Below are 57,671 nucleotides of genomic sequence, written 5' to 3'. Positions count from 1 at the left end.
CACCGAGTTGTTTTGCATCAGGTCGTTCCAGATGTCGGGGGAGTCGTAGCCGTCGTTGTTGCGGTCCGAGATGTCGTGGTCGGAAATCATGAACAAGCCGCCGCCGTTCTGCACAAACCGCAGGATGGCCGTTTTCTCGGCGGCCGTGAAGATGGTGTTTGGCTCATCGACCACGAATACACTGTAGTAGCTCAGGTCCTGCGGGTTAGCGGTGTTGCCGTAGCTGATGACCGTGCCGGCCGGTAGCTGCTCTACCGTGTGCCCTTGCTTGGCCAGCGCCACGCCCCACGCCGAAATAGCGCCGGTCCAGTAGGTTTCGGGGGTGGTGCTGGTGATGCCGCTTTGCGCCGGCGAAGGGTAGCGCGAAGCCACGCCGCTGTTTACGTCGAGCACCCAATCGGCATTGCCGGCCAGCTCGCCGTGCGAGCCGTCGAAGAGAAACTTCTTGCTGCCGGTAGCAGGCGGCGTGGTGCCGCCCCCGCTGCCGTACTGCTCCACCGTCACGTTGTCGATGTTGATGCGATTGGTGCCGCCAGAAATCTTGCGGATTTGCAGCCGCACGCTGCCGCTCAGGTTCACCGAAAACGAGGCTGTGCTCAGCGTGGCGCTGCTGCTGGTGATGGTGCTGCCCACTTTCACGTAGGAGTTACCGCTGTTCTGACTTGCCCATAGCTCCCACTGCGAGCTGGCATCGGTGCCGTACACGGCGTGGCCGACCGTCACGATACCCGCGCCGGTAGTGGTGTTGAAGTTCATGCCCACCGTGCCCACATTGCGCACTCGCACCGACTGACTGCCGGTTTTGGCATCGGCGGTGGTGTTGCCAACTAGCGCGTCGTTCAGCGTCCAGGAACCGGAGCTGAAAGTGACTGAGCCAGTGGTGTACGCGGTTTTGGTGCCGGTTTCAAAGCCTTCCGGGAAGCCGGCGGCGCTGACATCAGCCGCGGTTGTGGTTACGGCAGGTGCGGCGCTTGGCGTGGGCTCTAGTTTCGAGCAGGCAACTGACAGCGTTAGAAGTGCGGCAGTGAATAAAAAATTAAACTTCATTTTGTGGTTGGTTGGAGGTTGGCTTTGTGGATTGAAACACAAAACTATCCGGTCAATCAGCCAGTTAGACCACGTTTGATGTTACCGTTGTGTCAACTTACGATATGCAGCCAGCTACAAATGCGGAGCACAGGCACCGTCCTTTCGACGCAGGAGGAATCTGAGTCAAAGTCGTTGAGCAGGCTAACTCAGATTCCTCCTGCGTCGAAAGGACAGTGCCTTTACCCTGGCTCAACAATATCAGTCACCCGGTATACATTGTTTTTCACTTGGAATGTTGGCACCTTGGCCGGGGCTACCCCGAACGTATTGCTGTGCTGGCCGTATGCCGGGGCTGTGGGTAGCTTAGTTAAGCTGCCTTTTTCTCTGACCTCTCTTCTTCAATGGCTTTCGAATTTAAACCCTACGCACCCGCCGCTGAATTCACGACGCAGGCGGCGTACTTCTCCATGGAATTTGCCTTGGACCAGGCGCTTAAAACCTATTCCGGAGGCCTCGGCTTCTTGGCCGGCTCGCATATGCGCTCGGCCTACGAGCTCAAGCAAAACCTGGTAGGCATCGGCATTCTGTGGAGCTTCGGCTACTACGACCAGGGGCGCAACGAAGACCAAACCATGTGCGCCAGCTTCACGCAGAAGTCGTATTCCTTCCTGCAAGACACTGGCCTCACCTTCCCCATCACCATCCACGACGTGGATGTGTACGTGAAGGCCCTCTACCTGGCCCCCGACACGTTCGGTACGGCCCCGATGTTCTTCCTCACCACCGACATTCCCGAAAACGACTTCATCTCGCGCACCATCTCGCATCACCTCTACGACGCCGACACGGCCGCTCGGATCGCGCAAAGCATCCTGCTTGGCGTAGGTGGCGGTAAGCTGCTCGACTTACTAGGTGTGAACGTGGATGTGTACCATCTCAACGAGGGCCACGGCCTGCCGCTGGCGTTCTACCTCTACGAAAAGCACGGCCGTCAGCTAGAAGAAGTGCGTAAGCGCCTGGTATTCACTACGCACACGCCCGAGCTAGCCGGCAACGAAGAGCACCCGCTGCAACTGCTGGCGAAGATGTCGTTCTTCGGGTCGGTGCCCGCCGAGGAAATTACCCGCGTAGCTGGTGTGGAAAACGACCGGGTGAACTACACGCTCACCGCCCTGCGCTTTTCGCGCCTCTCCAACGGCGTAAGTAAGGTGCACGGCACCGTGGCCAACGAAATGTGGGGCAGCAACCAAGGTATCTGCCCCATCATTGCCATTACCAATGCCCAAAACGGCACCTATTGGCGCGACCAGCAGCTGCACGCCGCCCTCGAAGCCAACGATGATACGGCCCTGCTCGCCCGCAAGCGCAAGTTGAAAAAGCAGCTCTTCGACATCGTAGCCGACCAAACCGGCACCCTGCTCAATCCCGACGTGCTGACCGTAGTGTGGGCCCGCCGCTTCGCCGGCTACAAGCGCGCCGACCTGATCCTGCGCCACTTCGAGCGGTTCCTGAGCATCGTCAACAACACCGACCGGCCCGTGCAAGTGCTGTGGGCCGGCAAGCCCTACCCCAAGGACTACGGGGCCATCGGCCTCTTCAACGACATCATCCGCAAAGTCAAACCGCTCAACAACTGCGCTGTGCTGACGGGCTACGAGCTAACCTTGTCCGGCTACCTCAAGCGCGGCTCCGACGTATGGCTGAACACGCCCCGCTACCCCCGCGAAGCGTCGGGTACCAGCGGCATGACGGCCGCCATGAACGGCTCCATCAACCTGAGCATCGCCGATGGTTGGGTACCTGAATTCGCCCGCCACGGCGAAAACAGCTTTATCATCCCCCACGCCGACCCTTACCAGGCCGACAATGTGAAGGACGATATCGAGGCGACTAGCCTGCTCGACGTGCTGGAAAACGAAATCGTGCCGCTCTACTACGGCCAGCCCGACAAGTACCTGGACGTAATGAAAACCTCTATGCGCGAAGTAGAACCCGAGTTCGAATCGCACCGCATGGCTACCGAGTACTACCAGAAGCTGTACAACGCCAAGTAACCTGCTATACACAGGGCCTTGCGAGCTTTGGGTATGGCGGCAAGGCGTTTACTGCTAACGCAAGAAAGCCGGCCTTCAACTGAAGGCCGGCTTTCTTGCGTTAGCAGTGTCGCGGTTAATGACCTGAACCAACCGGTTGCCGGTGGGCAGCATCCATTACTAGCGTGACAAGCAAAGCGTGGGGCAGCGTTACAATGGAGGCGGCTACTAGCGCAAAGCTGAACCAAGCAGTGGCATCAGGCAATTGAGGAGCCAGCACACACCCAACTATCAGCAGCCCCACACAACTTAGGGTTAGCAAGGGGGCTGCCCGTCGCAGAAAAAATCTTAGTTGCGTACCCAACTCGACCCAGGCGGTGCGGCGTCGGACGGGGGCGGGATAGCCTAGCCATTGAGTCAGGCGCAAAACGTGTTGGAGACTATGCCAGAACACAAAATACACGCCCACCGACAGCATAGGCGGTAGCGCAACAAGCAGCCCCGTCAGTAGCAACACTTCCACTAACTCCATTCCAAGTACCGCCCACTTGCGCTGAATTAGGTAACGTATCCAGAGTATCACGTGACCAACTAATACTATGGACCCCAAAAGGGCCGCCGTTCGCTCGTACAGTGGCTGAGATACGGCGGGAGCCCCGGCAAACCCAAGTAGCCCATCTACAATGTCCGCCGTTTCGATGGGCCACCTCCACAAGGGCAGCAGGAATAGCAGCAGGCCACGTAATAGGCTGTGCATCAGCCACCAAATCGGAGTGCTGTGGAGCTCCGGAGGTGCGTCTGCCGAGCCCCAGTGCCAGACAGTAAGCAGAAAAAAAAGGCCAACCATAGCCGCTGGCCACCACCACCACAGCAGCCCTATTACGGCCGCTAGCCCCAGGTAGCCAACCAAAAACCGTAGCCAGTAGTGGAGCCGGCTGGTAGCAACGGAGCCGGCCCAGACGGCTGGCACCACAAGCTGGTCGCAGGCACCATGCGCCACTCCCAATAGCACCATTCCTACCGCTAGCGGCAACCCGAGCAGCACCCAAGCCTGCGTTGGAAAAGCAACTCCCATAGCGGTCAGGGTCAGAACGGCTACGTAGGAGTAGCGGCGTTGTGGCCAGATGCGCGGAACAGGAGTGGGAGTAGCCAGCATGGCGGAGGGAAGTACGGTCTGGGAAGCCCTGCGGGGTTACGCTACAGTTGCTACCCCAGCAGGCGAAACTTTCACCTCCGATTCGCTGCGTGCAATACCGTACACTACCAGCCCGAAGCCGATTTTATTGATGGCATCGGCAATATTGTAAAGCAGGTCGAGGTCGTGAGGGCGGAGTAGTTTGGCGCCGTCGGGACCGAGCCAGCCGCCGGGCATAGCCATGTAGCCGATCGGGTAGATGGCCCAGCCAACCAGCACAAACCAAGCCAGCGCCCGCACCCCTTTCTGCACGGCCACCGAGTCAGAAGCGGCGGCCAGTTGCGCTACTTCACCAAACCAGGCCGAGTACAGGATATAGAGGTAGCCCAGCGTAGAAAGGGAACCCCACAAAACGGAGTGCCCCATGGAACCATCCGTAAAGGCTTCACCGATATAGCCGAACACAAGCATGATAACGGCCGCCACAATCAGCTTATAAAGCAAAGCCAATTTGGCACCCGCCGCCCGTACCAAGAGGTAAAACTCCACCACCATCAGCGGCACAGTCAGCGTCCAGTCGATGTAGCGCAAGGCAATGGGCGTTTCGTGGGTAGTGACGTAATAATCACGCATGTAGTAGTAATGCACGGCGGCAATACCAGTTATCAAGCCCGAAATCAAAAGAGAAGTTTTCCACTTGTCAGCTACCGTGCTGCGTTCAAACAAAAAGAATACGGACGCCGCAAACATGGCCATGTATCCTGTGAAAAAAGTAAAAGCTACCGGGTCATCTACCGGGATACGCATGACTTCAAGGAACATGGTTTGCATGGGAAAAATAGTTGAGGTTGAAAGATGAAGTATTAATAATATAAGATGCTTTATTGTTTAGCTTTTGATGTAAAAAAGTTAAACAAATATTTCTACCCTATGAGTGCTAGCTGCTCAACAGTAAGAGAAGAGTGTATTGCTTACTGTTTAGGGTCTGGTACTACTTGGCTCGCCCAAAAGTGACGACTCCTGAAAGCGCCCAAAAAAGCCTTTACTATCAAGTCAAGGCTTTTTTGGGCGCTTTCAGGAGTCGCTCAGAAAGAGTTGATGCGTCATCATCTATAGTGGAGGCCGGTGCTTCCAAAGCAGATTTCAGCAATCTGCTGGTGGATTTCTCACAGGGAATCACCCTTTGCGCCTGTTACTTATTGTTACGCATCAATGCACAGGGCAAGCTAGGGTGATAGTGTAACCTCAGTATACAGAAGTGGCTTGGGAGGTTGTTCCAGAACAAGCTCAGCATGAACGTCTAACGAATTCTTACATAGCGCCAAAGTTAGAAGCGTTACAAAAGAGGCTGTAAAACCGTCCACACGTTATCAGCCAGAATCTTCTGGCCGGCAGCGTTGGGGTGCACGCCATCGGGGAGGTTGAGCTCGCGGCGACCGAGTACGCCTTGTAGCAGGAAGGGCACGAAGGGCAGGTTGTTTTGGTCGGCCAGCGCCCGGAACAAGGCCTTGAATTCCTGGGCATAGCGCGCCATCTGGTGGCCGCCCAACGGGCCCAAGTCAAACGGGAACTCCAGCCCTACCAGCACAATGCGGGCCTTAGGGTACTTAAGCTTTACCTGGTCGATGATGGTTTGCAGGTTTTGGGTGGTTTCGCGGACGGGGATGCCGCGCAGCCCGTCGTTGGCCCCCAACGCCAGCACGAATACGTCAACGGGCTGGCGGTTCAGCACGCTGGCCAGGCGCAGCCGGCCGCCCGCGCTGGTTTCGCCGCTCACGCCATAGTTGAAGGTTTTGTAAGCTAAGCCTAGCGAATTAGTTCGCTGCTGAAGTAGGGTAGGAAAAGCCGCGCTGGCGGGCAGCTGATAGCCGGCCGTGAGGCTGTCGCCGAAGAAAATTATGTTTTGCATACGAAGGAAAAGCGGTAGGAAACTTCGCGCATCGCTAAACCTGACATAAGCTGCCAGGCTGGCTCGGGTAAGACGAACCCCAAGCAGTCAGTTAAAAACGCGAAGTTGGCGAAAGGGAAAGCAGGGCCAGAGTGCCACTGGCAAAACCTGAGTTACATAAAAGCAAACGACCAGGAGGGGCCGTGGGTTCCTGTACTGAGTTGCTTCCAACAAGCCAAAAGCAACCCGGACTCACCTCCTTTACGAAGCTGAGTTTGGGTTGCTTTTGTAGTGCCTGCCGCTATGCCTTGACGACGGCTACATCCGGGCGAAGTGGGAGGTGGCAAGCCGACAGCCTTCTTCGGTGCACAGGCCGCGCACGTAGTAGAAGAAGATATTGCGGTAAGCGTCGGCCAGGTTAGTATGGTCGGGGGGGAAGACCTGTTCATTGAGAATCAGGCTGAACTGCGCCAGCATGATGCGAGCAATAAAGGGCGCATCGAGGTCAGCGCGGAACTGGCCTTCCACAATGCCTTCTTGCAGCAGCCGCGTGAGCAAAGGGTAAGAGTATTGCTGTAAATATTCCTAAATAGTGTTCCAGGCCTGCGGATACTGCTCGCGCATCACGTGGTAGTCGTAGTGCGGGGAGCGGCGCAGCTCGTGCAAGCTGTGATGGAGCAAGGCCAGCAAACATTCTACGGGGGTGCCCAGGTTGGCAAACAGCTCGTCGTGCTCGTGGCGCTGCCGCGTTAAGTTGCGCCGAATCACTTGTGATATCAGTTCCGACTTAGAGCCGAATAAGCCCCGAAATGCCGCCAGATTTATGTCGAGCTCAGCCGCTATCTGCTCTTCATGTACTAAGCCAACTCCGACAGATCGAAATAATGAATTTGCTTTGTCAAGTAACTGATGGAGTATTACTTGCTCCATAAGGCAAATAGGGTTGAGTGAAAACGACTGCTCAGCTTATAACGCGGATACCACAAGCAAATAGTATTCCTGATAAGTGTTATTTTTTAATATGAACTTCAACCTAACAAACCGAGCCCGAAAAAGAACAGCAGTTGCAGCATATACACGAACGGTGCCAGCGCATTGCGTTTCACAAAATCGGTGCGGTTAAAGAACACTTGCAGGATAAGGGATACCGCAAACCACCCCTTGAAGTTTTGGAAGGGAATCACATCGAACCGCCACTGCCAGAAGTTGTAGCGCACGGCAATGGGCTCCAAGCACGCATCGAGGCCCACCATCAACAGAGCCGCAACTACTGCCCGTGCGAAGGCAGGCAACGGCAGGTAACGGGCCAGAATGCCGGTAGTGTACGTGAGCATCAGCCAGTTAATAGCCACCAGCAGAGGCACACCTAGCCACTGTAGCCCAAGAGTAGGGCCGTACTGGTAGAAGCCAAACACCAAACCAGTCCGCGTGCCAATCACTTCCACAAAGAAGCCTACCGCAGCTGTTACCAGGCAAAACCACACGAATGCCGCACTGCGCTCGGGCTGGAACGCCAGCAGCAGTCCCACCGTGAGCAGCAGATTCAGAGGTACAAACTGCAGGTAAAAGTCGGGATTAGCTGAAAAGCCTAGGCCAATGAAGCCGGTGATGTGAAACAGAAGCAAGATGCCCTGCGCAATTCGTAGCCGCCGCTGTTGAGCGGGCAGCTGCGTTGTTGCCGGGGCCGGGTATTGTTGAGTCGGGTCGGGCATGAGGAGAAATTATGAATCATGAATTATGAACTGAGAATTATGGATTGCTTTTTCACGGAAGCTAGACCACTGCGGTAGGCAGACGTTTTAAAAGCAATGCAGAATTCAGGATTCTCAATTCATAATTAAATCAGATACGATTCGGGCGGAGAGCAGGCAGAGCGGTATGCCGCCGCCCGGGTGCACCGAGCCGCCGCAAAAGTACAGCCCTTCCAGCTTCCGCGAGAAATTAGGGTGACGCAGGAAAGCCGCCAGCTGGTTGTTGCTGGAACTGCCGTACAGCGCCCCCCCAAATGACGACGTACGCTCGGCAATGCCTGGCGGGTCCCATACGTGCTCGGCTCGGATAAGCGCGGCTACGTCGGTGCCCAGGGCTTTGCTGACGCGAGTTAGCACGGCTTGTCGGGTTTGGTGGATGAGGGCGGGCCAGTCCTGACCCTGGTCATGGGGTACGTTCACCATCACAAACCAGTTTTCGTGGCCGGGTGGCGCATCGGTAGGCGTGTACCCACTCGTGATGTTGACGTACACCGTAGGGTCGGGGCTGACGGTCTTTTGTTGAAAGATGGCCTCGAATTCTTGCTGATAATTTTCCGAGAAAAAGATGTTGTGCACCCCCAACTCCGGAAAGCGCCGCGCCACGCCCCAATAAAAAATCAGGGCCGAGGAAGAGCGGGGCTGGCCTAGCGTGCGCTCGGGCGCAGGCTGCGTGGGCAGCAGCTTGCGGTACGTCGGCACCACGTCCATGTTGCTGACCACCAACCCGAAATCGTACACGTCCTGCGCGGTCCGGACGCCGGTTACGCGGCCGTCGGCGGTCAGGATTTCCAATACTGGCTCCTGATAGCGAAACGCTATGCCTAACTCTTCGGCCAGCCGCACCAGGCTTTGCGCTATGGCATAGATGCCGCCTTCCGGGTAGAATGCGCCTAGCCCGTGTTCCAGATGCGGAATCATGCTGAGTGTGGCGGGGGCCTGGTAGGGGTCGGAGCCGTTATAGGTGGCAAACCGGTCGAAGAGCTGCACGAGGCGCGCATCCCGCGGGAAGGCCGTTTGGTGCCGTTGGTGCATGGTTTCCAGCAAGCCCAGCTGCGGTACGGCTGCCACAGCCTTCAGCACTTCGGGACTGAGGTAGGTTTTGGCCCGGTGCAGCGACTTTTGCAGAAACGTGCCCGCCGTAGCCGAGTAAGAACGACGGCTGCGCGCCAGAAAACTCAGCACGTCGGCGGCCGGCACCCGGAGCTTTACTTCTACTTCGGCAGCAAACTTTTCTTCATCGGCCCAGGCCGTGAGTTGGGTACCGTCGGCGAAGAAGTACTCGGTAATCGGGTCGAGGCGCTGGTAGCGAAAATAGTCGGCGGGGTTGCGGCCCGCCAGTTCAAACAGCTCATCGACGAGGTGCGGCAGCGTAAACAACGACGGCCCGCCATCAAACCGGTAGCCGCCGGGCAGCTCCAGCTGGTGCATCTTGCCCCCGAAGCTTTCCTGCGCCTCAAACACCGTAACGCGGTGCCCACGCACCGCCAGCCGCACCGCCGTAGCAATACCGGCAATGCCCGCCCCCACGATGGCAACAGGTTGGGAAGAAGGCGAAACGTAAGTTTTCTGGCGAGCCACAGGGTGAAGATAGAAGAGAGGTTGCACCTATAACCCGCATACAGGCTTTATGGCTTACATAAAATGCACCGCGAAGTTCCACTCAACAGGGCTTTGCACAAAAATGGACCGTGGCGCTTGGGCGAGCATCAGGAACGCACCGCGAAGTGAGGCTTTACGCTAGTGGGTTGTAGTCAGGTAATTAGCAGTTATTCGGGGGGCTCTTTACTACAGCCCTTCTACTTAGTTACCGCCATTTTTAGGTTGGTGTTAGATAGTAGCATGAAGCTCATGCCTTGCACAGCGCTGTTGAGGTTGAGTGGCTACTTTGCGCCATACTAATAGGCGAAGGCTAGGCTTTGCGCTACAGCCTACGCCTCTATTCACCTGAATACCGCTCAATGCGCTCTTACAGTGCTTATTATCTCCACGTAACGCGGTGTACAACAACTTTTCCGGGCTATCGAAGCACTTGCCTGTAATGCCAAGCATCTTTTCGCGATTCATTACCGCGTAGCTGCAAAAGAACTAGCTACAGATACATTCTACTGTTCAGATATAGTAGCTTTGACTGCTTGTTTATGCCTGTTCAACGCCCTTCCTACTTGCGCATAGCTTTCTGGCTGCTGTTCTACGGCGTGGTGCTGCCCTACGCTGTGCCCGTCTGCCTCGACTGGCTGAGCCGTTCCTCGAACTGGTGGCTAGCCTGCGGCATCGTGGGCTTTCTGGTTCTGGCGGCCGGCGTGGCCTTGTCGTTGTACCAAGCCGGCCGGGCCCTTACTGCTTACTTCCTACGAGGCTAGATTTTCGGGTGTTTTGGTTTTTTGGCGTTTGTAGACAGCCATTATTTCCAAAGCTAACACCAGTGACTACCAGCCAAAAACTAAAAACGAATAACAAAAAACTACCTAGAAATGGCTGAATATCAATTAAACCCTAGCCGCAGCTGGCTGAAACCTGTCATCTTCGTTGGCTTGCTGCTGCTGGCGCTGGTAGCGAGTTGCAGCTTGATTAAGGTGGAGCGCATCGATGCCGGCAACGTAGGTATCAAGGTGAACCTGGCTGGCTCCGGCCGCGGCGTCGACGACATCACTTACGCTACTGGTTGGGTGTTTTATAGCCCGCTGAGTACGGCCGTGTACGAGTTTCCGGTATACACGCAACACAAAGAGTACGAGGAATTTGAGGTGCAGAGCCGGGACGGCTCCAGCTTCGGCGTGGCGCCTAGCCTCAACTATTACATCCAGTCCGATAAAGTAGACGATATTTTCCGGCAGTACCGCCGCCCGCTGCCCGCCATCGAGGACGGCTTCCTGAAAACGGCCGTGTACGAAGCCTACCGCGTGGCCACCAACCGCTACACCGCCGACAGCCTCATCAGCAACCGCGGCAGCTACGAGGCCCGGGTGAAAGCCAACCTCGTGACGCAGCTCCAGAGCATGGGCTTCATTGTGCAGCAAATCACCACCAAGCTAGAGCCACCCGCCAGCCTGAAAGCCGCCATCGATGCCAAAAACACCGCTGTGCAAACCGGCCTGCAAACCGAAAACCGCATCCGGCAGGCCGAGGCGCAAGCCCGCATCAACATCGCCGAAGCCGAGGGCCGTGCCAAAGCCATCCGTATTGCCGCCGACGCTCAGGCCTATGCCAACGAAAAGCAGCAACAGTCGCTCACGCCGCTGCTGGTGCAGATGCGCTGGATTGAAGCCTGGGAAAAAGGCGGCAGCAACGTACCCACCTACACCAGTGGCGCCGGTGGCAGCCAGTTCCTGATGCAAATGCCGACGCCTAGTGCTGGCAAATAGAGGTTGTTCCGAGTGAAGCGAGGAATCTGAGGTGCCCGTGGAGGCTAACTCAGATTCCTGGCTTCACTCGGAACAACAATTTTTAGCCTTTACTCCACGGCCAGCACCAGCCCTTTCAGATACTCACCTTCCGGGTGGAACAAGCTCACGGGGTGGTCGGCGGGTTGGGTGAGGCGGTGCAGGATACGAGCGGGGCGGCCCGCTTCGATGGCCGCGGCTAGCACAGCGCCCTCAAAAAGCTCGGCCGATACCACCTGTGAGCAGCTGAACGTAAAGAGCAGTCCGCCTGGTGCAATCTGCTTGATACCGGCGGCATTCAGGCGCTTGTAGCCCATCAGGGCGTTATGACGGGCCGAGAGGTGCTTGGCAAAAGCGGGTGGGTCGAGCACGATGAGGTCGTATTGCTCCTGGCTGGCTTTGAGGAAGCTGAACACGTCTTCGGCGTAAGCGGCGTGCTTGCTTTCGAGGCCGGTGAGGGCGGCGTTGCGCTCGGTTAGCTCGATGGCCTTCTTGCTGGAATCCACGGAGTGCACCAACTCGGCACCGGCCTGCAAGGCGTAGGAACTGAAGCCGCCAGTGTAGCAGAATGTGTTGAGCACCCGGCGGCCGGGTGCGTAGCGGGCTAGTAGGCTGCGGTTGTCGCGCTGGTCGATGAAGAAGCCGGTTTTCTGGCCGGTTTCCCAATCCACGGCGAAGGGGTGGCCGTTTTCCTGCACCACGTGCTCGGTGCCGTTGCTCTCGCCCCACAGGTAGCCGTTGCGGGCATCGGGGGCGGCTTTGGCGGGTACGGTTTCGGCGCTTTTGTCGTAGATGGCGCGCAGACCGGGCACTATGGCTTGCAAGGCCGCCGCAATGAGGGGGCGTGCCTTGTACATGCCAGCACTGTGGGCCTGCACCACGGCTACATCGCCGTACACATCAATAATGAGGCCGGGCAGCCCGTCGCCCTCGGCGTGGGTGAGGCGGTACACGTTGGTGTTGCCGGTGCCGGTAAGGCCCAGGCCCTGCCGAAGCTGGTAGGCGTTGCGGAGGCGGGCTTCCCAGAAGCTCGCATCTGGCATTTGGGCGGCGGGCCCGAAGTCGAGCATGCGCACGGCAATGGAGCCGGGGGCGTAATGGCCCATACCGAGTACTTCGCCGTTGGCGGCCTGCACCATTACCACTTCCCCCTCCACCACCTCGCCCTGCATGCGGGCAATAGCCCCCGAAAACACCCACGGATGACGACGACGAAGAGATTGGTCTTTACCAGGCTTGAGCGTGATAGTGGCGGGCATAAGGCGGAAGTTCAAACGAAACAAGAAAGCCTAAAGGTACGCCAAAGCCACTTGGTGGGCTCGCACTGCTACCGCTCTAATGAGCAAGGCTTACATTTTACAGGTGCATTTTGCTCTGCACCGGAATCAGGAGGGTTTAGCGAAGCCACCCCGAGTTTTGCATGAATTCAACTAAGCGTGGGTCATTTGCCGAAAGAGCAGGCAGCCAAATGTCGACCCGCTCCCGATTCCACCAGAGCCCTTGGGGGTTGTCGGGCCGAGCAAACGTGTATCGATAGCGAATCGCCCGGATATAGCGCGGCGGCTTATCAGGGAAAGGGTTGCGCGCAAATAAGCTGACCGCTCCCCTATCGTTTTGCAGCAGTTTCCACACCAGGTGCAGCGTCCAAGGGTACTCAGCGGGCGACGACATGGCGGCAAACCACATTTGCCAGTCTAGCCGCAACTGATACGGCGCTATCTGCGGCGGGGGCTGGTTGAGAGCCACGGGTAAACCTTTGTAGAGGTAAGGTTGCCAATTGGCTTGGTCGCTGGAGTCCGGGTCCATGGTTCCTTCAAAGACGACATTCAACCGCTCCTGCCCCACGGTGCCGAAGGCCCCGTACGTGTTAACCAGATCCAGCGGGTCGAACGACGTGTTCATGACCTGTCCGGGTGAAACCATATTCAGAGCGGGCTGGATGCTCAGAACCGCGATAAGGGCCGTTACTACCCAGGCCGTAGCCAGCATGGGTTTCGATGGTTCGGCACGAGCGGCAGCGGCTTCCGCCTTCCGAACGAGCCGCCGGGGAAGCAGCCGGGCCCAGAAACCATCATCAAAGCAAGCCAGTGCCGGGATGATAGTCAGCCAGTTCAGAAACGAGAGGTTGCCACTAAGAATAATGTTGAGCTGGAAGAGCACCATCACCATGCCGGCTGCGTGCCGGCCGAATCTGGGGCCAAAGGCAAACAAGGGCGCTACCAGTTCGGCCAGCCAATTAAACCAGACGCCCACGCGCAACGCGCTGTGCGGCAGAAAATGAAACCACCGACTCAGAGGCCCCGGTATCGGCTGGGTTTCGAAATGATAGTAGAGCGCGGTGCTGTTGCGCCAGATTTCGTCGCCCCGCACTTTGATTAGGCCCGCCCCCAGCATGATGCGGAAAATCAGCCATCGGAACAGCACAATGATGGGCATGGGCGGTGCCTGCCGCGGAAACGGGCGCAGGTCGAGCAGCGGACAAAGAAAAATAGCCAGAAAGCCGGTTTCCGTCAGTTGAATTTCCCAGCCGTAGCCGTACCACTCTTGGCCGACGTGCACGATAGACATATACAGCACCCAGAGCGCCGCCATCGACAGCGCGTTAGCGAAGCCGGCTACCACCAGGCAGGCCAGCCCAAACCCAACCCAGGCAACCGTTAGCAAGGCTGCATCGGAATGCCAGAACCAAAACAGGGAGGGCAGCCGCCGAAAACCCGCGCCATCCGACCCGAGCGCGCTACTCACTTGCTCAAGGTAAGTGCCAACCGGAAGAAGCCCTTTCGAGCCAATCAGCGGCAGAATTTGGTTGATTGCTACCAGAAAGGCGACGGCGTAAAGCAAACCCAGCAGGCGCAGGATAACAAAGCGGGTGAGCCAATAGGTGGGCGAACTACCTGACGCTCGGAGAGTTGGGTGGAGTTCGTTCTCCATATTGCTTTTCACGACTAGAAGATCCTATTGCTAGTACTTTTCTGTCGGCAGCAGGTTATGAGGAGCTAGGTAGTAGGCACCGCTTCTGAACAAGGCTGCCTACCTTGCCACATGATGCACGCCGTCCGGATACTCGATTACGAGCCAGCCCATCAGCCGCAGTTCCGTGCCCTCAACGAAGAGTGGATAACCCGGTTTTTCGTGATGGAAGCGCCCGACTACCAAATGCTGGATGAGCCGGAGCAGTATATAGTAAAGCCTGGCGGAGCCATTCTGATGGCCGAGTACCAAGGACAACTGGTAGGCACCTGCGCTTTGTTGCACGAAGGCCACGGCGTGTTCGAGTTGGCCAAGATGGCGGTGTCGCCGGCCGCCCAGGGGCTCGGTATCGGCTGTGCGTTAGGGCAGGCGGCCATAGCCAAAGCTCGCCAGCTAGGAGCCCACCAACTGGAACTGCTATCTAACTCCCGCTTGGGGCCGGCACTGGCGCTGTACAATAAGCTTGGGTTTCGCCATGTGCCGATACCAAGTAGCCCCTATCAACGAACCGACGTGAAAATGGTGCCCGATTTGTAGCCAGCACTGAACCGTAATGTCGGCCTGTGTTCTAGCCGGGAACTCACGCGAATGGGTCGAGCCAGGCAATAAGGATGGCCAACGCTCCGGCCGCGGCAATGAGCCCCCATACCAGCCCGCCCCCTAGCGCCAACCCGATTAGCCCAATAGGCACCGCCAAAAATCCTAATATTCCAAATACCGTAGTGCCCAGCCCCACCTCCGCTGGTTTGCGAAGCGCCTTTGTGTGGTGCCGCACCGCCTGCGTAGCCGGCCGACTTAGCAACTGCGGTTTTGCCTGCGCCCGCCCCAGATCTTGGGTTACCGCCATGCGGATAGCCTGCCGGAGCTGTCGAGGCCGAATGCGTAACAGTTGGCGCGAGGCCGAGGGTTTTGGGGCCGGCGCTGCCACCGCCACGTCTTCTATTGTTGATTCGGGCTGGGTGGGCGCAGGGGCCGCCGAAACTGCCGCGGGCTGAAATAAGTAAGCCGGTCGGGTGCCGCTACAATTAGCCGTAAAAACGAGCACAAGCAGGGCGGCAGACCAACGCTGAAAAGGCCGAGTGCGGCGGACCGAAGTGGAACAGAACAACATAGACGAGGACGGATTCGCCGCAATATACGCGGCTTGACCTGCGCATATACGGCAACGGTATTCACAACGACGCTTGCCACCTAATTCGGTAACTCAGCGCCCCGCGCCCGACTTAAACCAGCGCCGATAAATAGGCCGGCGCCATACAAACTGCGCCCATATTACCGGAAACAGCAGCCGGTCGAGCAAACCAGAGGCAGTCCGGTATTCAATGTCTTCCACTATGTAGCAGCCACCGCCGGGCGCCGGCTGCATTAGGTGGCGGTGCTGCCAGTAGCGCAGCGGTGGGGGGAGGAGCTGGCCTTCATCCACGAAGTAGTGCGTGCCGTCGGGCGTGGTGCCGTGGTCGGTGATGAGCGAGGTCCAAAGCCGCCGCAACGGCCCCGCGCCTAATTCAATGTGCACCTCGTCGCCGCGCTGGCAGCCATCGAAGCGCAACAGATGAAACGGTGGAAACGGTGGAGCTAAAGCCAGAAACAGTTCCCGCGTGAAGCCAGCAGAAACTTGAGCGGGCGACGCGACGACGCGGGTGCGGAGGTAGAGGTGCATAGGTGGTAATACTATCTATGCCTGAGGTTGGTTTAAACTATGCGACTGAGCACCTAGCGGCCTTGCCCATGGCTCATAGTAAAGCAAATCAAACAGCGCTCAGTTGGCAGTGCAAATACTTCACTTTGTATATATTTTTTTGTAATATGCTATGTGCTCAAAGGCAACACTCTGCCGTTGAGCCTATCTGCAATTGTTAGCATTCACTCAAAAGCGAATTGCATCATGAGAAAAGGTGGTTACTTCATGTATACCGTCATACGCTTAGCCGCAATGGCAGGTATGACTTCTAGCTGTAATGATTTGCATAATGAAATTCCCTCTTTGGCCCCTCCCAAAAATCCAGGAGGTGTTGAAATAGTAGCTGATACAAAAGGAGGTGCATCATCAAAAAAGTATCAAGAAAAATTCGATAATGTAGAAATAAAATCTATTTATATTGATAAGGGAAAATTGCAAGCGTACATAAATTCAATGGGAGAGAATTGCAAAGGTTTTCGCTTGTATAGGTCGTTCAATCAAGATAATATCATAGAGCCTAAAGGAGTCATAGGTGTTATAATTGTAGGCGTTGATAAAAATAAAAACGATATAACAACTTCTAATAACCAAGGACTATTAACGGCAAAAGCTTTTGCCAGCTATGATAAATGTCCGGATAATTGTGATAAAGAGAGCTTATTTTATAGCACGGAAGCAGACAAAGATTAAATTAAGAAGCCAATAGGTTGGTATATATGTAAATGGAGAACTGGGCTGGAGCACTTCATCTTGCGAGCAGGGCGCTCGAAGCGGCACCACTGCTGCCGTTCGCTCTCTTGTGGGCGAGGCGCTACAACATACCTTTCAAGTTCAAGCTATTACCCTATTATATAGGAGCAGAGCTAGTACTTTATGTCCTCAAAATAGTAAGCAGATTCATATTTCGTAATGATGTTTACACCTTCCATTTGTCAACTGCTTTGGCCGTGCTGCTATTAGCTGAAACCTACCGGCGCCTATTTCATTCGCACAGAATATTAAATCTTATATCGGTATCGGTCTGGATATTTATAGGTGTTGCTTTCCTAGATGCGGCCGTATTAAATGGAATATTTAAGGACCTGAACAGTTATGCGCGAGCATTTGGCAGTATCATCTTGATAACCCTGTCGTTGTTACATATTGTCCAGATAAGTAGAACTAGTTTAAGCTTAGAAGAACAACCGGAATTTTTCCTTGATATAGCTGTTCTAACTTACTTTTCTTATTCTATTGTTACTTACGTAGCCACCAACATAATTTATAATTCTGGTTATGACCTGGCAACCAGAATTAAACTCGATAGAATAATTAGTAGCCCTGATATTTTTTTGTTTGCTATTCAAATGGGGTTGTTTGCTTGGTTGTTTAACTTCATTCCGCTGCACATTGCTCCGCTTCGGGCACTTCCTTACTGGCTGCACTATAGCCGGTGGCACCCGCGTCCGTATAGGCTGCTAGGGCAGAGTGTCGTTTTTCAGAACCACCTGACTACCACCGCCGGAAACTAGGCGCGCAGCTTATGCCTAACGCCTTATTGCCTTACCTGCTCATTGGTCCGGTTCTGCTGCTGCTGGTGGCAGGTATCGTAGGCATTGTAATCCGGGAGCAGCGACGCCGGCTGCGCCAAGAGCGCGAAAAGCACCAGATCCTGGCGCGGCAAAATGACCTGCTGGAGCAGCAAGTGCAGCAGCGCACCGCCGATTTGCAACAGTCGCTGATGCATCTGCAAACCACCCAGCGGCAACTAATTCAGAGTGAGAAGCTGGCCTCGCTAGGCGAACTGACGGCCGGTGTGGCGCATGAAATTCAAAACCCACTGAACTTCGTTTTGAACTTCTCGGAAGTCAGCGTCGAATTGGTACAGGAGGTGAAGGAGGAAATAATAGACAAGCTGGCCGAGCCGCAAAAAGCAGTAGCTGCCGAACTGCTTGATAGCTTGGAAGCTAACTTGGCACGGATTACACTTCACGGCCGCCGCGCCGATTCCATTGTGAAAGGGATGCTGCTCCATGCCCGCAACAGCCCAGGTGAGCGGCAGCCCACCGATTTAAATGTGTTGGCCGATCAGTATCTGCGGCTGGCTTACCAGGGAATTCGAGCGAAAAAGAAAGATTTCAACGTGGTCCTCACCACTCACTATGCGGCGCAGGCAGAACCCATCAACATGGCTGCCCAAGATATTGGCCGGGTTTTAATGAATCTGTTTAACAATGCCTTCTACGCGCTGCAAAAAAAACAGGAGCGCAACGAAGCGAACTACGAGGCGGAAATCAGAGTAAGCACCCAGCTGCTTAACCAGCAGTTCGAACTGCGGATATGGGACAATGGCACGGGTATTCCGGCGGCCGTGGAGCATAAGATTTACCAGCCTTTTTTCACCACCAAGCCCACCGGCGAAGGAACTGGATTAGGTTTGTCTTTGAGCTACGACATCATCACGAAAGGGCATGGGGGGACGCTTGTTTGCGAAACGCAAGAAGGTCACTATACCGAGTTCATTATGCGCCTGCCTTTGTAAGGCAATTTAATAAAATAGGAGTTACGCAGTTGCCCATTTAAGCAAATAGGTGTGGGCTGCGTCGGATACGCGCGAGTGGCTTCATACCAACTGCGTCCTATCTCCTGGCGCTGTACTTCCAAGCGGAGACAGGCGCGCAACGCACAGCCAATGTGCGTGCGCTGCGCACGAGCAACCTCCACCCGGGCTTTTTTACCCCGCAACACTGCTTCAGGCCCAGGTGGTACTCTTCGATGCCCCAGGCCAGGTCGGCTAGGGGCTCTCGTTCGGCTTCGCTCTAGCTCACTGCTGGCCCAGTACTTGGGGCCGTGCAGCCATGTGGGGCGTCGAACCGGAACACGCGAATCGGGCCGTAGCCTCTGAGCCAGAGCCAGATGTGCCGGCCAGCAGCTGGCACGCTACACTCGCTCAGCAGGCGTAGATACTGCGCATCGGGGTTGCCAGCCGGTTGCCATGCAGGCGCGTGAGCCAGCACCAGCCGCAGGTGCGCACCTGTTTGAGATTGGGCAGGCTGGCATACCAGCTGTCGAAGAGGCGGTAGTCGAGCAAAACGGCATCTGGTTCAAGTTGGTGCAAGAGGCGCGTAAAGGAATTGTGGATCACCAGCCCGGCTGCGGTAGCCGGCTGGACGCGGGTGGCTTCTGTGCCGCTCCTGTGCCGCTCGCCGATGTTGGGCTGCCTACTACAAACTGAATGTAGTCCTCGGCGTTGATCTTTGGCGTGTTCAACTCCTGAAATACGAAAGCCCCGACGGTATAACTCCTAAAGTTATCAGGTAGTAACACCTCAGCTATGATCATAAGATTTAGGCATTCCAGATTGACAGCAGCAATTTAAGTATCGTTATAAGGAGTTGATAATGTGATAATTATGCTTCGGTTAAGTCTTCTGTTGCGAAGTCGCAACGGTAATTGAGGGGTATCGCGTGAAGTCTCGTGACCGAAACTACTCTTTCATCCTCTTGATTAGGCTGAAAGCGTTAGATTTGTAGCCGTTTTTAACTTTTTTAAGTAAAAAAGCCTTTATTATATAATATGAGTGATAAAAAATACAACTTTTCTAACATGCATATAATCCGAGCGGTGGCTTGTGTAGGCGTGGTTCTTACGCATGCTAGATTTGTTTTATGGGCGGGCGGCCAAGAATACTTAAAGCAGTATCCCGTAGAACTATGGGCTTGGTACGAATTTCCGCTTTTCTTCTTGGACCTGATTACCTCTCTTGGCCGGCCACGGGTTTTCTTCTTTTTTATTCTCTCAGGCTTTTTTCTTCAGTATTCCGGACGCAAGAACTTTTCGGTTAGCTCGTTTCTGCGCGCTCGTTTTCTACGGCTTTATCCGGCGTACCTAGCAGCAACTCTCGCTGCTCTGGCCGTTTTCTACGTGGCCTTAACGTACATCAACCCCCTGCTAGCTACCGCATCTGGGCGGGAGTTCAACGTGTTGCTCTATAAGGCGGCTGCCGATTTATCCTGGACGTCGTTGGGGCACACCTTGTTTTTCGCAAGTCGCGACTCCGCGTTTGCAGCTACTCCCCACTTCTGGTCTATGCTTCACGAAGTGGTGTTTTGCTTGCTATTTCCAATCTATCACCGCTTATCGATACAAGGCCGGGTGGGGCTAGCCGGGGTAGTGCTGCTGGTTGGGTGGACGGTGAATAGTCTGCTTATTCAGTCGCAGCTGTTTTTCCTGCTTGGGATGTTATTCTACGATTGTTTGTCTAGAGGATACCGCCTGCCCTATCGTTTTCCGAAGTGGACTTATATGGCGGCCTTTCTGGGACTATACTTGGCAACCTATGCCATGGGAAAGATGGGAGCACATTGGCTGGCTTGCCTGCCGATGGTTGTGCTCGCCTACCTGCTCTTCGAGTTTGTTTTGACTCAAACCATTCGTGTGCCGCGTCTGTGCTTGCTTATCAGCAAAGCCAGCTATTCCATCTATCTAAACCATTTGTGGGCTTTGCTGCTGTATTACGCGGTTCTTTCACGCTTAACCGGCACGGTGGTCTTTTATAGCCGGTGGCCCTACTATTTGGGTGCTTTGGTTGCCCTAGCTCTTTCTATGCCCGCTTACCATCTGGTAGAAAAACGCGTAGGGACTTATCTGTTCCGGCTAAAGCAGTCTGCATCACCGCCTCAGTTGGTGGTGGAAAGGTTAGTTGCTCACACCGAACTTGCTTTAGTAGAAGCGGTTGCGTCACAGCCTGTTTATGAGCGGAGCGCACCTGTTGCTCAGCTCACTATGCTTAACCAGAGGGCAAGCGTTTTCAGGTGAGGTGTTGCGTCACCAGGCTCATCAGTAACGATTGCTTTTATTTTTGGTCAGGCAGAGTAGAAGCAAGGCTAACCTACAGGTATTTTACCCCAACAGCTCCTCAATATCCTCCTTCGTGAGACTCTTGATGATGGCTTCGTCAGTGGTTATCAGGTCCGTGACGAGCTGGATCTTCTTGTGCTGCAAGGCCAGGATTTTCTCCTCGACGGTGCCTTTGGTGATAAACTTGTAAGTGAACACCGTGCGCTCCTGCCCAATGCGGTGGGCGCGGTCTACGGCTTGGGCTTCCACGGCCGGGTTCCACCACGGGTCGAGGATGAACACATAGTCGGCGGCGGTGAGGTTGAGACCGACGCCGCCCGCTTTCAGCGAGATAAGGAATACGCGCAGGTCTTCGGTTTCTTGGAAGCGCGTCACCACTTTGTGCCGGTCACGAGTGTTGCCGTCGAGGTAGGCGTATTCTATTTGCCGTTCATCGAGCGAAGCCCGCACGATGTCGAGATGCTTTACAAACTGACTGAACACGAGTACTTTGTGGCCTTCGGATACGACGCTCTTGATCATGCGAATTACCTCGCGCAGCTTACCCGACTCGTGCGTATACTCCTCGTCGGCCATGCGCGGGTGGTTGGCAATCTGGCGCAGCTTGGTTAGGCCTTGTAGCAGCATAAACTGCGTGCTGGCCGTGCCGTGCTTCTCGATGTTTTGCAGGATCTTGTTGCGGTAGTAGCTCTTGGTTTCCTCGTAGCAGTGCTGCTGCTCCTCGGTCATGGGGCAGTAGCTGAGGTGCTCGATCTTCTCGGGCAGCTCGCGCGCCACCTGCGCCTTGTGGCGGCGCAAAATGAAGGGCTTTATGAGGGCGTGCAGCTTGCGCGTGCGGCCTTCATCCTTGCCTTTCTCAATCGGCTTCAGGAACTCCTTACGGAAAAACGCCTGCGTGCCCAGCAGCCCCGGATTGATAAACGACATCTGCGACCACAAATCCATGGTGCTGTTCTCAACGGGCGTGCCGGTTAGGATGAGGCGGTAGCGCGAGTGCAGCCCGCGCACGGCGTGCGAGGTGGTAGAGCTCGGGTTTTTGATGGCCTGCGACTCGTCCAGAATCACGTAGTCGAACTTGTAGGTTTTCAGCAGCTCGGCGTCCAAGCGCACAATGCCGTAGCTGGTCAGCACCACGTCGTAGTTGGCAAACTGCGCTACGTTTTTGTCGCGGTAGGTGCCGGTATAGGTCAGGATGCGCAGCGTGGGCGTGAACTTTTGCGCTTCGCTCAACCAGTTGTATACCAGAGAGGTAGGCATGGCTAGCAACGAAGCCGCGCCGCTGGCTTCGCCGCTTTCCTTGCGGTGCAGCAGCAAAGCCAGCGTCTGCACGGTTTTGCCTAAGCCCATGTCATCGGCGAGGCAGCCGCCAAAGTGATAGTCTTTCACGAAGTGCAGCCAGTTGTAGCCAGCCTTCTGATAAGGCCGCAGTTCGCCCCGGAAGCCTACGGGCATGGGCTGGTCTTCTACCGTTTCAAAACCGCGCAGCTTTTCCAGCTTACGGCTGATAACCACGGTGGCCAAGTTACCATTTTGCAGATCCGATACCAGGGCCAGGTGGTGCTTGCGCAGCGTGAGAGTATGCTCGTGCTCTTCGGCAAAGGCAAACAGTTCCAGGTACTGCGTAAACCACTCTTCCGGAATAATGGCAATCTGCCCGTTGGGGAGCCGGAACTCGTGGCGGCGCTGCAAAATGTAGGGCCGCAGCTTGATAAAGGGTATTTCAAAATCGCCGAACCGGACGGTGCCGCGCACATCGAACCAGTCGTTGGCCTCCGATATGCCCACTTCCACGCTCACAGCGCCAATGAAGTAGTCTTTGCCCGAGGTGCTGCCTTGCTGCACCGTGAAGCCTAAGCGGGCCAGCTCATCGGAGTGGTGGTGCAGCCAGCGGAAAGCGGTGGCTTTTTCGAGCACGGCCCGGCCGTTGCGCACCTCCAGGGCGCGGTCGGCCAGCTCCCGAATGATTTCCTGCTCCCGGTCGAGGTTGCGCACCAGCCGGTGAAAAATGTAATTGTCTTCTTTCTTCTCTAGCTGCACCCACACCCGCTTGTCGTGGCCGTTGTGCACGGTGTAATTGCCGTAGCGAAACGAGAGGTCGAAGTGAATGTGGTCGGAGGGGGCCACTGTCGCGGCCACGGCCGTATCGGACGCAGAGGAGCGGGGGCGGCCCGCAGTAGGGCGGCGGCGCTCTTCTTCGGCCACAATGGTAGCAGCCGGCACATCGGAAAACGTGAGTTGAGGCAGGGCTATATGGCGCTCCGAGCGAATATCGAAGCCCCGGGCGTGCACGTCGAACGATTCGACCAATGGGGCCACGAAGCGTTGAAAGTAGCTGTCCTCGACCTGCCGCGGAATCACGATAAACTTCTTGTTCAGGAACGGCCGCAGCTTCTTGCCGTCCACCTCGTGCCGGAAATAGTAAAGCACGTCGTTGAGCAGCAGCCAGGCTGGCTGCTCACACACGATTACCGCGTTTTTGTATTGAAAATCAAGCTTTTGACCCTGATACTGAATCGTGGGGAAGTAGTGGGTATTGTCGTCGTTGCGGCGGAAGTGGAACAGGATAGAGGCTGCTTCAGCCGCCAGCCCGATTTCGTGCCAGGTCGGCTCACCGTCCTTGCCCATAATGAACACCTGCTTCCCGGCCAACCGCGCCAGCACCTGACCCATGCGCTCCTGCACGTAGCGGCAAATTTCTTCTTGTAACGGTTTATCGCCCTTTTCGGGGTCGAATACTTTCAGGAAAAAGTCGGCGGGCGTGGTCTTCTTGGTTGAAAATTCTTTGATAACGGCGTCTTGCTGAATCTGGTCCGTTAGCGCAATCAACTCGAAGTCGACGGCGTCAAGCTCATCTGCAAACTCGGGCGCGTTCTTGATGGAAACTGTCTGGTGCTGGAGCGTAAGCTGGCCCTTGGCGTTACGCTGAACTACATAAGATTCAAACAGATAGCCTAAATACTCGTGTTCAAGCAGCGAGTACACGATTTGGAAGGGCTGAGAAGTAGAAACCTTCATAAAGATGAGTATCGACTAAATCGAACCTTTAAAAGTAATTACAGACGTTGAATATTGCGTTTTAAAGCAAAAAATAAAATTAAATATGAAAATAGTTACATTGATTAGCTGAAAAACAGGTATAATCTTAGCCTGAAATGTGTTCCAGGATCTAAGCTACTGCTTTTGCCTATGAAATGTTATAAATTCTCCCGAACGTCTAGTTTCGCCGCGTTCAAAGCTGGCCGAATAGAAACGGTGAGCGTGATAAAGACGATGGCTATTCCGGTTAGGGCAATATCCGAGAACTGCATCTTCACCGGATAAGAGTCAACTACACTGGTTGCCATACCCATACTCACGATGTGAAAGGTTTGCTGCATCCAGCAGATGCCCACGCCCAACGATATGCCCGTGACGGCACCAACCAAGGCTACAATGGCACCTTCAAGCAGGAAAATACGCCGGATGTTAAGGGGCGTAGCGCCCATAGCCAGCAGAATAGCCACGTCCTTACGCTTGTCGATAACCAGCATCGAGAGCGAGAAGAAAATGTTAAGTGAGGCAATCAGCAAAATGAAAGCGAAGGTGATAAACACAAACATCTTCTCCACCTTAATGGCTTTCAGCAGGCTTACGTGCTGCTCGTCGGAGTCGAGGACGCGAAATTGAGAACCGAGCTGTTTTTTAACCAGCACCTTCACTTCCTGGATATCGTGCTCATCGCCCACGTTTAGTTCCAGGGCGGTACGCCGGTTGCCGTACTGCAGCAGGCTTTGGGCGAAGTCGAGCGGCACGAAGATGTAGCTGTCGTCCATGTGCTGCTCGATCAGGAAGACGCCGCCCGCCAGAATACTCTGCTCGGTGAAGGCATTTTCAGGATTCATCGACAGCGTTTTCTTGCCGGTATTGCGTGGGTAAAGGAGGTGCAGCGGCGCCAGGCGGTTGTTGAGCGCAATGCTTAGCTCGTGTTGTACGCCGGCACCTAGTAGCGCATACGGCTCGCTGCCGCTGCGCAGTAGCCGATGGTCGCCCTCCACAATGGCCGAGTCGATGCGGCTTTGCGTGTAGTAGTTTTCCGAAACGCCCTTCATCTTCACCACCATCTGGCGGTCGTGGTATTGAAGAAGAGCATTGTCTTCAATCACCTCAGTAACAAGCCCTACGCCCGGCAAGCGCCGCAAGTCTTCGAGCATTTTGGTGTTTATCGGGAACGACTTGCCTTGCAAGGCCGTCACCAGCAAATCGGGGTCCGACTTGCCGTAGAGGGTGCGTACTAAGTCTTCGAGCCCGTTGAAAACCGACAGCACGATAACCAGCGCCATCGTGCCAACCGCCACGCCAATCATGGAGATATTGGAAATGATGCTGATGATGTTGCGCTTCTTCTTCGAGAGAAAATAACGCCGGGCAATGAGCAAGGGAACGTCCATGCGGGGCGTGCGGGTGGGGAATTAGCTGGTGACGAAGGATATACTACTATTAACTGGCGCGGCGCATAAATTCTTCGAGGCGGCGCAGGCGTTCCTCATGGTCGGTAAGAACCACCGTTTTCATCTCCCGCAAATCAGCCTTGATTTCACGCAGTTCCGACAATAGAATGGCATCCGTTTCCTCCTGCCGCTCATTGAACTTCTCTTGCCGCTCGTTGAACGCCTGCTGCTCCCGGTTGGTTTGCTGCTGCTCCTCGTACATAAGCTGCATTTGGTCGAGCATCTTATACTGCACCGTCACTACCGTTTCGAGAGTAGTAGCCAGCTTATCAATGGAAGCTTGTTGAGAATCCAGCCGTGCGGCAACCCGCTCGTTGATAATCGTTTGGGTATCAAGCCGAGTGAGCAGCTTCTCCAGGACTTGTACGAATTCGGGTTGATCGGCCATCGGGACAGGAAAGTTACAGAAGATGCGGCGCTCCAAGATACGCCGCTCGGCGTAAAAGGTCTATTTCCAGGCTTTCACGATGAGGCCGGTGCCAGTGTCGTGCTTGGTGTTGGCATCGAGCCAGTTCAGGAGCAGGCAGAACGGGAACGTGACGAGGTAGTAGAACGGCAGCAGAATAAAAAATAGTTTCGATTTGCCTAGCATCAGAATGGGGTACTTCATGCTTAGCCGCCACGATACCTGGCCCGGCTCGCCGTAGCTGTACTGCGCCTCTATGCGCTCGAAGCCAGCGGTACGTAGCTTCTGCTGAATCTCGTGGATGTTGTAGCCGTCGCGCACATGCTCTTCAATAAAGCTGGTTTCGTCGTCGGAGTGCACATCGGAGCCGCCTTGATCGGAGGGGGTGGAAATGAGCAGCATGCCCCCATCCTTAAGCGAAGCGTGAATATTGCGGAACACTTCTACGTCTTCCAGAATATGCTCCATAACATCTACTGCTAAGGCCATATCGAAGGTGTTGGGCTCTTGGTAGAGCACCAGATCTTGCACGGCAAACTGCACGTTGGTGCGCCCAATCTGGCGGAAGAACTGGTTGGAATCGGCAATCTGTTCGTCTTTCACATCAACGGCCAGAATATGCCACTTCGCGCTCATGCCCGACAGCCAGTAGGTGTACTGCCCGTAGCCGGAGCCGGCATCCAGAATGTTGATGTTTTCGGTGGTGCGGCCTTTCATCCAGTGGCGTAGCTCCCGGTGTACGTGCCAGGTGCGTAGCAGCAGCAGATCGAGCAGATGATAGAACAGGCGCCGCAGAAACGGAGTGCGGTTGAAGACCTCGCCCAAAGAGCGTTTTATGGGGTCGTAATGCAAGGTAAAAGGTGAATTTGTGAAATTGAGAAGTTGTGAAAAGCCAGCAAGATGAGAATTTGGGATGCCGAACAACCACAAACTCACAAATTCACAACCTCACTTTTATTCACTGTCGTAGAGTTTGGGGCGTTTGGGGGCCTCCGTGTCGGGCTGTTCATCGGCTTCGGGCTCGGCGGCCGGGATGTCGAGCTGGTTGAACACCTGGTCCATCTTGGCGGCGTAAGCGGCCGAATCGTCGAGGAAAAACACTAGGTCGGGCACGACGCGGAGCTGCTGGCGAATGCGCTTGGCTAGGGCCTGGCGGATCTGCTTCTGGTTGTCGTGCACTAAGTCAAGCATTTCCTGGCCGCTGCCTTCGCGGGCTAAAAGCTGACTCAGGTAAACGCGGGCCACCCCTAAGTCGGGGGAAACACGCACGCCTGCTATGCCCGGCGCGAGGCCCGGAAACAGGTGCGGTAAGTCGCGCTGAAACACGGTGGCTAGCTCCTGCTGTAACAGGCTCGATACTTTTTGCTGTCGTTTACTTTCCATAAGAACTGCAAAGGTAGGTGATTAGGTGACAGGTGAAAAGGTGGCAGGCAACAAGGGGAGAGGGAGGAGCAAGCAACTAAGACGAGGACCGGACGCCACAGCCAAGCGCAAGAACAAGAACGGCGCAAACGTAGCATACGCAACTACAAAGATGAGCGTAGCTTTACCTTGTAATCTTCTCTTTGTTGCCGAATTACCAGTCTTCTCTTAAACAGTGCTTCAATTCTTTAAAAGTCCGCTGCCTACTCGCCTGGTAATGCTGCTGCTAGTGGTGCTGGCCCTGCGGCTGCCATTGCTGTGGCTAGGCGTACCCCTCACCGTAGCCGAGTTGCGGGCCATGCTTATTGGCGAACGACTGCACGCCGGCGGCCTGCTCTACCGCGACCTGTACGATGCTACCGCGCCGCTGGCGGCGGCCTTGTTTGCGGCCCTTGATGTGGTGGCCTCGCGGCCCTTGTGGCTGTACCGAATTCTAGCGCTGGCGTTGCTGTTAGCGCAAGCCCTGCGGTTGAACTTTGTACTTAATCGGGCCGATGTACACCCCGAGCGGGGCTATCTGGCGGCTCTCACGTACTTGGTACTGGCAAGTGTCACAACTGACCTCGACACCCTGTCGCCGTTGCTGATAGGGCATACCTTTATCGTTCTGAGCTTCAGTGCGTTGTTGCCTACCTCCCGCGAGGGCTACGACAACCGCCGCCTGTTTCGGGCTGGGTTTCTGATTGGCGTGGCCGCCCTCTGTTACCTGCCGCTGGCGTTGTTTCTGCTGGTGGGCCTGTTCGCCGTTATTGCGTTTGCCGCCAACTCGTTTCGAAGCTTTTTGCTGCTGCTCTGCGGTTTCGGATTTCCGTACGCGGTGGTGGCCACGTTCTTCCTCTATAATGATGCGCTGCCCGCCTTCCGGCAGTTTCATCTGCGCCCTACTCTAAGCGGCCTCGTAATGGGAGCCGACGGCTTGCCGCTGTCCATGCAGTGGTATCTGCTGATTCTACCAGGCGCCGTGCTGCTGCTGGCGCTAGCTCGTTCGTTTACCACTTCTCTGGGCTTGGTATTCCAGGTGAAGTTTCAGCAGCTGATGCTGGTGTGGCTGTTGGTAGCTGTGCTCATGATGGCTGCCGGTCGGGGTACGGCACCCGGCACCTTGGGGCTACTGTTGCCGCCGCTCACCTACTTTAGCTTTTTTCTGTGGCAAAAAGCTGCCCGGCCTTGGGTAACAGAAATGCTATTTCTGGTGCTACTGGGCTGCGTGGCTGGCTTGCGCTACCGGCAGCTGCTAGGGTTAGAAGGGCTCCTGCGCTTACCTGCCGAAGCCCGCTACGCCATGCAGCCCAACCCGCTGTATGCCAACCTACGGGGGCAGCGTCTGCTGGTGCTCGGTGCTGATTTGCGTCCTTATCTCACCAACTCCATTGGCTCACCCTACCTCGACTGGCGCCTAGCTCAAGTTGATTTCGGCCATCTTAGCCAATACGCTGCGGTCTACCGCCTGGCCCGCAACCTCAAGCCAGCACCGCCCACCGTCCTTATCGACCAAACCAACCGCCTTGAGGAGCTGCAATACAAAGTGCCCGCCATCTTTGGCCGCTACCAACCAACCAACACGCCCCGCGTGTATCGGTTGAAATGATTGTTGATTGTTAAATAGCTGATTGTTAGCCTATTGTTTTTGTTAAACAATCAACAATCAACAATCAACAATTAATCTTATCTACCCGGGTTTGGTGGCGGCCGCCTTCGAAGGCAGTATTTAAAAATTGATTGGCAATGAGGCGGGCGTTATCCTCTGTGATGAAGCGGGCGGGTACGCACAAAATGTTGGCGTCGTTGTGCTGGCGGGCTAGGGAGGCTAGCTCTGGTTCCCAGGCAATAGCCGCCCGGATACCGCTGTGTTTATTGGCCGTAATGCACACGCCGTTGGCAGAGCCGCATACTAAAATACCGCGTTCCAATTCGCCCTTGGTGATGGCTTCGGCCAGCGGATGCACGAAATCGGGGTAGTCTACGGAGGCGGGAGAATAGGTGCCAAAGTCGCGGACTTCGTACCCATTGTTGCGCAGCCATTGGGCTAGCATTTGCTTGTAGTCGAAACCAGCGTGGTCGGAGCCGAGGGCAATGGTGTCCATCGTAGAAGGAGAATGGGTAAAGGAAAGGGATGGTTGGCAAGTTAAGTAAGGCAGCACAAAAATGCGGGGAATACGAGAAAAGTGGCAGCTACGGCGCTTCACTTTTCTCGTATTCCCCGCATTTCAAGGATTGCTTCTGTCAGTTAACTAACCCCGCCATTTTGAGCAAGCCGGTCGTTTAGCATCTGGGTCCGGTTGCGGGTCACAACGCGGGCAATGTTGATGCTAAGCTCGTAGAGTAACACGATAGGAATCGTGACGATAATCTGGGCTGAAATATCAGGGGGCGTGATGACGGCTGCAATGATGAGGATGACCACAATGGCGTGCTTACGGTAAAGGCGCATGATTTCGGGCGTCACGAGGCCAGCCTTCGCCAGGAAGAACACAATCATCGGCAACTCAAACACGAAAGCACAGGAAACCGACATCGTGGTGAGCGTACTGATGTAGCTCTGCATGTCGATCTGGTTTTCAATGGTAGCATCTATCTGATACGACGCCAAGAAGTTGATACTCAGCGGCGCCGCAATGTAATAGCCGAACAGCAGTCCAATCATGAACAGGATGGAGACGAAAAATACCGCCCCGCGTGAATTCGCCTGTTCGTGAGGGTAGAGGCCGGGCTTGATAAAGCGCCAGAGCTCCCAGAACGTGTAAGGAAACGCCAGCACAATGCCCACCATAAACGAGGTGCTGATGTGCATGGTAAGCTGCCCGCTCATTTCGCGGTTCTGAATCACAAAGCCAATTTTATCCATGCACATTTCCGGGGCGCCCACCCACTGGCCTAAGCGGCAGAAGGCTTGGTAGGTCCAGAAATCGGGGCGGGAGGGCCCCAGAATCAGGTCGTGAAACAGGAAATCTTTGGCAAAGAAGGCAGCGGTAGCAAACACAACTATCGAGATGGCCGAGCGGATGATATGCCACCGCAAGGCCTCCAGATGGTCGATAAAAGACATTTCCTGCTGTTGCCCCATCACGGGGTGCCCGGAAGAAAGATGTTGTTGATCCACGAGGGAGTGACTGAGTGAATGAGTAAATGAGTGAAGGGGCAAGGGAGTGAAGAACAAACGAAAACCAGCCGAGACAGGATGCTGCTCTGCTAATTTAACGTGCACTCATTCGCTCATTCACTCATTCACTCGATATTATGCGAAGAGCGGAAACTGCTGCATCCACTCGTTTACTTGGCTGCGCACGCGCAGCAAGTAAGTTTCGTCGGCGTGGTGCATCAGTACGTCGTCAATCAAGTCGACGATGCGGGCCATGTCGGTTTCGCGCAGGCCGCGGGTTGTAACGGCGGCCGAGCCGATACGCATGCCGCTGGTCACGAAAGGCGACTTGTCGTCGAAGGGCACCATGTTTTTATTGATGGTGATATCGGCCTTGATGAGGGTGTTTTCGGCCAGCTTGCCGGTGAGGCCCTTGCTGCGCAAGTCAATCAGCATGAGGTGGTTATCGGTGCCGCCCGAAATGATTTCGTAGCCCCGGTCAATAAAGCCTTTGGCCAGCGCCTGCGCGTTGCGAATCACCTGCTGCGTGTATTCGGTGTAGGCGTCGCTCAGGCATTCACCGAACGCTACGGCTTTAGCGCCGATAACGTGCTCTAGCGGGCCGCCCTGCGTGCCGGGGAATACGCCCGAGTCGAGCAGCGCCGACATCATGCGCAGTTCCCCTTTCGGCGTTTTCAAGTTAAACGGATTCTCGAAGTCTTTGCCTAACAGGATGAGGCCGCCGCGCGGACCCCGCAAGGTTTTGTGCGTGGTCGTCGTGACGATGTGGCAATAGTCGAAAGGATTGTTGAGCAAGCCTTTGGCAATCAGACCGCTAGGGTGCGAAATGTCGGCTAGCAACAGGGCGCCTACTTCGTCGGCGGCTTCGCGCAAGGCCTGGTAGTTCCAGTCGCGGGAGTAGGCCGAGGCGCCGCAGATGATAAGCTTGGGCAACTCGCGGCGAGCGGTTTCTTTTACCTTCTCCCAATCGATGAGGCCGGTTTCGGGTTCCACGCCATAGAAGCTAGGCTGGTAGAGCTTACCCGAGAAGTTGACGGGCGAGCCGTGGGTGAGGTGGCCGCCGTGGCTCAGGTCGAAGCCAAGGATTTTGTCGCCGGGGTTGAGGATGGCCAGCATGACGGCCGCATTGGCTTGCGCGCCGGAGTGCGGCTGTACGTTCACCCATTCGACGCCAAACAACTCCTTGGCCCGGTCGATGGCTAACTGCTCGATCTGGTCAACGATTTCGCAGCCGCCGTAGTAGCGCTTGCCGGGTAGGCCCTCGGCGTATTTATTGGTGAGGATGGAGCCCTGTGCCCGCATCACCTGCTCCGAAACGTAGTTCTCGGAGGCAATCAGTTCAATACCGTGCGTCTGCCGCTCTTTCTCGCGCTGAATCAGGTCGAAGATGGCGGTGTCTTGGGTCAGGGTTGGGGCTTGCGTTTCCATAAGTTCAAAGGTACGCCCACCGCCCGGAACTGCCAAGTTGGTGGTTGGTTGCTGGTTGTTGGTAGTTGATTAGCGGTTGTTGCTGGTTGGGGGCGGAACAAGCGTAGCTCCACAGCAGCCAAAACAGCGCAGGTTGCGTAGCCTTATCACGGCAGTAAGTGGCGCTAACTTCGCAAGGCAGCGTGTTTTGTAGTAACAACAACTTACGGCAAGTGGTTGGCTGCGGTAGAGCCGTTCCGTTCCGCCCCAACCAGCAACAACTGCCAATCAACTACCAACAACTAACAATCAACCATCACCCCCTGTGCATATTTGTTTTATCTCCCGCCGTTACTTCCCGGCCATCTCTGGGATGAGTGTTTACGCGCAAAACCTGCTGCGCGAGTTGGTAGCCCTTGGTTATCAGGTGACCATGATTTCGCAGTACCGCGGCGACGCGCAAGGCCGGGGCGTGTACGGGGGCGGACCGCCTCCGCCGGTGCCGGGGGTGCGCGTGCTTGGGTTTGAGGCGCTCGGCGAGCAAAATGGTGGGCGGTTCGAAGACGACATCAACACGTTGCTGGCCGCCGTGCTGCGCACCCACGCCGAAACTCCGTTCGATGTAATTCATGCCCAATATGGCTATCCGCCCGGCTTGGTGGCGCTGCTGGCCAGCCGGCGCTTAGGCGTACCCAATGTGGTATCTATTCAGGGCGGCGACGGGCATTGGGTGGGGGTGGACTGCTGCAACACCCACCAACAAGCTATCCGCACCGTGCTCGATCATGCAGGCGCAGTTCTGATTGGCTGTGAGTCGTTTGCGGAGGAGGTGATAGATAACCACGGCACCGCCGCTGACCGGTTCACCATCGTGCCCGGCGCGGTAGACGTCGAACGTTTCCGTCCGGCGCCGGGCTGGCAGGCCGGGCAGTGGCGCAAACCGGCCCAACCCACGCTGCTTTACCACGGCCGCGTAGACCGGCGCAAAGGCGTGCTCGATCTGCTGGCGGCTTTCGGGGAACTAGCCCCCGAGCGACCGAACTTGCAACTGCTTATCTCGGGCATTGGCCCCGACTACGAGGAGGTGCGCCAACAGGTAGCCGCGGCGCCGTGGGGGGCGCAAGTGGAACTAGCCGGCTACGTCGACTACGATGCCGTGCCCGCCATCTACCACCGCGCCGACGTGTTTGTGTCGCCCACGTACGCCGAGGGATTCTCCAACACCATTCTCGAAGCAATGAGCAGCGGCCTACCCGTAGTAGGCGGAGCCGCCGTGGGCGTAGTAGACTGTTTGCGCGACGCCGACAATGGCCTGCTGCATCCGCCCGGCGACGTACCGGCCCTCACCAACGCTCTGCGCCGCCTGCTTGACGACGAAAGCCTGCGCAATCGTTTAGCGGAAAGGGCTTTAGCTGAAGTCCGCGAGAAGTATGCCTGGCCAGTTGTAACCAGCCAGATTGCTGCTGTATACCAGCAGCTGCGCGGCACCGCCCCCGACGTAAGCTGGCGCGAAGACACCACTGCCCCCGCGCCCTGCCGCTACCGTGCCGTGCCGCATTTGCTTTAACAACAGCATTGCGAAGCAGCGCTTCGGGTGCCGCCTTACTCTAGAATTCTTTTTATGCCTACTGCCCTTTTCGTGTCGCCGCACCTTGATGACGTGGCTTTTTCCTGCGGTGGTACGCTGGCAACGCTGGTAGCCGCCGGGTGGGAGTGCGTGTTGGTTACAGCCTTCACCCGCTCGGTTCCCAACCCTACTGGCTTCGCCCTGGCTTGCCAAACCGACAAAGGCTTGGCGCCGGAGGTGGATTATATGGCCTTGCGGCGCACAGAAGACACCGCCGCTGCCGCCCACTTGGGCGCGCAGGTAGTGCGTTGGCTGAACCTGCCCGAAGCCCCGCACCGCGGCTATGAAAGTGGGCCGACTTTGTTCGCGGGAATTTTGCCGACCGATGGTATCTGGCAGCAGCTAACTGAGTTGCTGGTAGCTGAGCTGAAGGCGGTTCGGCCGGCGGTACTGTTTGCCCCACAGGGCTTAGGCAACCACGTCGACCATTTGCACACCATTCGGGCCGTGCGGCAGGCAGCGGGCCCGTTGCCTGTACTCTGGTACCGCGACACCCCTTACATTATTCGGCAGCCGGAGGCCGTACCGGCCGCGGAGTTGCCCCCGATGCTGCAAGAGGCAGCGGTAGCGGTGGCTCCGGCTGCACTGGCCGCCAAAGTAGCCGCGTCGGGAGCCTACCAGACACAAATTGATTTCCAATTCGGAGGAGCTGGGCAGGTGGAAGATAAGCTTACGCAACTAGCGCTGCGAGAAGGCGCTGCCAGTGGATTGGGAGGTTATGCGGAGCGATTCTTAGGGGGTCGGCCGCGGCAGCTCAGTTGGCTTTTTCATCAAGTTGAGGCGGAAATGTTAAGAGGCTATTTGCGTTAAGTGTTGGAAATCACCGCACGGTGTCGAGACGCCTCTTTGCGTCTCGTCGTTGAGCAAAATCGGCGGGTTGGTGCGGGCGCCGAGACGTGCGCCTCACTGGCTAGCCGCCTCTTCCGTAGAGAGAGGTACTGGTTTGAAACGCCAGTTCTAAAAAAGCTAGCAGCTAGTCGCCCTTTCTACGAAAGAGGGGCTAGGAGTGAGGCCCCTATGGTGAGCGATACAAACTGTGCTGCGGCAGTTAGCAGCGTGTGCAAACTGGCAGGCACATAGACAAGGGGCCTACCTGCAGTATAGAGTAAGTGAAATGTGATTATACTGCATATTTAGATAACTAACACGGCTAGTACGATGTGAGGAAAGCTCATCAATAAGCGCGATGATAGGCCTTCAACACTGTTGAGCTTGTAAATTATTTACTAATAAAATTAGGGCGTGATTGTAGGATAGCCAGAACATTTGTAATCATCACCTGTTCCGAATTCCCAACCCGTTAAGCGGGAGGCTGCGCTTTTCACAATTTATTCCCCTTTATTTTATATGGTCTCTTCTACCACACTTTTCAACCAAAATTCCCAACGGCCTCACCCCTCCGAGGTGCCAACGCGACTCGGCGTAGCCATTGTGGGGCTAGGCGGCGCGGTGGCTACTACAGCCATTGCGGGCGTAGCCCTTCTGCGCGCCGAAGCCATGGACACCACCGGTTTGCCCCTGGCTGATTTACCAGCCGAGCTTACTTCCCAGTTAGCCCGTTACCAGAACCTGGTGTTCGGCGGATGGGACCTTAGCTCCGCTGACTTAGCTACTGCCGCCCGTCACCATCGCGTGCTGGAACCAGAGCAGCTGGCGGCGGCCGAAGTAGAGCTAAGCGCTATTCAGCCGTGGCCCGCCGTGGGCAACGTGCGCTACTGCCGCAACGTGACCGGCACCCACCTAGTAGCAGCTTGCGATTCGGCGGCGGCCGTGGAGGCCATCCGCGCTGATTTGCGCCGCTTCCGCCAAGAACAGGAGTTAGATGATGTGGTGGTGATTCACCTGGCTTCCACCGAAGCCGCCCCCGACCTGAGCGCCGCTATTTTTGCTACGCCGGCCGCATTCGAAGCGGCTGTTGCCGCCAACGACGAGCGGATTCCGCCGGCCATGCTGTATGCCTACGCGGCCATTCTAGAAAAAGCGCCCTACGCCAACTTCACGCCCTCGGCCGCGGCCGACGCGCCGGCCCTGCACCAACTAGCCCGCGAGCGGAGCGTGCCCGTAACAGGCAAAGACGGCAAAACCGGCCAAACCTTTATGAAGACCGTGCTGGCTCCCGCTTTCAAGGCTCGCAACCTGGTAGTCGATGGGTGGTTTTCCACCAATATTCTAGGCAACCGCGACGGCGAGGCCTTAGCCAGTCCTGAATCGTTGGCTTCTAAAATCACCACTAAGGGGTCAGTGCTCGACGACATCCTTGGCTATCAGGTGGGCAGCCACTTGGTGCATATTCATTATTACAAGCCCCGCGGCGATAACAAGGAAGCGTGGGATAATATTGATTTAGTGGGCTTTATGGGTCAGAAGATGCAGGTTAAAGTCAATTTCCTGTGCCGCGACTCTATTCTAGCCGCTCCTTTGGTGCTAGAGCTGGCTCGCCTGCTGAACTTGGCTAATCGGCGGCAAGAAGGAGGCGTGATTGAGGCGCTCGGCGTATTCTTTAAGTCACCTATGGTGTCGGAGTATGGCCGGCAGCCGGAACACGCCTTCGAGAAGCAGCAACTTGCGCTGCTGGCCTGGCTGGCAGAAACAACAGCAACCCGGGCGGCCGTAACCTCGGATTCGGTGGTAGCACAGAACGAGGCGTAAGCGTTGGCAACGGTACTCGAAACGGCCAGCGTGGTTCCGGGTGGAACTACGCTGGCCGACTTACCCCGCTTGCTGCCATTGCTGCGCGAGCTCAACGACCTTAAGCGCGTAAAGGTGGCGGGGGTAGAGGGCTCGATGGCGGAGCAGTTATTTGCCAGAAGTTGGCAGGCGTTGGTGGCGGGTGAAGACGCCACTACCATCGCCTTGCGCGAAACGGCGCGGGCGCTGGTGGCCGTGCGCTTGCCGGGCTACACCGTGCCTTTGCTTACTAGCTTGGGAATGAGTGCGGAAGAGGCCGAAGCAACCTTGCAACAAGCCTTACTGAGTGCCGGCGTCCCGCTCGCACCTGCACTGTTAGCGGAACTGCAAGCGGCTTTGGTGATGGAAGCGTTAGACGGTCCGACGGAAACGCTACTACCCGCTGCACCGGCCTTTGTGGCTCAATTGGCCGCTCAACCCCGGGCCGGAGCCACGCACCCGGGTCGGCCGCGCATCATGCTGATACCCACCGAAAGCCATGCCGACCACTGTGCTTTGGTGGCCGTGTACGCGGTGCTGCTGAGTCCTATATTCAGCGCCAAACCGGGGGAAGCTTTCCTCACGGCCCTGGCGCACCACCTGCACAACGCCACCCTGCCCGACCCCGGTTTCGCCGGCGACGAGCTGCTCGGTCACCGTTTGCCGACCCTCATGCACCAAGCCACTGCCCTAACCCTAACGCAGTTACCTCCATCAGTGCGTCATTCCACCGAGGCCGCCTTGCTCCGCACCCGCACCCTCGACAGCCCCGCCGCCGAAGCCTTCCACGCCGCCGACGTATTCGACCGAACCTTGGAAATGGCCTGGCATGACCAAAGCGCTCGGTTCCGTTTGCACCAAGCCCTCGACGACCTGAATATTGTGCACGCGGGCTTCACGCAAACCTTTCATCAGCAGGTGCTTGGCGCCGCAGGACTGTTGCCAGAAGTCTTCTCTCCGGGAGCGGGAATCGTCTCCCATTCTAGCGGCCTGAAAAGCTAATAGCCAACAACCAGCGGCTTTACTGTAGATACAAGGTGAGGCTCCCTGCCCAAACAATCAAATCACTTTATTCTTGCAAAATTTAGATGCTACTGCGAAGGTGAATTGGGGAATAGTAGGCTGCGGCTGGGTGGCCCGCGACTACGTGGCACCTGCTATACAAGCCTCTGCCAACGGGCGGCTGGTGGCGCTTTGCGACCTCAACGAGCGAGCCTTGGCCGAATTCATAGCCCATGACAGCCAGCTTTATCGCACGGCGGAACTGGCTGATTTTGTGCGTACGCCCGGCTTGCAGGCCGTGTACGTGGCTACTCCCAACGCTAGCCACGCCCGCGTAGCTGCGGTGCTGGCGGCGGCAGGTTTGCCGGTGCTCTGCGAAAAGCCACTGGCTCGCACCGCAACCGAAGCCGCCGACATGCTGGCCGCTGCCGAAACGCACGGTACCCTATTGGCGACTGCCTTCGATCAGCGCTTTCACCCGGCCCATCAGCGCCTGCGCGAACTCATACAAGCCGGTACGCTAGGTCGCATCACCTGTCTGCGCCTGCACTACGCCTGCTGGACCCCCGCCGACTGGGCTCCCGACACCGACCACGGCACCTACCGCAACTGGCGCATCGACGCCCACGAAGCCGGCGGCGGCGCCATGATCGACTTGGCCCCCCACGGCCTCGATCTGGCGCAGGTGCTGCTCGGCGAAGCCCTGACGGAGGTAGCCGCCCTCACCCAACAGCGCATTCACGACTATCCGGTGGATGATGGTGCTGTGTTGATAGCCCGTACCGCCAGCGGCGTTTTGGTTTCGCACACGGTGGCCTACAACTGTCCGGATGCCTATCCGCGCCGGACGCTGGAAGTTATCGGCGACAAAGGCCGGGCGCTGGCTTTGAACACTATGGGCCAAACGCCCGGCGGTTCCCTCACGCTCACCCGCCCCGACGGTACCACCGAGGAAGTTTCCTTCGACCAGGAGGCGTCACCTTTTCAGCGGCAGGTGGAAGCCTTTGCCGAGGCCGTGCGCACCAACACGCCCTTCCCGTTCCTACCGGCTCTCGACCTGCACACCATGCAACTGCTCGATGCGGCTGCCCGCCCCACTGCGCACCGCCTCACGCCACCTCAGGACCTGTATGCAGCAAGGCCTATTCCGCAACTACAGCAATTTTAAGCTGGTGAAATGCCTGTAGAGACGCAATACTTTGCGTCTCGGCGTTGAACGATTGGCCTAGTTGCATAGCGTCGGAGACTGTAGCACGAAGCGTTTGCTGCGCACTTCGTTGCTGACGGCCGCACCACATGCAAACCGTTCAACGACACGCGAAGCGCCGGCTTCGCGCTACAGCCCAGTAAACAACATCAGCAACGCCGAGACACGAACCGAAGGTCGGCGCAGCCAAGTGTCGCGTCTCTACAACCGATCTGTAGAACCAAGAAGGTTATCATCAGCTTATCCTTACTAAATGCCTCTGAGTCATTACGTATGCACGAACTGCGGCTTCTGGCAGCGGTATTTCCAGGGTGGCCCGCCCGCCTGCCCGGTGTGCCTTGACTACCGGCACCCGTTGCCGCCCGAGGGGTGGGAGTTTCAGACTTCGGCGCAGGTGGCCGCCAACGTTTCGGTGCACTGGCAGGAGGTAATGCCCGGTATCTGGCAATTCTGGAACGAGCCGCAGCTCGGCATCGGGCCACGGGGCTACGTGGTGGTTGAGCCCGCGCATGGCAACATCGCCTTCGAAGGAGCCGGCTTCTACAACCAAGCGGCGCTGGATTTCATTGCCAGCTTGGGCGGGGTGCGTTACCTGTCGGCTTCGCACTGCCATGTATATGGTGGGCTGTGGCAGCTGGTCGAAGTTTTTCGGCCTGAGGTAGTTATGCAGCAGGAGGAGTTGAATTTCACGCAAGCCTTCCAGGTTAGCTGGCCCTTCGATGATCAGGCTGAACTACATGCTGGTGCGGTGCTTTACCACACCGGCGGCCACACGCCCGGCCATACCGTGCTGCATCTGCCTGCCCGCCAGCTGCTGTTCTGTGGTGATGCTCTCAAATTTCAACTCGACGATGCCGGCCAGGCCGTGGCCATTAGCACCCACCGCGCCTACGCCGCCCACATTCCCCTCTCGCACGCCGACGTGCGCCGCTACCAAACCGTGCTGGAACCGCTGGATTTCGACGGCGTACTGACCCCATGGGAGCCGGTGCCGCACGGGGGGAAAAGCGCCGCCCGGCAGCTTTTCGCCGCGCAGCTAGCCGGCCGGCCATTCGCCGATTTCCTACCTCTTTCGCCTTCCTCTCTCCTATGACTACGCTCCTCGCCGACCCCGCCCCGGTGGCTTTGTACAAGAGTGCTTTGCCGTCGGCTCCCGTTTACGAAATTCCACTTACCAGCCTCGACTATTTGAACGTGCCCGTTTGGAGCCTGGCGCAGTGGCTGCCGGGCGGCATGAGCACCGGTACCGGCTACGGCCCCACCGACGACCAGGCGCGCATAGGGGCGTACGGCGAAATCACCGAAGAAACCTTCGTGAACCTGTACCTGACGCAGATGCCGCGCCGCCGGGCCTCCTATCGTCAACTGCAAGCCGAAGGAGTGCCCTGCCTCGACCCCCTGCGCGACCGGTTGCCGGTAGGCACCACCTACACGCCCGACACCGAATTGGTTTGGACCCAAGCCCGAACGTATCCCACCCAAGACGTGCTGTGGGTGCCCATTGAAACGGCGGCCACCTGGCCCGGCGACTGGCACGGGCAGGAGCAGCACGACTGGCTCTATACTCCCATTACCAACGGCATGGGCGCCGGCGATTCGCTGGAACGGGCCCTCTCACACGGCCTACTGGAGCTATTGCAGCGCAACGGCAATGCCATCAGCTACCGTGCCCTCGACCAAGGCGTGCGCATCGAGCTCGACGAAGTGCAGAACCTGGAAACCCGCGCTCTGCTGCAACGCTACGACGAGGCCGGCCTGGAAATCCAAGTGAAGCTAGCTTCCACCGACTTCGGGATTACCAGTCTTTATGTGGTGGGTTACGAACGAGACCTGAGCCGGGTGCCGCACCCGCTTATGCTCACCGGCTGCGGAGAAGCCGCACACCCCGACCGGGAAGTGGCCCTGGCCAAAGCGTTGCTGGAATTCGCCTCTAGCCGCGTGCGGAAACGCTTCGAGCACGGCGACATGGCTTGGCTGGCAGAAGTAGCGCCCGGCTACCTGGCGCAAGTGCAGCAAGACCCGCCAGTACTGACCAACCAGGAGCCGCGGGCGGCCGAGGCCATGCGCCAGTGGCTGAATTTGAGTGCTTCAGAGTTGTTTGCCAGAGTGCAAAATCCGGTGTTCAGCGTGACGCGCACCGTGAAGTTCTCTACCCTACCCACGGTACCCTTCAACTCGCTAGCCACGCCGGCCGACCTGTTGCGGGTGGTGCAGGAGCGCTTGGCGGCAGCCGGCCTCAGCGTATACTACGTGGAGTTCACCGACCCCCACGGTCCGGTCCGCACCCTGAAAGCCGTGGTACCCGAGCTAGAAGTCGAAACCATGACTTACGACCGAATTGGGCGCCGAAACCTAGAGAAACTGCTGGCCCGCCACAGTCCGCTAGTCGGCCTCGGCGACCCGCCGCCGGGTGCTTTCCGGGTGCCCTTGCCCGCCACCGATGAAGCCGCCATCGGCGGCCCGGCTTGGTTCAACCCCCAACTAGCCCGCGAAACCGTCGGGGAACTGTACGCGCTGTACCGCGAGCCAGAGCGCCACGTGTATTATTTCTAATGAGGAAATGAAGAGTGAGCCATTCGGCCGTCATGCAGAGGCTTAGTTGAAGCATCGCGCGTGCTGGCGTCGCCAAACTAACTGTCATGCTGAGCGGAGCCGGAGGCGCAGTCGAAGCATCTCGCGTGCTGACATTGCAATGGTAACTGTCATGCTGACGAAGGAAGCATCTGACTCAAATCATTACCCTGCCATTGAGGTTACCACCCGAGCGAGATGCTTCGGCTTCGTTGCACTGCGCTCAGCATGACAGTTAGTTTGGCAACGTCACCACGCGCGATGCTTCGGGCTTTGGCTTATGCTACATGCCTCGGCAGGACAGTTAACGGACTTTATAAACTGTTTCGAAGAATGAGTGATGAAGAATCACTTCTAATAGCAAATAACCGATGGATCGTAGAGTAGAAGTGAGAGCGGGCAATGAAGGATTGGAAAAGAAAAGCGAGGAGCCAGCAAATACTAGTTCCTCATTGAAGTTCGCCTATAACACCAATGGCGCCGCCAACCACCGCCTCGATGATGCCTTGATCCTCATTGCCGAGGCCGGTTACGACGGCGTGGCCCTTACCCTCGACCATCACCACCACGACCCCTACGCGCCCGATTTCAGTGGCCGGACAGCGGCGCTGGCCTCTCGTCTGCGCGAGCTAGGCTTGGGGCTCGTCCTGGAAACGGGGGCCCGTTACCTGCTCGACTATCGGCAGAAACACGAGCCCACGCTGTTGTCGCCTTCTGCTCCGGGCCGGGCCAAACGGGTTGATTTTCTGACGCGTTGCCTCGACATCTGCGCTACTTGCCAGGGCGAAACCGTATCGTTCTGGGCCGGTGTGCCGCAGCCTGGCGTGGCTTCAACGCAAGCGTGGGATTGGCTGCTCGAAGGTTTGCACCAAGTGGTAGCCGCGGCCCAAGAGCGAGGCGTAGTTGCCTCCCTGGAACCCGAGCCCGGTATGCTGGTCGAAACCGTGGACGACTATCTGCGCCTGCGCCAAGAGCTGCCCGATCTGAAATTAGCCCTCGACACCGGTCACCTGCTGGTGACCGGCGAGCGAGACCCGGCCGCCGCCGTAGCGGAGTTTGCTCCCCACCTAGGAACCGTGGCTGTTGAAGATATGCGCCGCGGCATCCATGAGCACTTGCCCTTCGGCGAAGGCGATATGAATGTGCCCGCCGTGTTGGCCGCCTTGCAGCAGGTAAAATTCCAGGGCTTGGTGTGCGTGGAGCTGTCTCGCGAATCGCACCGCGCCCACCTCATGATTCCGCAGGCACTAGCCTATCTGCGCCAGATAGAGGCGGGGTTGCTGGCTGATGAACCGCGAAGAAGCTAGTTTTCTGTCATGCTTCATCTGGCGTCCGCGCAGCCGAAGTCGAAGCATCTCGCTGGTGTGGTAGAATCAATGATGATGAAACGATGCGAGCGAGATGCTTCGACTTCAGCTGCGCCTGCGCGGACGCCAGATGAAGCATGACAGATAATGTGTGGCAACGCCAGCACGCGAGATGTTTAGTTTTCGCCTCAGTCTCTGGCTTGAGGCGCCACCTGCGGACGCCAGATCGAGCAGGACGTTCGAGAAGAGTGGTGTGAAATCCTAAGCAGCTTCAAGTACTGCGCCGTATTCTGCTAGAGAAATAATAGCGCGTAATGAAAGTATTTACGCTACCCCGTATGGAATATTACGCGGGGTAGCATCAGACAGGTATCCTCTTCACCAAAACCTGTCTGTTATGAAGAATTTTCTGCTTCTGCCGCTGCTAGCTGCCGCTAGTGGTCTTGTTTGGGGCGCCTCATTCCCAACCAAACCAGCCGAGCCGGCGGCCCTGCTTACTTCGCCCCGGTCAATTGATACGCTTGCGGTGCGAGGGCGCATCACCGATGCCGCTAGTGGCAAAGGGCTACCGGGGGTGAGGGTGCAGGTGAAAGGTACGCGCGTTGGCGTTTCCACCAACTCCGATGGCACTTATGCACTGACTTTGCCGGCCGGCCGGCGGGTGCTCGTTTTCAGCTCTTTAGGCTACTTGATACAGGAGCGCAAGGTCACAAAAGAAAAGCGGGTAGTGAATGTGGCCTTGCGAGTTGACAGCAGAGCCCTGAACGAAGTAGTGGTAGTTGATGCTGCGTCTGATTACGAGCAAGCTGCTCCGTCCGGAGTTGTAGACGGCGTGCCAATCACGCAAGACCAGAAAGTTAAAGCAGCAACACCATCGGCAGCATCGGCAGCGGGAATACGCATCCGCGGTGCGAGTGCGCTGCCAGGCCGGCCCTACTTCCCCGTGGCGCCGCGCCCCGAACCCGGTGCGGGCGAATCGTATGCCCACGTCAAGGAAGACCGATTTCATAGCACGCAGAAAGACCCGCTCAGCACCTTCAGCATCGACGTAGACGCGGCCAGCTACAGCAACGTGCGCCGCTTCCTCAACCAGGGCCAGCTCCCGCCGCCCGATGCCGTGCGCATCGAAGAGATGCTCAACTATTTCCATTACGACTATCCGCAGCCCACCGGCCCCGAGCCGTTTTCCGTGACCACTGAGCTGGCCGCTTGCCCCTGGAACCCGGCGCATCAGCTGGTGCACGTGGGCTTGCAGGGCAAACAAGTAAACGCCGATAAGCTGCCGCCTGCCAACCTCGTGTTCCTAGTGGATGTTTCGGGCTCAATGGAAGGCGACGACCGGCTGCCGCTGGTGCAGGCCGGCTTACGGCTGCTGGTGAAGGAGTTGCGGCCTCAGGACAAAGTAGCCTTGGTGGTGTACGCCGGGGCCGCCGGACTGGTGCTGCCACCCACCGCTGGCAACAAACGCGGCGAGATTCTACGAGCCATCGATAACCTGCAGGCGGGTGGCTCCACGGCCGGCGGGGCCGGCCTCCGGCTGGCCTATCAGGTGGCCCGCGAGAATTTCCGCAAGGACGGCAACAACCGGGTGGTGCTGGCTACTGATGGCGACTTCAACGTGGGCGAGCAAAGCGACGATGCCATGGAGCACCTAGTAGAGCAGGAGCGGGAGTCGGGCGTATTCCTGACCGTGCTCGGCGTGGGCCAGGGCAATTATCAAGACAAGAAAATGGAGCTGCTGGCCGATAAAGGCAACGGCAACTACGCTTACCTCGACAACCTCGACGAGGCCCGACGGGTGCTGGTGCGGCAGTTCGGCGGCACGCTCTTCACGCTGGCCAAAGACGTGAAGCTGCAAGTGGAATTTAATCCTGCCCGGGTGCGCGAGTACCGCCTCATTGGCTACGAAAACCGCACCCTGGCCGCCGAAGACTTCAACAACGACCGCAAAGACGCCGGCGAAATGGGTGCCGGCCACACCGTCACGGCCCTCTACGAAGTGGTGCCCGTGGGTGCCCCTGCTGCCATCGACCCACTGAAGTATCAGCCCAATGTGGCTGCCGATAAATCCGCTTCGGCTTCCGCCGACGTATTGACAGTAAAGCTGCGTTATAAGGAGCCGCAGGGCAACACCAGCAAGCTATTTGAGCGCACCTTGCGCGGGCCAGCAGCGCCGCTGGAACGAGCTTCTGAAAACTTACGTTTCGCTACTGCTGTAACTCAGTTTGGAATGCTGTTGCGCGAGTCAAGTTACAGGGGCACTGCTACTTTCGAGAGCACCGCCAAGCTGGCGAATGCGGCACGAGGGAAAGATGCAGAAGGCTACCGCGCCGAGTTGGTACGTTTAGTTGAAATTGCAGACGGGTTGCAACCAAATATAAACGGCTACGGCTCCCGCTAAAGAGAAACAAACAAGATATTGGGTCAGGCTGGGACTTTCACTCACCTATTGCGACGGGAGTTCCGGCTGGTTGCAGACTACCGGATGTACATTACCCGTTACCCAGCCTGACCTTTGGTAGTGTGAAAAGGCCTCATCAGCTCTTGGTGAGGCCTTTCTGCTGCAACACGATGCAGCGTTTCACGCATCGTTGGACGATAGTTGTGCGACCCCGCTGCTACCGCCTTACCAGGTGCTCGTGCAGCACGCGCAACACCGCCTCCCGGAACTGTACACCTACCGGAATTTGCACCTTAGACTTCAGTTCCAGCATGTTGCCTTGCAGGGTTTCGATGCCGTCGTTGCGCACGATGTAGGACTTGTGCACGCGCGTGAACTGCGCGGCGGGTAGGGTTTCCTCCAGTTTCTTCATGGTTAGGTAGGCTACCAAGCGACGCTCCGCGGTGAATATCTTCACGTAGTCTTTCATGGCTTCGATGTAGCGGATAGCGGGTAGCGCCACTTTTACCAGGTTGCCATTTTCCTTTATCATGATGAAGTCGTCGGCTGCGGGCGTTGGCTTGGCTTCAGGAGGAGCAGAGGCGGGCGCAGTGGCGGGCGCGGCTTTCAGCTGCCGCAGGGCCAGGCGGTCTTTCACTTTCTCGATGGCCCGCCAAAAACGGTCGAAGGCGGCGGGTTTGAGTAGGTAGTCCACCACGTCGAGTTCGAAGCCGGCCAAAGCGTATTGCTCGTAGGCGGTAGTCAAAACTACCAGGGGGCGGTGGGGCAAGGCCTTGAGGAAGTCGAGGCCGGAAATTTGCGGCATTTCGATGTCACAGAAAATCAGGTCCACTTCGTGCTGCCGCAGAAACTCGTAGGCTTCCAGCGCGTTGGCGCATTCCCCTGCTACCTGCAGAAAGGGTAGCCGCTCGGCGTAGGTGCGCAGTACTTGGCGGGCAATGGGTTCGTCGTCAAGCAGTAAGCAGCGAATCAAGGACATAAGTAGAAAATAAGTTGGGTCCCCACCCCTCCAGAACGTAATGGCGTTGGGGTGCCCTACTAGCTAACGGCTGCTAGCGCAGCAGCCTGTAATGGTAGTTCGAGTTGGAGCGAAAAGGTGTTGCCTTGCTGTGTATACCGTAACTGGTGCGCAGCTTCAGTATGATGCGCTAAATGCCTTTGTATCAAACTGAATTCAGGAGAGACAAGTAAGTCTGGCAGCACATCGGCACTTAGGTGCAAGGAAAGCTGATGGTTGCGCACCCGTACTTCTATCTCGCTGTAGGTGGCGGCCAAAGGCAGGAACTGCTCGGTCAGGGGTAGCAGGACGCCCGCCAGGATGTGCGCGTTCTGGCTGTTTTCGACGGTGAGGCGCAGCGTTACGTCCACCTTGTCCTGCAAGCGCAACTCTTGCAGCTGCATATAGTCGAGGTAGGCATCTAGCTCGCGCTGTAGCGGTACGTAGGTGCCACGGTTTTCGTAAAGCGTGTGCCGCAGGAGCTGCGCCAGCTTTAGCGTGACTTCGGCGGCAGTGGCCTCTTGCTGCTGGTTGAGCAGGTGGGCGACTTGGGTTAGTGTTTGCTGGAAAAACTCTGGATTCAGACGGCTTCGAACGGATTGCAGCTCCCACGTCAGCTGCTGCTGTTGGGCGGCGGCCAGGCGTCGGTTTTCCAGAACTGTATCGCGCAGCAGAAACAACCCGATGGGCAGGCACACCATCGAGAAGTAGAGAAAAGAACTGACCGTGACCAGGTAATGCAGGTTCTTCAGGAAGAAAAACGGCCCGTTGCCAGCCATAAAGAAATTCCACCGCCGGTAAGCCGCCGACAACACGGGCGCGTAGGGTTGCACGGCCTGGCTGGCGTAGTAGTACACCACGTGTTGCAGCACCAGCGTCACCAGTCCAAACAGCAGCACCCGGTTAATAGGCATGTCCAAGGGTTCGGTGAACAGCCACCGGAAACTATATACTGCGCCCATGCAAAAAAGCGTTTCAGGCACAGCCAGCATAAACTTCACCGGCAACCAGAACGAGAGCGGGTCTTCGTTGAGAGTGAAGTGGACGGTGAAATAAAAGGCCACCCAAAACAGAGTTTCGCCAACCCAACCCACTGCGCGGGGCAAATACCTTAAAGACATCGGGCGCTGGCTATGGTAGGAGAACTGAAGCTAGAAACGACTTGGCGCGGCGCAGCGCGTAGCGGAAGCTGCAACGTAGCAACGAAGGTGGTAGGGGTGGCGTGCAGCACCAGGGGCGACGGGCCGGGGTAGAGCAAGTGTAGCCGCTCCCGCATGGTAGTCAAGCCAAGGCCTCCCGGCTGCGAAACGGTTGGGACAGGTGTGGCCAGTTGGCTGTTGGCTACTCGTAGCTCGATGGCACTGACTGTTACGCGCGCTTCCACCCGCACCCACGCCGCCCCAAGGGCTTGGCTGAGGCCGTGTTTGAAGGCGTTTTCAACCAGCGGCAGCAAGAGCAGCGGCGGCAGTGCCACGGCGTCGGGCCCCAAGTCCCAATGGCTTTCAATAGTAGCCTGCTGGCCATAGCGCAGCCGGGCCAACGCCAGAAAGTCCTCGATGAAGTTGATTTCCTCGCGCAGCGTTACCCATTCGCGCCCGGCTAGCTCGTCGGTGTAACGCATGAGGGCCGCCAACTGGTGGGTGATGGTGCGGGCGCGCGGGTCGGCCTGCAAAACCAAGCCGTAGAGGTTGTTGAGGGTATTGAAGAGGAAGTGCGGGCTAACCTGACTCAGCAGTACCTCGAGCTGTAAGCGGCGGGTAAGCTGCTCGGTGCGGTGCCGACTGATTTGCCGCTCGTAGAGCATCTTGGCAACCTTGACCACGCCCGGCCCTACTATATTACCAAGTAGCCCGTTGAAGGCTGCGTAAAAAAAGTACCGCCCCGACTGAAAAATAGTAAGTACCCCTACCTTATCGAAGGTGGTAACGAAGGCATAGTCGGTGTCCGGGTTGTTAAGCTTTTCCAGCCAATACATTACCTCGCCGCTGCCTAGTATCAAACCTAGCAGCACCACGGCCACCAACACGTAGCGCCGCCGGAACCACAGCCGTGGCACCACCCAATAGAACAACAGGTAAAACGCCGCCAAAGAGTAACCCCATTCTAGTAGGCGTGAACCGAGGGTCAAAGGCGTGTCGGGGTTTTCGGTGAATAGCCACAGCAGCGCCCAAAACAGCCCGTGCCCGGCTACGCGTAGGGCCGGCTGGCGGTTATAGAGTTCAATGAGTTGGCGGATGGTCACGGGACGGAGCTTAGAGCCTATCCTATGAGAGTCTGTCATTCCGACGCAGGAGGAATCTGAGTGAAGCCGTTCAACAACTTTAGCCAGATTCCTCCTGCGTCGGAATGACAGACTCTCATAGGATAGCTGCTTGGTATGCCCGAAGGAACAACCCGCGGGCCAGGAAGCCTACGGCTAAGGTCGAGAATTTGGGGGCGTTGGTCGAAAACAAGGAGCGGGATTAGCAACTGGCAGGGCTTGGTCGAGAAGCGAGAAGTGCTTGACGAACAGAGTTTAGGGAGCTGCCCGCCGTTTCCATCTTGGGGCCTCTAATCTGATTCGCTCGTTATGGCTCGCCTCTATTCTCTGCTTCTGCCGCTGTTGCTGCTGCCCCATCTGCTGCGGGCCCAAACTGGCCGCCTGACTGGCCTTCTCCACGACGAGCACCAGCAAGCCATGCCTTTCGCCAACGTATTGCTGCTCAGTACCACCGACTCGGTTTTGCTGGCGAACACAACCACCGATACGCTCGGACGGTTTGCGCTGCAAAACTTGCCTTTGCGGCCCTACGCATTGCTGATTTCGGTGGTCGGCTATCAGAAAATCAGAAAATCCCTCACGCTTTCAACCACGCAGCCGGTGGTAGCCTTGGCACCTATGATGCTGTTGCAGAGCAAGAACACGCTGAAGGAAGTGGTAGTGGAAGGGCGGCCGCCGCTGATGCAGGTGGAGGGCGACAAGCTGATTATGAACGTGGCGGCCAGTGCCACCCACGCCGGACTCAATGGCCTGGAGGTACTTGCCAAAGTGCCCGGCGTCTTGGTTGACCGCAACACCGAGCAAGTAACGCTCCGCAACCAAGCGCCGCTGATTATGCTCGACGGCCGACCTACGCACCTTACGCCCGAGCAACTTGCGCAGCAACTCAAAGCCATGCGCAGCGACGAAATAGCCACCATCGAAGTCATCCAAAATCCCTCGGCGCGCTACGAAGCGGCGGGTACGGGCGGTATCCTGAATATCCGCACTAAAAAGGCGCAGCAGTACGGCGCCCTGTACACTGTGCAGGCAGGCGGCGCCTACGGCTACTTCCGGGGCTTCGGCAGCACCCCACGGCACAACGAAAGCTTCACCTTCAGCCGGCGAAGCCAGCGGGTCAGTGTCTATGTATCAACTGCCAATAACTACGTGCAGACCATAGGCGAGCAGCGCCGCACCCAAACCTTGCTCGACGAAACCGGCCAGGCCACCGAGCAGCGTACCAACTTGGGGCGCAGCCGCGGCCAACTCGAAACGCAACAGCTCACCGCCAACACCGAATGGTACCTAACCCCACGCTCAACCCTGAGCGTGCAAGCCCAACACACCTGGAGCCACGACCAGTACAACCAGCAGCTCACGCAGCACCTCCTGCGCCCCACCGACAGCACCGGCCTCGACACCGACTACACCCGCGTCAGCCGCCAACGCTACCTCACAGTCGGGGGCCAATTTGAGCACCGCTTCGATACGCTCGGGCGGCAACTAACCGTGGCCCTGGATGGCGCGCGGGTCAGCAACACCTTGCGCTCCGCGTTTGCCTACCGCGCCTACCCGCTGGCGGCCCCTGCCGAAGCAGTGTTAACCACCAACCAAATCAACAACCCCTACCTGAACCCGATTTACACCGGCAAGCTGGACTACGTGCACCCGGCGCCGCACGGGCAGCGGTGGGAGCTAGGCGCGCAAGTCAGCCTAACCAACAACCGCAACACCTTCGGCAGCGACTTTGTGGGCGGACAGTTGCGGAAAAACTATTTCCGTTTCCGCGAAATCATTAGTGCCGCCTACGCCCAATGGAGCGGTAACTGGCACACGTACAAGCTGCAAGCTGGTTTGCGAGCCGAGCAAACCTCTGCCACTGGCTACAACCAGCAGGCGCAGGCTGTGGTGCGGCGTAGCTACCTCAATGCCTTTCCGTCCGCTTCGGTTGCCCGCTCGCTTGGTGCGCATCAGCAGCTTACCCTGGCCTACAGCCGCCGCATCGACCGGCCAAACTACCAGCAGTTTAGCCCGTTTCAGCGCTTTACCAGCCGGCTAGAGTATTTCCAGGGCAATCCGCAGCTGCGCCCCTACATCACCAACAGCTTCTCGTTGCGCCACGTCTGGAAAGATGCCATCGTCACCACCTTCTCCTACAACCAAGCGGCCGTGCTTTTCTCGGCCTTCTACACCCTCGATGCCACTACCATCCCCGGCGAAACGCTACTGCAGACCACCTTCGTGAACACCCGTCCGCGCCGGGTGGCCTGGTATAACCTCAACGGCACCGTGCCACTCGACCCCGCCCGCTGGCTGCACCTGGACATCAGCTATTGGTATACCCGCCAAGTGTACCAAAACCAGGTCGTAACCAACTACATTGCTTTCGATACCAACGCCTTCGGGGGCGAGGTGGCTGCCAGCTTCACGCTACCGAAAGAGGTAGTGCTGGAAGTTGCCGCCGACGCCAACTCTGGTTACAATATGGGCGCCTTCGAGCGTAGCCGCCCGGCCACGCAAGTGAATTTCGGGGTGCGCAAAACCTTTGCTCAAAAGCGCGGCACGCTCAAGCTCAACCTCAGCGACCCGTTCGATTTGTATCGCTACAACGTCCGCATCAACTCGCCGGAATTGCAGGCCTTCAACCAAAGCCGCGGAACCAACCGCCTGCTCCGCTTACAGCTCACCTACAACTTCGGCAACAACCAAGCTCGGACCAGTAGCCGCACCCCTAACAGCCAGGAAAACACCAGCCGCTCCGGCAGTGGGGCCAATTAGACTAGGTTTTGTAGCGCGGAACAGATTTCCTGTGGCTTCCGCGCTACAAAAACAACAGACGCCGGTACCGAAAACACACTGCGTCGTGCGTCTTCGGGTACCGGCGCCTGTTCTGTCAGCTACTTGAAGATCAACGGGCAGCCAACTACTAGCTAACTCAAGTTGCGAAGTGGCCGCGTAGCGGCTTCAGGTTTGTAGTTGTAGACCCGTAAGTCGGTATGCGCCGCGTAGCGGTGCCAGACTAGTGGGCGTTTCTGGCACCGCTACGCGGCGCTTCACCACGTAAGGCGCTAGTTTCTACAAACCTGAAGCCGCTACGCGGCTACCTCGCATCTTGAGTTAGCTAACTTAAAACGAGTAGTTCACCGACGCTTTAATCACTCTGTTATAAGAGTCGAAGCGGTTATTTTTATCTAACGACGAGAGGCCGTAGTCGTAGCCGGCGCTGATGCCGAGGCCGCTGGTAGAATGGTAGCCGATGCCACCTACTACACCGAAGTCGACAGGGCGGAACTGGTCTTTGATGTCGAAGTCTTGCTTGTAGGCCGAGAAGCCGAGGGCACTGGCTTCTACGCGGGCTTTGTTGCTGACGAGGAAGGAGGCTTGTGGGCCGGCGAATAGGTAGAAACCGGGCGTGATGTAGGCTTTGGCCAGCACCGGCACATCAATATAAGCCATGCGGGAGGTAGCCGTTACGCGGGCATTCACAAAGTCGAGCAACTCAAACGGGACGGTGCCGACCAGCTTAGTGCCTTTCTCGGAGTAGCTGATGCCGGGCTCAATGGCGAAGCTCGGGCCTAGTGGCAGCGTGGCGTAAAACCCTACGTGGAAGCCGGGTTTCATTTCCTTGGTAACGGCGCCGCTGGAAAAGTCAGCTACGTCCAGCACGCTCCGCACCGCGTCGCCCGACCAGTCGGACACGTTTACGCCGGCCCTAATGCCGAACTGCGGGCCAAGGGCGGAGCTAGTTGATTTGGGGGAGTATACCGAGCGGGCCTGCGCTTTGCCAGTGTACTTGCCAGTGTAAGCCGGTACGCGGTGGGGTTGAATCTGAGCCTGCGCGGAGAGGGGGAAGGCGGAAAATAAAAGGGTAGCCGCGGCCAGGCGGCCGAAAAGTCGCTTCGTATTCATAGTCAGGAAAGGAAAGATTGTGAACCGGATTGCGTTGCGCGTTGCAGAAAAGCCGGTGTTGTGATATGCAATTACAAAACCGTGCCAATTCCGTGATGCCAAGGTCAGGGTCTTTAACCGAACCGGGTCTGAGCCTTTAGTATCCTGAATATGAAAAGTAACCTCGTCGGATGAAAGCAGGCTGTAGTGGTTATGAATAGCCAAAAAAAGAGCCGCAATAACTTGCGGCTCTTTTTCACTCTAGTAAGGTAGAAGGCCAAGCTGCTTGGGAAGATACCCACCCATCATACCTGGTATAGCGGCTGCTTGCCGAAGTATTTCGCAAGGGTGGTAAACTCAACCAAGCACGCGAGATGCTTCGGCAAGCTTAGTATGACGGACTGAGAAGTTTAACAGAACTCCTAGACTGATTCAAGTATATAGAAAGGGCCTGCCTCTTCGTGGCGGAGCTACTGCTTCTTCACGGTCTTTTCCGTACTGGCTTTGGCGTTGCGCGGGGTAGCAGCGGCGAGGCGCCGTTCTATGTCTTCCACCATATAAAGGGCGTCGCTCTTCATCTGCGGGTCGTCGTTGAAGTAGCGAGCCGCCGCACGGGCTTCTTCGCCGGCCTTTGCCAGCTGCTTGAGTTCGTTGTAGCTGTAAGCCAAGTGGAAATGAGTCCACGCATAATTGGGGCGCAGCTTGATGGCCCGTTTGAAGGGCGCAACGCTCTGGGCAAACCGATTCCGCAGCATGTTCACGTAACCGAGCGCATAATAAGACGTGAAGTCGCCAAGGCCGTGGTCATTGGCCGTGCTGTAGTTGCTCGCTACCAGCGACATCAGCGTTTTGGGCGGCTTCTCGGCTTCAGCGCAATCGCACTGCAGCACTTGGTAGTAATAGTCGCCCAGGGCCCGGCTTATTTTGTAGTTGGTGGGGTACTGCTTTTTCAAGCTCAGCAGCGTACGCTCTATCGGGAAGTTGTAGGGTATGGCGGCGCGGCTGTAGCGGACCCGCAAAGAATCAAGCCGTTCGAGGGGCTCTAAGTCGCGAAACCCAAACGCCTCGTACTCGCGGCTGCGCAGGTTGTAGTTGATTGCCAACTCCATTTTCTTAAGCACCACAGCCGGCCGGCGGTGCTTGGGGTCGAAGCGGTTGAGAACTTTGTAGGCCGACTCGTATTTTCGGTCTAGCATCAGCCGCGATGCTTTTTCCAGCACCTCTGCTTCAGCCGTTGCCTTGGTTTGGGTAGTAGGAGCTTTGGTTGGCGCGGTGGTCGATTTTGTTTTGGCGGCAGTGGATTTAGCTGCCGCCGCCGACTTGGGTGGGGCGGCGTCAGGAGGAGTTTGGGCGGCGGCTGCCTGCGCCAAACTCAGGGGCAGAAGCAAGAAAAAGAGGAAACGATGTTGCATAGGTGGTAGGGTAGTAGTAAGGTATACGAAACTCGGGGCGGTACCAGTTGACAAAATGAAGAAGGTAAATCATTGATTTTCTGAAAATCTTTCTTCACCTTGCCACCGTTAAGCTACTTCTCCATGTCACAGAAACGCTACTTTTTTGGCTTTTATTACTTCTACGCCTCCGCGTAGTCGAGTAGCCGCCGTGTAGCCTTTTCAACTGAAAACTCCAGCGCCTCTCGACCCCGAGAGGCGCTTTTTTTACGCCTATTCTCTTCATGCGCCACTTCGCCGCCCTTTTTACCTTCTTCTATTACCCGTTCTTTTACTCGAAGAACCAGGCCCGTTTTTGCCGCTGCTGACCTACCGCTCCGCACCACCGCAAACTCAGGGCCCCGCACACCGGAGCCCTTTTTCATGCCCTCAGTGCAGTGCCGAGTAGTTGATATCAAGTAATCAGACGCCTCACGACCAGTTTTCAAGCCACCTCAGTACCTGTTACCGCCTCACCTGTCACTTCATCACCTCCTAATGTCTTCTTCCGCCATTGCTATTCAGGGGTACGCGGGCAGCTTTCACGAGCTAGCGGCCCGCCACTATTTCGGTCCTAACCCTGCTATTGCGCCCTGCGCCACTTTTGGGGAAGTGGTATGGCAAGTAACCAGCGGTGCGGCCGAAGTGGGACTGATGGCTATTGAAAACTCCATTGCTGGCAGCATCCTGCCCAACTACAGCTTGTTGCAGCGCTCGGCCGTGCAGATAACCGGCGAAATTTACCTGCGCATCCGGCAGCATCTGTTGGCCTTGCCGGGGCAAGAGCTAGCCGATATTCGGGAAGTGCACTCGCACCCCGTGGCGCTGCTGCAGTGCGCCGATTTTCTGGCCCTGCACCCCTGGCAGCTCGTGGAAACCGTAGATACCGCCCTCAGTGCCCGGCACTTGCGCGAGCACAGCCAGATTGGTATTGCGGCCGTGGCCGGGGAAGCGGCCGCCCGCCTCTACGGCCTGGAAGTGCTGGCCCCTGACATTCACGCCGACCCAGAAAACTACACTCGCTTTCTGGTGCTGGAACGCCAAGACCCCGAGCGGTCCATCAATACGGCCAACAAAGCTTCCCTCTATTTCCACACCGACCACCAGCGCGGTAGCCTGGCCCGCGTGCTTACCTGCATAGCCGGCCACGGCTTCAACCTCTCCAAGCTCCAGTCATGCCCCCGGCCAGGACGCACCTGGCAGTACTACTTCCACGCCGATGTCGAGTTCGACGAAGCCGCCCAGCTGCCGGAACTGCTGCAAGAACTGACCTTGATAACCGACGAACTGCAAGTGCTCGGCGCCTACCAGCGCGGCGAATACTACTGACTGGTTTTTGGTTGTTTGTTTTTGGTTTTTGGCCTCTTACGGTTGATTGCCAGCAAGTAGGAAGAGAAAACAGGCAGCCAAAAACCAAAAACATTCAACCAAAAACCAACATGCACGTCTCAACTGCTCAGCGTCTAGCGAATACCGGGGAATACTACTTCTCGCAGAAGCTGCGCGAAATTGCGGCCCTCAACCAAGCCGGCGCCGACATCATCAACCTCGGCATCGGCAGCCCCGATTTACCGCCGCATCCGAGCGTGACGGCCGCTCTGACGGCGTCGGCGGCGCTGCCAACCACCCACGGCTACCAGAGCTACCAGGGCATCCCGGCCCTGCGCGCCGCCGTGGCCGAGTGGTACGCCCGCGCTTACGGCGTGGCCCTCGACCCGGCCACCGAAGTGCTGCCGCTGCTCGGCTCGAAGGAAGGCTTGATGCACATCGGCATGACGTTCCTGGAAGCCGGCGACGTGGTGCTGATTCCCAACCCTGGCTACCCCACTTACCGCGCCGTAGCGGAAATCTGCGGGGCCGAAATTCGCGAGTACCATCTCACCGAAGCCGCCGGCTGGCTCCCCGACCTCGACGCCCTGGCTGAGTCAGATTTGACCGGCGTGAAGATGATGCTGGTCAACTACCCGCACATGCCCACCGGCACCCGCGCCGACGCGGCGTTTCTGGTCCGGTTGGTGGCCTTTGCGCAGCAGCACCAGATTATGCTGATTCACGACAACCCGTACAGCTTCATTCTCAATGATGCGCCCATGAGCTTGCTGGCGGTGCCGGGGGCGCGGGAAGTGGCCCTGGAGTTGAACTCGCTCAGCAAGTCGCACAACATGGCTGGCTGGCGCGTGGGTTTGCTGGCCGGCCGTGCCGACTGGCTGCGGGAGGTGCTGCGCTTCAAGAGCAACATGGACTCGGGCATGTTTCTGCCGGTGCAGCAGGCGGCCGTAGCGGCGCTGGCGCTAGGCCCGGAGTGGTTTGCGGAGCTAAACGCCGTGTACCGCGCCCGTCGCGCCGTGGTGTTCGAGCTGCTGCACACCCTCGGCTGCCAGCCCGACCCCGCGCAAACCGGCCTGTTCGTGTGGGCCGCCGTGCCACCCACCTACGCCGACGGGTACGCCCTCAGCGACGAGCTGCTCCGAGAAGCCCGCGTGTTCCTAACGCCCGGCGGCATCTTCGGCAGCAACGGCAACGGCTTTATCCGGGTGAGTCTTTGCCAGAGCGAAGCGGTGCTGCGGAAGGCGGTGGAGCGCATTGTCTTCAGTTTAGAAAGTCGTCCCTCATGCTGAGCGAAGTCGAAGCATCTCGCGTGCTGACATTCCAAGAGTATATGCTACGCTAGTGAGATGCTTCGGCTTCGCTCAGCATGACGGACGGCTTCTTTATCTAATTCATCATAAGCATCCTCCTACAGCGTATGACCACAGTAACGGTAATTGGAATCGGGCTGATTGGGGGCTCTCTGGCGCTGAGCTTGCGGCAGCAGGGCCTGGCTACCCGCTTTATTGGCGTGGAAGCCAATCCTGAAAACGCCCGGCGGGCGTTGGAGCTCAACCTGATCGACGAAATCGAAACCGACCTGGCCGCCGCCGTAGCCGCCGCCGATTTGGTGGTAGTCGCCGTGCCCATGGACGCCATGCTCGGCGTGTTGCCGCAGGTGCTGGACGCCGCCACGGCCCGCCAAGTGGTGGTAGATGTGGGTTCTACCAAGGAAAAGCTGCTGGCTGCCGTGGCCGGGCACCCGCACCGGGGGCGGTTCGTGGCCATTCACCCCATGGCGGGTACCGAGTACTCGGGGCCAGAGGCGGCCGTGCAGCACTTGTTTGCCGGCAAAACCCTGGTGGTGTGCGACGCGCACCGCAGCGACCCGGACGCGGTACAAACGGTGGAAACCTTGTTCCGGGCCTTGCCGATGCGCCTGCTCTACCTCGATGCCGCCGACCACGACCTGCACGCGGCGTACGTTTCGCACATTTCGCACATCACTTCTTTTGCCTTGGCCCTCACGGTGTTGAAGAAGGAAAAAGAAGAGCAGCGTATCTTTGATTTGGCCAGCGGCGGTTTCGAGTCGACGGTGCGCCTGGCGAAAAGCTCCCCGGCCATGTGGGTGCCCATCTTCCGCCAGAACCGCACCAACGTGCTCGACGTGCTCGACGAGCATCTGCGGCAGCTTCAGGAGCTGCGCCGCCTGCTAGTCGACGAGGACTACGAAGGGCTGCGGCAGTCCATTGAACAAGCCAACCACATTCGCAAAATTATTTCGTAGCGCGGCAGCCAGAATCCTCCGCCACACAGACACAACTTCACAACTTCGCAAATTCACCTCAATACCATGAACCAAACAGCCCTCGCGCCTAAAACTGCGAACATCCACAAGAAGGCCCTCCTGATATCGGGTCCCTGCAGCGCTGAAACCGAGCAGCAAATGCTACAATCGGCTACCGAGTTGGCTGCTACGGGCCGGGTAGATATGCTGCGCGCCGGCATCTGGAAGCCGCGCACCAAGCCAGGCATGTTCGAAGGTATCGGCACGAAGGGCCTGCCGTGGCTGCGCAAAGCCAAAGAAGTAACCGGTTTGCCGGTAGCCGTGGAAGTGGCTACGGCCAAGCACGTAGAAGATTGCCTGGCCTTTGAAGTAGATGTGCTGTGGGTGGGGGCCCGCACCACTGGCAACCCGTTTTCGGTGCAGGAAATAGCCAACGCGCTGCGCGGTGTGGATATTCCGGTACTCGTGAAAAACCCAATTCACCCCGAGCTGGAGTTGTGGGTGGGCGCCGTGGAGCGCCTGGCCAAAGCCGGCCTGAAAGACCTCGGCCTGATCCACCGCGGTTTCGCCAGCTACGGCAACACCGACTTCCGCAACGCCCCGATGTGGCACTTGCCCATCGAAATGAAGCGCCGGCTGCCCGAGCTGCCCATCATCTGCGACCCGAGCCACATCTGCGGCCGCCGCGATACGCTGGCCGCCGTGGCCCAACAGTCCATCGACCTCGATTTCGACGGCCTCATGTTGGAGTCGCACCCCGACCCGGACAATGCCTGGAGCGACGCCAAGCAGCAAGTAACGGCCGCTGCCCTCAAGGACATGCTGGAGCACCTGGTATGGCGCCACGAGCCCGACAACCAGCGCGAATTTCAGACCGCGTTGGCCGGTCTGCGCGAGCAAATCAACCAGCTCGACACCGAAATCATGCAGTTACTCGGCCGCCGTATGGGCGTGGCGCAGCAAATCGGGCAGTACAAGAAAGACAACGACATCACCATTCTGCAAACCAACCGCTACAGCGAAATTCTGGACCGCAGCCTACGCCAAGCCAATTCTTTGGGCCTCTCGCCGGAGTTTGTGCATAGCTATCTGGAAGCCGTGCACTTGGAGTCCATCAACCGGCAGAACAAGGTGATGAACTCGTAGTATTGAGGCGTAAGCGCTTCATTATTAGGTAAGAGGTCGGGAGAAGAGCAAGGCTTTTCTCTT

49 protein-coding genes and 1 pseudogene (1 of these 50 running past the window's edge) are annotated in these 57,671 nt (G+C 57.2%); 23 read left to right on the top strand and 27 right to left on the bottom strand.

Annotated elements, in window-relative coordinates; genetic code table 11:
* Window positions 1-1,047 carry the 5' portion of a hydrolase gene (locus VF639_RS14050; RefSeq protein ID WP_331146549.1) on the bottom strand. It extends 393 nt beyond the left edge of the window, so only the first 1,047 of its 1,440 coding nucleotides appear in the window; the start codon lies at window positions 1,045-1,047; its stop codon lies beyond the left edge, outside the window.
* A 383-nt stretch (window positions 1,048-1,430) separates the two neighbouring features.
* Between VF639_RS14050 and glgP the strand changes: the two genes are divergently transcribed.
* On the top strand, window positions 1,431-3,083 hold the full coding sequence (gene glgP / locus VF639_RS14045) for an alpha-glucan family phosphorylase (protein ID WP_331146548.1): 1,653 nt from the start codon (window positions 1,431-1,433) through the stop codon (window positions 3,081-3,083).
* 115 nt (window positions 3,084-3,198) lie between these two features.
* Here the strand turns inward: glgP and VF639_RS14040 are convergent, their stop codons facing one another.
* The 7 genes from VF639_RS14040 to crtD all read right to left on the bottom strand — a co-directional run bounded on the left by VF639_RS14040 (window position 3,199) and on the right by crtD (window position 9,414).
* The gene (locus VF639_RS14040) at window positions 3,199-4,218 is read right to left on the bottom strand and encodes a Brp/Blh family beta-carotene 15,15'-dioxygenase (protein WP_331146547.1); all 1,020 of its coding nucleotides are present in this window, start codon (window positions 4,216-4,218) and stop codon (window positions 3,199-3,201) included.
* Window positions 4,219-4,254: 36 nt separating this feature from the next.
* Window positions 4,255-5,028: a bacteriorhodopsin gene (locus VF639_RS14035; RefSeq protein ID WP_331146546.1), complete on the bottom strand. Its 774-nt coding sequence runs from the start codon at window positions 5,026-5,028 to the stop codon at window positions 4,255-4,257.
* A 505-nt stretch (window positions 5,029-5,533) separates the two neighbouring features.
* Window positions 5,534-6,106, bottom strand: a complete 573-nt coding sequence (locus VF639_RS14030) for an arylesterase (RefSeq protein WP_331146545.1) — start codon at window positions 6,104-6,106, stop codon at window positions 5,534-5,536.
* Window positions 6,107-6,403: 297 nt separating this feature from the next.
* Window positions 6,404-6,643 carry a hypothetical protein gene (locus VF639_RS14025; RefSeq protein WP_331146544.1) on the bottom strand — a complete coding sequence of 80 codons (240 nt, stop codon included), beginning with the start codon at window positions 6,641-6,643 and terminating at the stop codon, window positions 6,404-6,406.
* Window positions 6,644-6,670: 27 nt separating this feature from the next.
* Window positions 6,671-7,015, bottom strand: a complete 345-nt coding sequence (locus VF639_RS14020; protein ID WP_331146543.1) for a TetR/AcrR family transcriptional regulator — start codon at window positions 7,013-7,015, stop codon at window positions 6,671-6,673.
* Window positions 7,016-7,113: 98 nt separating this feature from the next.
* Window positions 7,114-7,797, bottom strand: a complete 684-nt coding sequence (locus VF639_RS14015) for a carotenoid biosynthesis protein (protein WP_331146542.1) — start codon at window positions 7,795-7,797, stop codon at window positions 7,114-7,116.
* Window positions 7,798-7,911: 114 nt separating this feature from the next.
* Window positions 7,912-9,414: a 1-hydroxycarotenoid 3,4-desaturase CrtD gene (gene crtD / locus VF639_RS14010; protein WP_331146541.1), complete on the bottom strand. Its 1,503-nt coding sequence runs from the start codon at window positions 9,412-9,414 to the stop codon at window positions 7,912-7,914.
* A gap of 560 nt (window positions 9,415-9,974) precedes the next feature.
* On the opposite strand from crtD, the gene VF639_RS14005 reads away from it, so the two are divergent.
* Together VF639_RS14005 and VF639_RS14000 are read left to right on the top strand one after the other, a co-directional pair.
* Entirely contained in the window at window positions 9,975-10,196 is a 222-nt protein-coding gene (locus VF639_RS14005; protein ID WP_331146540.1) for a hypothetical protein, read from the top strand.
* A gap of 111 nt (window positions 10,197-10,307) precedes the next feature.
* Window positions 10,308-11,198 carry a prohibitin family protein gene (locus VF639_RS14000; protein WP_331146539.1) on the top strand — a complete coding sequence of 297 codons (891 nt, stop codon included), beginning with the start codon at window positions 10,308-10,310 and terminating at the stop codon, window positions 11,196-11,198.
* An 89-nt stretch (window positions 11,199-11,287) separates the two neighbouring features.
* On the opposite strand, the gene VF639_RS13995 is transcribed toward VF639_RS14000, so the two are convergent.
* Together VF639_RS13995 and VF639_RS13990 are read right to left on the bottom strand one after the other, a co-directional pair.
* Entirely contained in the window at window positions 11,288-12,475 is a 1,188-nt protein-coding gene (locus VF639_RS13995; protein ID WP_331146538.1) for a class I SAM-dependent rRNA methyltransferase, read from the bottom strand.
* A 136-nt stretch (window positions 12,476-12,611) separates the two neighbouring features.
* On the bottom strand, window positions 12,612-14,147 hold the full coding sequence (locus tag VF639_RS13990) for a lipase maturation factor family protein (protein WP_331146537.1): 1,536 nt from the start codon (window positions 14,145-14,147) through the stop codon (window positions 12,612-12,614).
* 111 nt (window positions 14,148-14,258) lie between these two features.
* Between VF639_RS13990 and VF639_RS13985 the strand changes: the two genes are divergently transcribed.
* Window positions 14,259-14,723: a GNAT family N-acetyltransferase gene (locus tag VF639_RS13985; protein ID WP_331146536.1), complete on the top strand. Its 465-nt coding sequence runs from the start codon at window positions 14,259-14,261 to the stop codon at window positions 14,721-14,723.
* 43 nt (window positions 14,724-14,766) lie between these two features.
* Here the strand turns inward: VF639_RS13985 and VF639_RS13980 are convergent, their stop codons facing one another.
* Both VF639_RS13980 and VF639_RS13975 read right to left on the bottom strand, forming a co-directional pair.
* Window positions 14,767-15,297 carry a hypothetical protein gene (locus VF639_RS13980; protein WP_331146535.1) on the bottom strand — a complete coding sequence of 177 codons (531 nt, stop codon included), beginning with the start codon at window positions 15,295-15,297 and terminating at the stop codon, window positions 14,767-14,769.
* A 93-nt stretch (window positions 15,298-15,390) separates the two neighbouring features.
* Window positions 15,391-15,846: an SRPBCC family protein gene (locus VF639_RS13975; protein ID WP_331146534.1), complete on the bottom strand. Its 456-nt coding sequence runs from the start codon at window positions 15,844-15,846 to the stop codon at window positions 15,391-15,393.
* A 225-nt stretch (window positions 15,847-16,071) separates the two neighbouring features.
* Between VF639_RS13975 and VF639_RS13970 the strand changes: the two genes are divergently transcribed.
* From VF639_RS13970 to VF639_RS13960, 3 genes are read left to right on the top strand one after another with little or no spacing between them, the layout of a single operon-like run.
* Entirely contained in the window at window positions 16,072-16,557 is a 486-nt protein-coding gene (locus VF639_RS13970; protein WP_331146533.1) for a hypothetical protein, read from the top strand.
* A 32-nt stretch (window positions 16,558-16,589) separates the two neighbouring features.
* Window positions 16,590-17,378: a hypothetical protein gene (locus VF639_RS13965; RefSeq protein WP_331146532.1), complete on the top strand. Its 789-nt coding sequence runs from the start codon at window positions 16,590-16,592 to the stop codon at window positions 17,376-17,378.
* Between the two features lie 11 nt (window positions 17,379-17,389).
* On the top strand, window positions 17,390-18,388 hold the full coding sequence (locus VF639_RS13960; protein WP_331146531.1) for a sensor histidine kinase: 999 nt from the start codon (window positions 17,390-17,392) through the stop codon (window positions 18,386-18,388).
* Window positions 18,389-18,409: 21 nt separating this feature from the next.
* Here the strand turns inward: VF639_RS13960 and VF639_RS25495 are convergent.
* Window positions 18,410-19,116: pseudogene (locus VF639_RS25495) on the bottom strand (hypothetical protein).
* Between the two features lie 306 nt (window positions 19,117-19,422).
* On the opposite strand from VF639_RS25495, the gene VF639_RS13945 reads away from it, so the two are divergent.
* The gene (locus VF639_RS13945) at window positions 19,423-20,664 is read left to right on the top strand and encodes an acyltransferase family protein (protein WP_331146528.1); all 1,242 of its coding nucleotides are present in this window, start codon (window positions 19,423-19,425) and stop codon (window positions 20,662-20,664) included.
* Between the two features lie 84 nt (window positions 20,665-20,748).
* On the opposite strand, the gene VF639_RS13940 is transcribed toward VF639_RS13945, so the two are convergent.
* The 5 genes from VF639_RS13940 to rbfA all read right to left on the bottom strand — a co-directional run bounded on the left by VF639_RS13940 (window position 20,749) and on the right by rbfA (window position 26,982).
* The gene (locus tag VF639_RS13940) at window positions 20,749-23,721 is read right to left on the bottom strand and encodes a DEAD/DEAH box helicase (RefSeq protein ID WP_331146527.1); all 2,973 of its coding nucleotides are present in this window, start codon (window positions 23,719-23,721) and stop codon (window positions 20,749-20,751) included.
* A 179-nt stretch (window positions 23,722-23,900) separates the two neighbouring features.
* Entirely contained in the window at window positions 23,901-25,133 is a 1,233-nt protein-coding gene (locus VF639_RS13935; RefSeq protein ID WP_331146526.1) for an FtsX-like permease family protein, read from the bottom strand.
* Window positions 25,134-25,182: 49 nt separating this feature from the next.
* The gene (locus VF639_RS13930; RefSeq protein ID WP_331146525.1) at window positions 25,183-25,581 is read right to left on the bottom strand and encodes a hypothetical protein; all 399 of its coding nucleotides are present in this window, start codon (window positions 25,579-25,581) and stop codon (window positions 25,183-25,185) included.
* Between the two features lie 60 nt (window positions 25,582-25,641).
* Window positions 25,642-26,451 (bottom strand): class I SAM-dependent methyltransferase, encoded by an 810-nt coding sequence (locus tag VF639_RS13925; RefSeq protein WP_331146524.1) that lies wholly within the window; start codon window positions 26,449-26,451, stop codon window positions 25,642-25,644.
* A gap of 102 nt (window positions 26,452-26,553) precedes the next feature.
* Window positions 26,554-26,982, bottom strand: a complete 429-nt coding sequence (rbfA, locus tag VF639_RS13920) for a 30S ribosome-binding factor RbfA (protein WP_331146523.1) — start codon at window positions 26,980-26,982, stop codon at window positions 26,554-26,556.
* Window positions 26,983-27,196: 214 nt separating this feature from the next.
* On the opposite strand from rbfA, the gene VF639_RS13915 reads away from it, so the two are divergent.
* Window positions 27,197-28,609: a hypothetical protein gene (locus VF639_RS13915; protein ID WP_331146522.1), complete on the top strand. Its 1,413-nt coding sequence runs from the start codon at window positions 27,197-27,199 to the stop codon at window positions 28,607-28,609.
* Between the two features lie 64 nt (window positions 28,610-28,673).
* Here the strand turns inward: VF639_RS13915 and rpiB are convergent, their stop codons facing one another.
* The 3 genes from rpiB to VF639_RS13900 form a co-directional block, all read right to left on the bottom strand.
* On the bottom strand, window positions 28,674-29,105 hold the full coding sequence (gene rpiB, locus VF639_RS13910) for a ribose 5-phosphate isomerase B (RefSeq protein ID WP_331146521.1): 432 nt from the start codon (window positions 29,103-29,105) through the stop codon (window positions 28,674-28,676).
* 143 nt (window positions 29,106-29,248) lie between these two features.
* Window positions 29,249-30,121, bottom strand: coding sequence for a twin-arginine translocase subunit TatC (gene tatC, locus VF639_RS13905; RefSeq protein WP_331146520.1), 873 nt, complete (start codon window positions 30,119-30,121; stop codon window positions 29,249-29,251).
* A gap of 135 nt (window positions 30,122-30,256) precedes the next feature.
* Window positions 30,257-31,549, bottom strand: a complete 1,293-nt coding sequence (locus VF639_RS13900) for a serine hydroxymethyltransferase (protein WP_331146519.1) — start codon at window positions 31,547-31,549, stop codon at window positions 30,257-30,259.
* Window positions 31,550-31,853: 304 nt separating this feature from the next.
* Here VF639_RS13900 and VF639_RS13895 point away from each other — a divergent pair, with 304 nt between their 5' ends.
* From VF639_RS13895 to VF639_RS13855, 9 genes are all read left to right on the top strand, one after another.
* On the top strand, window positions 31,854-33,095 hold the full coding sequence (locus VF639_RS13895; protein ID WP_331146518.1) for a glycosyltransferase family 4 protein: 1,242 nt from the start codon (window positions 31,854-31,856) through the stop codon (window positions 33,093-33,095).
* A 54-nt stretch (window positions 33,096-33,149) separates the two neighbouring features.
* The gene (locus VF639_RS13890; protein ID WP_331146517.1) at window positions 33,150-33,965 is read left to right on the top strand and encodes a PIG-L deacetylase family protein; all 816 of its coding nucleotides are present in this window, start codon (window positions 33,150-33,152) and stop codon (window positions 33,963-33,965) included.
* 537 nt (window positions 33,966-34,502) lie between these two features.
* Window positions 34,503-35,804, top strand: coding sequence for an inositol-3-phosphate synthase (locus tag VF639_RS13885; protein ID WP_331146516.1), 1,302 nt, complete (start codon window positions 34,503-34,505; stop codon window positions 35,802-35,804).
* 3 nt (window positions 35,805-35,807) lie between these two features.
* Window positions 35,808-36,824 carry a hypothetical protein gene (locus VF639_RS13880; protein ID WP_331146515.1) on the top strand — a complete coding sequence of 339 codons (1,017 nt, stop codon included), beginning with the start codon at window positions 35,808-35,810 and terminating at the stop codon, window positions 36,822-36,824.
* 73 nt (window positions 36,825-36,897) lie between these two features.
* Window positions 36,898-37,992, top strand: a complete 1,095-nt coding sequence (locus VF639_RS13875; protein ID WP_331146514.1) for a Gfo/Idh/MocA family protein — start codon at window positions 36,898-36,900, stop codon at window positions 37,990-37,992.
* A 292-nt stretch (window positions 37,993-38,284) separates the two neighbouring features.
* Window positions 38,285-39,124, top strand: a complete 840-nt coding sequence (locus VF639_RS13870) for an MBL fold metallo-hydrolase (protein WP_331146513.1) — start codon at window positions 38,285-38,287, stop codon at window positions 39,122-39,124.
* Window positions 39,121-40,584 (top strand): YcaO-like family protein, encoded by a 1,464-nt coding sequence (locus tag VF639_RS13865; RefSeq protein ID WP_331146512.1) that lies wholly within the window; start codon window positions 39,121-39,123, stop codon window positions 40,582-40,584. Before VF639_RS13870 ends, VF639_RS13865 begins: the two co-directional genes overlap by 4 nt.
* A 470-nt stretch (window positions 40,585-41,054) precedes the next feature.
* On the top strand, window positions 41,055-41,909 hold the full coding sequence (locus tag VF639_RS13860) for a sugar phosphate isomerase/epimerase family protein (RefSeq protein ID WP_331146511.1): 855 nt from the start codon (window positions 41,055-41,057) through the stop codon (window positions 41,907-41,909).
* A gap of 397 nt (window positions 41,910-42,306) precedes the next feature.
* Window positions 42,307-44,310 (top strand): YfbK domain-containing protein, encoded by a 2,004-nt coding sequence (locus tag VF639_RS13855; protein WP_331146510.1) that lies wholly within the window; start codon window positions 42,307-42,309, stop codon window positions 44,308-44,310.
* A gap of 217 nt (window positions 44,311-44,527) precedes the next feature.
* Here the strand turns inward: VF639_RS13855 and VF639_RS13850 are convergent, their stop codons facing one another.
* From VF639_RS13850 to VF639_RS13840, 3 genes are read right to left on the bottom strand one after another with little or no spacing between them, the layout of a single operon-like run.
* Window positions 44,528-45,289 carry a LytR/AlgR family response regulator transcription factor gene (locus VF639_RS13850; RefSeq protein WP_331146509.1) on the bottom strand — a complete coding sequence of 254 codons (762 nt, stop codon included), beginning with the start codon at window positions 45,287-45,289 and terminating at the stop codon, window positions 44,528-44,530.
* A gap of 59 nt (window positions 45,290-45,348) precedes the next feature.
* The gene (locus tag VF639_RS13845; protein ID WP_331146508.1) at window positions 45,349-46,428 is read right to left on the bottom strand and encodes a histidine kinase; all 1,080 of its coding nucleotides are present in this window, start codon (window positions 46,426-46,428) and stop codon (window positions 45,349-45,351) included.
* A complete protein-coding gene (locus VF639_RS13840; RefSeq protein WP_331146507.1) occupies window positions 46,419-47,549 on the bottom strand; it encodes a sensor histidine kinase in 1,131 nt (376 codons plus the stop codon). Before VF639_RS13840 ends, VF639_RS13845 begins: the two co-directional genes overlap by 10 nt.
* Window positions 47,550-47,876: 327 nt before the next feature.
* Here VF639_RS13840 and VF639_RS13835 point away from each other — a divergent pair, with 327 nt between their 5' ends.
* Window positions 47,877-50,327 (top strand): outer membrane beta-barrel protein, encoded by a 2,451-nt coding sequence (locus tag VF639_RS13835; protein ID WP_331146506.1) that lies wholly within the window; start codon window positions 47,877-47,879, stop codon window positions 50,325-50,327.
* A 348-nt stretch (window positions 50,328-50,675) separates the two neighbouring features.
* On the opposite strand, the gene VF639_RS13830 is transcribed toward VF639_RS13835, so the two are convergent.
* The 3 genes from VF639_RS13830 to VF639_RS13820 form a co-directional block, all read right to left on the bottom strand.
* Window positions 50,676-51,458: a porin family protein gene (locus VF639_RS13830; protein WP_331146505.1), complete on the bottom strand. Its 783-nt coding sequence runs from the start codon at window positions 51,456-51,458 to the stop codon at window positions 50,676-50,678.
* 449 nt (window positions 51,459-51,907) lie between these two features.
* Window positions 51,908-52,849 (bottom strand): hypothetical protein, encoded by a 942-nt coding sequence (locus VF639_RS13825; protein WP_331146504.1) that lies wholly within the window; start codon window positions 52,847-52,849, stop codon window positions 51,908-51,910.
* A 161-nt stretch (window positions 52,850-53,010) separates the two neighbouring features.
* Entirely contained in the window at window positions 53,011-53,253 is a 243-nt protein-coding gene (locus VF639_RS13820; protein WP_331146503.1) for a hypothetical protein, read from the bottom strand.
* 112 nt (window positions 53,254-53,365) lie between these two features.
* Between VF639_RS13820 and VF639_RS13815 the strand changes: the two genes are divergently transcribed.
* From VF639_RS13815 to VF639_RS13800, 4 genes are all read left to right on the top strand, one after another.
* Entirely contained in the window at window positions 53,366-54,196 is an 831-nt protein-coding gene (locus VF639_RS13815) for a prephenate dehydratase (protein WP_331146502.1), read from the top strand.
* Window positions 54,197-54,306: 110 nt separating this feature from the next.
* Complete coding sequence (locus tag VF639_RS13810) at window positions 54,307-55,485, top strand: pyridoxal phosphate-dependent aminotransferase (protein ID WP_331146501.1); 1,179 nt, start codon at window positions 54,307-54,309, stop codon at window positions 55,483-55,485.
* A gap of 128 nt (window positions 55,486-55,613) precedes the next feature.
* Window positions 55,614-56,462, top strand: a complete 849-nt coding sequence (locus tag VF639_RS13805; RefSeq protein WP_331146500.1) for a prephenate dehydrogenase — start codon at window positions 55,614-55,616, stop codon at window positions 56,460-56,462.
* A 66-nt stretch (window positions 56,463-56,528) separates the two neighbouring features.
* Entirely contained in the window at window positions 56,529-57,608 is a 1,080-nt protein-coding gene (locus VF639_RS13800) for a chorismate mutase (RefSeq protein ID WP_331146499.1), read from the top strand.
* Window positions 57,609-57,671 lie beyond the last annotated feature (63 nt).

Origin of the sequence: Hymenobacter sp. (assembly GCF_036387835.1) — a bacterium.
In the GTDB taxonomy this organism is placed as follows: domain Bacteria; phylum Bacteroidota; class Bacteroidia; order Cytophagales; family Hymenobacteraceae; genus Hymenobacter.
This window is presented reverse-complemented; position numbering and strand designations above follow the sequence as displayed.

What these genes read in the sequence shown, in the direction of transcription:
- VF639_RS13890 (WP_331146517.1), top strand. Translation starts at nt 33,150, where the DNA reads ATGCCTACTGCCCTTTTCGTGTCGCCGCACCTTGATGACGTGGCTTTT.
- VF639_RS13805 (WP_331146500.1), top strand. Translation starts at nt 55,614, where the DNA reads ATGACCACAGTAACGGTAATTGGAATCGGGCTGATTGGGGGCTCTCTG.
- VF639_RS13835 (WP_331146506.1), top strand. Translation starts at nt 47,877, where the DNA reads ATGGCTCGCCTCTATTCTCTGCTTCTGCCGCTGTTGCTGCTGCCCCAT.
- VF639_RS13980 (WP_331146535.1), bottom strand. Translation starts at nt 15,297, where the DNA reads ATGTTGTTCTGTTCCACTTCGGTCCGCCGCACTCGGCCTTTTCAGCGT.
- VF639_RS13810 (WP_331146501.1), top strand. Translation starts at nt 54,307, where the DNA reads ATGCACGTCTCAACTGCTCAGCGTCTAGCGAATACCGGGGAATACTAC.
- VF639_RS13995 (WP_331146538.1), bottom strand. Translation starts at nt 12,475, where the DNA reads ATGCCCGCCACTATCACGCTCAAGCCTGGTAAAGACCAATCTCTTCGT.
- VF639_RS14015 (WP_331146542.1), bottom strand. Translation starts at nt 7,797, where the DNA reads ATGCCCGACCCGACTCAACAATACCCGGCCCCGGCAACAACGCAGCTG.
- VF639_RS13850 (WP_331146509.1), bottom strand. Translation starts at nt 45,289, where the DNA reads ATGTCCTTGATTCGCTGCTTACTGCTTGACGACGAACCCATTGCCCGC.
- VF639_RS13825 (WP_331146504.1), bottom strand. Translation starts at nt 52,849, where the DNA reads ATGCAACATCGTTTCCTCTTTTTCTTGCTTCTGCCCCTGAGTTTGGCG.
- VF639_RS13900 (WP_331146519.1), bottom strand. Translation starts at nt 31,549, where the DNA reads ATGGAAACGCAAGCCCCAACCCTGACCCAAGACACCGCCATCTTCGAC.
- rpiB (WP_331146521.1), bottom strand. Translation starts at nt 29,105, where the DNA reads ATGGACACCATTGCCCTCGGCTCCGACCACGCTGGTTTCGACTACAAG.
- VF639_RS13945 (WP_331146528.1), top strand. Translation starts at nt 19,423, where the DNA reads ATGAGTGATAAAAAATACAACTTTTCTAACATGCATATAATCCGAGCG.
- VF639_RS13940 (WP_331146527.1), bottom strand. Translation starts at nt 23,721, where the DNA reads ATGAAGGTTTCTACTTCTCAGCCCTTCCAAATCGTGTACTCGCTGCTT.
- VF639_RS13975 (WP_331146534.1), bottom strand. Translation starts at nt 15,846, where the DNA reads ATGCACCTCTACCTCCGCACCCGCGTCGTCGCGTCGCCCGCTCAAGTT.
- VF639_RS13965 (WP_331146532.1), top strand. Translation starts at nt 16,590, where the DNA reads ATGGAGAACTGGGCTGGAGCACTTCATCTTGCGAGCAGGGCGCTCGAA.
- VF639_RS14020 (WP_331146543.1), bottom strand. Translation starts at nt 7,015, where the DNA reads ATGGAGCAAGTAATACTCCATCAGTTACTTGACAAAGCAAATTCATTA.
- VF639_RS13970 (WP_331146533.1), top strand. Translation starts at nt 16,072, where the DNA reads ATGAGAAAAGGTGGTTACTTCATGTATACCGTCATACGCTTAGCCGCA.
- VF639_RS14035 (WP_331146546.1), bottom strand. Translation starts at nt 5,028, where the DNA reads ATGCAAACCATGTTCCTTGAAGTCATGCGTATCCCGGTAGATGACCCG.
- VF639_RS14000 (WP_331146539.1), top strand. Translation starts at nt 10,308, where the DNA reads ATGGCTGAATATCAATTAAACCCTAGCCGCAGCTGGCTGAAACCTGTC.
- VF639_RS13930 (WP_331146525.1), bottom strand. Translation starts at nt 25,581, where the DNA reads ATGGCCGATCAACCCGAATTCGTACAAGTCCTGGAGAAGCTGCTCACT.
- VF639_RS13990 (WP_331146537.1), bottom strand. Translation starts at nt 14,147, where the DNA reads ATGGAGAACGAACTCCACCCAACTCTCCGAGCGTCAGGTAGTTCGCCC.
- VF639_RS13820 (WP_331146503.1), bottom strand. Translation starts at nt 53,253, where the DNA reads ATGAAAAAGGGCTCCGGTGTGCGGGGCCCTGAGTTTGCGGTGGTGCGG.
- rbfA (WP_331146523.1), bottom strand. Translation starts at nt 26,982, where the DNA reads ATGGAAAGTAAACGACAGCAAAAAGTATCGAGCCTGTTACAGCAGGAG.
- VF639_RS14005 (WP_331146540.1), top strand. Translation starts at nt 9,975, where the DNA reads ATGCCTGTTCAACGCCCTTCCTACTTGCGCATAGCTTTCTGGCTGCTG.
- VF639_RS13985 (WP_331146536.1), top strand. Translation starts at nt 14,259, where the DNA reads ATGATGCACGCCGTCCGGATACTCGATTACGAGCCAGCCCATCAGCCG.
- VF639_RS13935 (WP_331146526.1), bottom strand. Translation starts at nt 25,133, where the DNA reads ATGGACGTTCCCTTGCTCATTGCCCGGCGTTATTTTCTCTCGAAGAAG.
- VF639_RS13855 (WP_331146510.1), top strand. Translation starts at nt 42,307, where the DNA reads ATGAAGAATTTTCTGCTTCTGCCGCTGCTAGCTGCCGCTAGTGGTCTT.
- VF639_RS13865 (WP_331146512.1), top strand. Translation starts at nt 39,121, where the DNA reads ATGACTACGCTCCTCGCCGACCCCGCCCCGGTGGCTTTGTACAAGAGT.
- VF639_RS13870 (WP_331146513.1), top strand. Translation starts at nt 38,285, where the DNA reads ATGCCTCTGAGTCATTACGTATGCACGAACTGCGGCTTCTGGCAGCGG.
- VF639_RS13960 (WP_331146531.1), top strand. Translation starts at nt 17,390, where the DNA reads ATGCCTAACGCCTTATTGCCTTACCTGCTCATTGGTCCGGTTCTGCTG.
- VF639_RS13830 (WP_331146505.1), bottom strand. Translation starts at nt 51,458, where the DNA reads ATGAATACGAAGCGACTTTTCGGCCGCCTGGCCGCGGCTACCCTTTTA.
- VF639_RS13885 (WP_331146516.1), top strand. Translation starts at nt 34,503, where the DNA reads ATGGTCTCTTCTACCACACTTTTCAACCAAAATTCCCAACGGCCTCAC.
- glgP (WP_331146548.1), top strand. Translation starts at nt 1,431, where the DNA reads ATGGCTTTCGAATTTAAACCCTACGCACCCGCCGCTGAATTCACGACG.
- VF639_RS13815 (WP_331146502.1), top strand. Translation starts at nt 53,366, where the DNA reads ATGTCTTCTTCCGCCATTGCTATTCAGGGGTACGCGGGCAGCTTTCAC.
- VF639_RS14040 (WP_331146547.1), bottom strand. Translation starts at nt 4,218, where the DNA reads ATGCTGGCTACTCCCACTCCTGTTCCGCGCATCTGGCCACAACGCCGC.
- VF639_RS14030 (WP_331146545.1), bottom strand. Translation starts at nt 6,106, where the DNA reads ATGCAAAACATAATTTTCTTCGGCGACAGCCTCACGGCCGGCTATCAG.
- VF639_RS13800 (WP_331146499.1), top strand. Translation starts at nt 56,529, where the DNA reads ATGAACCAAACAGCCCTCGCGCCTAAAACTGCGAACATCCACAAGAAG.
- VF639_RS13845 (WP_331146508.1), bottom strand. Translation starts at nt 46,428, where the DNA reads ATGTCTTTAAGGTATTTGCCCCGCGCAGTGGGTTGGGTTGGCGAAACT.